This window comes from Rhizobium sp. K102 (genome assembly GCF_022385315.1).
In the GTDB taxonomy this organism is placed as follows: Bacteria; Pseudomonadota; Alphaproteobacteria; order Rhizobiales; family Rhizobiaceae; genus Rhizobium; species Rhizobium croatiense.
This window is the reverse complement of the sequence record NZ_CP092437.1, coordinates 571,432-628,651: the sequence shown is the minus strand read 5'-3', so window position 1 is coordinate 628,651 and position 57,220 is coordinate 571,432. Positions and strand designations below refer to the sequence as shown.

The 57,220-nt window shown below is 61.8% G+C and carries 52 protein-coding genes and 5 pseudogenes (2 of these 57 running past the window's edge); 34 read left to right on the top strand and 23 right to left on the bottom strand.

Annotated features, from left to right (window positions below; translation table 11 throughout):
* Together MHI61_RS30520 and MHI61_RS30515 are read left to right on the top strand one after the other, a co-directional pair.
* Positions 1–3,566, top strand: a pseudogene (locus MHI61_RS30520) (HAMP domain-containing protein); it begins 2,735 nt to the left of the window's first position.
* 10 nt (positions 3,567–3,576) lie between these two features.
* Positions 3,577–5,250 (top strand): response regulator, encoded by a 1,674-nt coding sequence (locus MHI61_RS30515; RefSeq protein ID WP_239793159.1) that lies wholly within the window; start codon positions 3,577–3,579, stop codon positions 5,248–5,250.
* A 63-nt stretch (positions 5,251–5,313) separates the two neighbouring features.
* Here MHI61_RS30515 and MHI61_RS30510 read toward each other — a convergent pair whose 3' ends face one another.
* Positions 5,314–5,799, bottom strand: coding sequence for a hypothetical protein (locus MHI61_RS30510; RefSeq protein ID WP_239793158.1), 486 nt, complete (start codon positions 5,797–5,799; stop codon positions 5,314–5,316).
* A gap of 507 nt (positions 5,800–6,306) precedes the next feature.
* Here MHI61_RS30510 and treZ point away from each other — a divergent pair.
* From treZ to MHI61_RS30445, 13 genes are all read left to right on the top strand, one after another.
* Entirely contained in the window at positions 6,307–8,064 is a 1,758-nt protein-coding gene (gene treZ / locus MHI61_RS30505) for a malto-oligosyltrehalose trehalohydrolase (protein WP_239793417.1), read from the top strand.
* A gap of 26 nt (positions 8,065–8,090) precedes the next feature.
* Positions 8,091–9,998, top strand: coding sequence for a 4-alpha-glucanotransferase (gene malQ, locus MHI61_RS30500; RefSeq protein WP_239793157.1), 1,908 nt, complete (start codon positions 8,091–8,093; stop codon positions 9,996–9,998).
* Positions 9,999–10,015: 17 nt separating this feature from the next.
* Positions 10,016–10,243: a hypothetical protein gene (locus tag MHI61_RS30495; RefSeq protein WP_239793156.1), complete on the top strand. Its 228-nt coding sequence runs from the start codon at positions 10,016–10,018 to the stop codon at positions 10,241–10,243.
* 62 nt (positions 10,244–10,305) lie between these two features.
* Positions 10,306–10,521, top strand: a complete 216-nt coding sequence (locus tag MHI61_RS30490) for a hypothetical protein (RefSeq protein ID WP_239793155.1) — start codon at positions 10,306–10,308, stop codon at positions 10,519–10,521.
* Positions 10,522–10,532: 11 nt separating this feature from the next.
* On the top strand, positions 10,533–10,715 hold the full coding sequence (locus MHI61_RS30485; protein WP_239793154.1) for a hypothetical protein: 183 nt from the start codon (positions 10,533–10,535) through the stop codon (positions 10,713–10,715).
* Positions 10,716–10,724: 9 nt separating this feature from the next.
* Positions 10,725–10,913: a hypothetical protein gene (locus MHI61_RS30480; protein ID WP_239793153.1), complete on the top strand. Its 189-nt coding sequence runs from the start codon at positions 10,725–10,727 to the stop codon at positions 10,911–10,913.
* Positions 10,914–10,993: 80 nt separating this feature from the next.
* A complete protein-coding gene (locus MHI61_RS30475; protein ID WP_170964797.1) occupies positions 10,994–11,155 on the top strand; it encodes a hypothetical protein in 162 nt (53 codons plus the stop codon).
* A 134-nt stretch (positions 11,156–11,289) separates the two neighbouring features.
* Positions 11,290–11,694 (top strand): hypothetical protein, encoded by a 405-nt coding sequence (locus tag MHI61_RS30470; protein WP_239793152.1) that lies wholly within the window; start codon positions 11,290–11,292, stop codon positions 11,692–11,694.
* Positions 11,695–11,761: 67 nt separating this feature from the next.
* Entirely contained in the window at positions 11,762–12,010 is a 249-nt protein-coding gene (locus MHI61_RS30465) for a hypothetical protein (protein WP_239793151.1), read from the top strand.
* Between the two features lie 209 nt (positions 12,011–12,219).
* Positions 12,220–12,450: a hypothetical protein gene (locus tag MHI61_RS30460; protein ID WP_097581059.1), complete on the top strand. Its 231-nt coding sequence runs from the start codon at positions 12,220–12,222 to the stop codon at positions 12,448–12,450.
* Between the two features lie 100 nt (positions 12,451–12,550).
* Positions 12,551–12,814: a hypothetical protein gene (locus MHI61_RS30455; protein ID WP_010026897.1), complete on the top strand. Its 264-nt coding sequence runs from the start codon at positions 12,551–12,553 to the stop codon at positions 12,812–12,814.
* 128 nt (positions 12,815–12,942) lie between these two features.
* Positions 12,943–13,434 carry a hypothetical protein gene (locus tag MHI61_RS30450; RefSeq protein WP_239793150.1) on the top strand — a complete coding sequence of 164 codons (492 nt, stop codon included), beginning with the start codon at positions 12,943–12,945 and terminating at the stop codon, positions 13,432–13,434.
* A 193-nt stretch (positions 13,435–13,627) separates the two neighbouring features.
* On the top strand, positions 13,628–13,879 hold the full coding sequence (locus MHI61_RS30445; protein WP_239793149.1) for a hypothetical protein: 252 nt from the start codon (positions 13,628–13,630) through the stop codon (positions 13,877–13,879).
* A 296-nt stretch (positions 13,880–14,175) separates the two neighbouring features.
* Here the strand turns inward: MHI61_RS30445 and MHI61_RS30440 are convergent, their stop codons facing one another.
* Positions 14,176–14,904, bottom strand: coding sequence for an endonuclease/exonuclease/phosphatase family protein (locus MHI61_RS30440; RefSeq protein WP_239793148.1), 729 nt, complete (start codon positions 14,902–14,904; stop codon positions 14,176–14,178).
* A gap of 124 nt (positions 14,905–15,028) precedes the next feature.
* Between MHI61_RS30440 and MHI61_RS30435 the strand changes: the two genes are divergently transcribed.
* On the top strand, positions 15,029–15,991 hold the full coding sequence (locus tag MHI61_RS30435) for a lysylphosphatidylglycerol synthase domain-containing protein (protein WP_239793147.1): 963 nt from the start codon (positions 15,029–15,031) through the stop codon (positions 15,989–15,991).
* Here the strand turns inward: MHI61_RS30435 and MHI61_RS30430 are convergent.
* Positions 15,938–17,455, bottom strand: a complete 1,518-nt coding sequence (locus MHI61_RS30430; protein WP_239793146.1) for a phospholipase D-like domain-containing protein — start codon at positions 17,453–17,455, stop codon at positions 15,938–15,940. The two genes, MHI61_RS30435 and MHI61_RS30430, sit on opposite strands and share 54 nt — an antisense overlap.
* A 90-nt stretch (positions 17,456–17,545) precedes the next feature.
* On the opposite strand from MHI61_RS30430, the gene MHI61_RS30425 reads away from it, so the two are divergent.
* Positions 17,546–18,796 (top strand): DUF763 domain-containing protein, encoded by a 1,251-nt coding sequence (locus tag MHI61_RS30425; protein ID WP_239793145.1) that lies wholly within the window; start codon positions 17,546–17,548, stop codon positions 18,794–18,796.
* 64 nt (positions 18,797–18,860) lie between these two features.
* On the top strand, positions 18,861–19,094 hold the full coding sequence (locus MHI61_RS30420; protein WP_239793144.1) for a hypothetical protein: 234 nt from the start codon (positions 18,861–18,863) through the stop codon (positions 19,092–19,094).
* A gap of 98 nt (positions 19,095–19,192) precedes the next feature.
* Here MHI61_RS30420 and MHI61_RS30415 read toward each other — a convergent pair whose 3' ends face one another.
* The 10 genes from MHI61_RS30415 to MHI61_RS30370 form a co-directional block, all read right to left on the bottom strand.
* The gene (locus tag MHI61_RS30415; RefSeq protein WP_239793143.1) at positions 19,193–20,110 is read right to left on the bottom strand and encodes a DMT family transporter; all 918 of its coding nucleotides are present in this window, start codon (positions 20,108–20,110) and stop codon (positions 19,193–19,195) included.
* Between the two features lie 201 nt (positions 20,111–20,311).
* Positions 20,312–21,055 carry an ABC transporter ATP-binding protein gene (locus tag MHI61_RS30410; protein WP_239793142.1) on the bottom strand — a complete coding sequence of 248 codons (744 nt, stop codon included), beginning with the start codon at positions 21,053–21,055 and terminating at the stop codon, positions 20,312–20,314.
* The gene (locus tag MHI61_RS30405) at positions 21,052–21,906 is read right to left on the bottom strand and encodes an ABC transporter ATP-binding protein (RefSeq protein ID WP_239793141.1); all 855 of its coding nucleotides are present in this window, start codon (positions 21,904–21,906) and stop codon (positions 21,052–21,054) included. Before MHI61_RS30405 ends, MHI61_RS30410 begins: the two co-directional genes overlap by 4 nt.
* Complete coding sequence (locus MHI61_RS30400; protein ID WP_097607718.1) at positions 21,903–22,838, bottom strand: ABC transporter permease; 936 nt, start codon at positions 22,836–22,838, stop codon at positions 21,903–21,905. The genes MHI61_RS30405 and MHI61_RS30400 overlap by 4 nt, the downstream gene beginning before the upstream one ends.
* Positions 22,839–22,842: 4 nt before the next feature.
* Positions 22,843–23,937 (bottom strand): ABC transporter permease, encoded by a 1,095-nt coding sequence (locus MHI61_RS30395; RefSeq protein ID WP_097664511.1) that lies wholly within the window; start codon positions 23,935–23,937, stop codon positions 22,843–22,845.
* A 5-nt stretch (positions 23,938–23,942) separates the two neighbouring features.
* Positions 23,943–25,529: an ABC transporter substrate-binding protein gene (locus MHI61_RS30390; RefSeq protein ID WP_239793140.1), complete on the bottom strand. Its 1,587-nt coding sequence runs from the start codon at positions 25,527–25,529 to the stop codon at positions 23,943–23,945.
* Between the two features lie 145 nt (positions 25,530–25,674).
* Positions 25,675–26,625 carry a dihydrodipicolinate synthase family protein gene (locus tag MHI61_RS30385; RefSeq protein WP_239793139.1) on the bottom strand — a complete coding sequence of 317 codons (951 nt, stop codon included), beginning with the start codon at positions 26,623–26,625 and terminating at the stop codon, positions 25,675–25,677.
* A gap of 22 nt (positions 26,626–26,647) precedes the next feature.
* Positions 26,648–27,535, bottom strand: a complete 888-nt coding sequence (locus MHI61_RS30380) for an SMP-30/gluconolactonase/LRE family protein (RefSeq protein WP_239793138.1) — start codon at positions 27,533–27,535, stop codon at positions 26,648–26,650.
* Positions 27,532–28,362 (bottom strand): NAD(P)-dependent oxidoreductase, encoded by an 831-nt coding sequence (locus tag MHI61_RS30375; protein ID WP_239793137.1) that lies wholly within the window; start codon positions 28,360–28,362, stop codon positions 27,532–27,534. The genes MHI61_RS30380 and MHI61_RS30375 overlap by 4 nt, the downstream gene beginning before the upstream one ends.
* Before the next feature lie 18 nt (positions 28,363–28,380).
* Positions 28,381–29,094 carry a FadR/GntR family transcriptional regulator gene (locus MHI61_RS30370; protein WP_239793136.1) on the bottom strand — a complete coding sequence of 238 codons (714 nt, stop codon included), beginning with the start codon at positions 29,092–29,094 and terminating at the stop codon, positions 28,381–28,383.
* A 364-nt stretch (positions 29,095–29,458) separates the two neighbouring features.
* Between MHI61_RS30370 and MHI61_RS30365 the strand changes: the two genes are divergently transcribed.
* The 6 genes and pseudogenes from MHI61_RS30365 (at position 29,459) to MHI61_RS30340 (ending at position 37,783) form a co-directional block, all read left to right on the top strand.
* Entirely contained in the window at positions 29,459–31,399 is a 1,941-nt protein-coding gene (locus tag MHI61_RS30365; protein ID WP_239793135.1) for an ABC transporter substrate-binding protein, read from the top strand.
* Positions 31,400–31,512: 113 nt separating this feature from the next.
* Positions 31,513–32,499 carry an ABC transporter permease gene (locus tag MHI61_RS30360; protein WP_239793134.1) on the top strand — a complete coding sequence of 329 codons (987 nt, stop codon included), beginning with the start codon at positions 31,513–31,515 and terminating at the stop codon, positions 32,497–32,499.
* A 9-nt stretch (positions 32,500–32,508) separates the two neighbouring features.
* Positions 32,509–33,630: an ABC transporter permease gene (locus MHI61_RS30355; protein WP_097607710.1), complete on the top strand. Its 1,122-nt coding sequence runs from the start codon at positions 32,509–32,511 to the stop codon at positions 33,628–33,630.
* Between the two features lie 7 nt (positions 33,631–33,637).
* A pseudogene (locus MHI61_RS30350) lies at positions 33,638–35,375 on the top strand (ABC transporter ATP-binding protein).
* Positions 35,372–36,583 (top strand): mandelate racemase/muconate lactonizing enzyme family protein, encoded by a 1,212-nt coding sequence (locus tag MHI61_RS30345; RefSeq protein ID WP_239793133.1) that lies wholly within the window; start codon positions 35,372–35,374, stop codon positions 36,581–36,583. The pseudogene MHI61_RS30350 and the gene MHI61_RS30345 overlap by 4 nt, the downstream one beginning before the upstream one ends.
* A gap of 12 nt (positions 36,584–36,595) precedes the next feature.
* Positions 36,596–37,783, top strand: a complete 1,188-nt coding sequence (locus tag MHI61_RS30340; RefSeq protein WP_239793416.1) for a mandelate racemase/muconate lactonizing enzyme family protein — start codon at positions 36,596–36,598, stop codon at positions 37,781–37,783.
* A gap of 153 nt (positions 37,784–37,936) precedes the next feature.
* Here MHI61_RS30340 and MHI61_RS30335 read toward each other — a convergent pair whose 3' ends face one another.
* From MHI61_RS30335 to MHI61_RS30305, 7 genes are all read right to left on the bottom strand, one after another.
* A complete protein-coding gene (locus MHI61_RS30335; RefSeq protein ID WP_097607707.1) occupies positions 37,937–38,509 on the bottom strand; it encodes an NADPH-dependent FMN reductase in 573 nt (190 codons plus the stop codon).
* An 84-nt stretch (positions 38,510–38,593) separates the two neighbouring features.
* Positions 38,594–39,259 carry a nitroreductase gene (locus MHI61_RS30330; RefSeq protein ID WP_097580913.1) on the bottom strand — a complete coding sequence of 222 codons (666 nt, stop codon included), beginning with the start codon at positions 39,257–39,259 and terminating at the stop codon, positions 38,594–38,596.
* A 133-nt stretch (positions 39,260–39,392) separates the two neighbouring features.
* On the bottom strand, positions 39,393–39,701 hold the full coding sequence (locus tag MHI61_RS30325; protein ID WP_239793415.1) for a metalloregulator ArsR/SmtB family transcription factor: 309 nt from the start codon (positions 39,699–39,701) through the stop codon (positions 39,393–39,395).
* A 256-nt stretch (positions 39,702–39,957) separates the two neighbouring features.
* Positions 39,958–40,650, bottom strand: coding sequence for a response regulator transcription factor (locus tag MHI61_RS30320; RefSeq protein WP_183843400.1), 693 nt, complete (start codon positions 40,648–40,650; stop codon positions 39,958–39,960).
* A 1-nt stretch (position 40,651) separates the two neighbouring features.
* Positions 40,652–41,029, bottom strand: coding sequence for a response regulator (locus MHI61_RS30315; RefSeq protein ID WP_239793132.1), 378 nt, complete (start codon positions 41,027–41,029; stop codon positions 40,652–40,654).
* Complete coding sequence (locus MHI61_RS30310; RefSeq protein WP_239793131.1) at positions 40,992–41,672, bottom strand: response regulator; 681 nt, start codon at positions 41,670–41,672, stop codon at positions 40,992–40,994. Before MHI61_RS30310 ends, MHI61_RS30315 begins: the two co-directional genes overlap by 38 nt.
* Complete coding sequence (locus MHI61_RS30305) at positions 41,669–45,307, bottom strand: PAS domain-containing protein (protein WP_239793130.1); 3,639 nt, start codon at positions 45,305–45,307, stop codon at positions 41,669–41,671. The genes MHI61_RS30310 and MHI61_RS30305 overlap by 4 nt, the downstream gene beginning before the upstream one ends.
* Before the next feature lie 334 nt (positions 45,308–45,641).
* Between MHI61_RS30305 and MHI61_RS30300 the strand changes: the two are divergent.
* Positions 45,642–45,940: pseudogene (locus tag MHI61_RS30300) on the top strand (LysR family transcriptional regulator); the annotation flags it as partial.
* 173 nt (positions 45,941–46,113) lie between these two features.
* Here the strand turns inward: MHI61_RS30300 and MHI61_RS30295 are convergent.
* From MHI61_RS30295 to MHI61_RS30285, 3 genes are all read right to left on the bottom strand, one after another.
* Positions 46,114–46,335 (bottom strand): hypothetical protein, encoded by a 222-nt coding sequence (locus MHI61_RS30295; RefSeq protein ID WP_239793414.1) that lies wholly within the window; start codon positions 46,333–46,335, stop codon positions 46,114–46,116.
* Between the two features lie 41 nt (positions 46,336–46,376).
* Complete coding sequence (locus MHI61_RS30290) at positions 46,377–47,123, bottom strand: DUF2092 domain-containing protein (RefSeq protein ID WP_239793129.1); 747 nt, start codon at positions 47,121–47,123, stop codon at positions 46,377–46,379.
* Positions 47,124–47,376: 253 nt separating this feature from the next.
* A complete protein-coding gene (locus MHI61_RS30285) occupies positions 47,377–48,168 on the bottom strand; it encodes a hypothetical protein (RefSeq protein WP_239793128.1) in 792 nt (263 codons plus the stop codon).
* A 361-nt stretch (positions 48,169–48,529) separates the two neighbouring features.
* Between MHI61_RS30285 and MHI61_RS30280 the strand changes: the two genes are divergently transcribed.
* The 9 genes and pseudogenes from MHI61_RS30280 to repB form a co-directional block, all read left to right on the top strand.
* The gene (locus MHI61_RS30280) at positions 48,530–50,470 is read left to right on the top strand and encodes a DUF3604 domain-containing protein (RefSeq protein ID WP_239793127.1); all 1,941 of its coding nucleotides are present in this window, start codon (positions 48,530–48,532) and stop codon (positions 50,468–50,470) included.
* A 59-nt stretch (positions 50,471–50,529) separates the two neighbouring features.
* On the top strand, positions 50,530–51,396 hold the full coding sequence (locus MHI61_RS30275) for a peptidylprolyl isomerase (protein WP_239793126.1): 867 nt from the start codon (positions 50,530–50,532) through the stop codon (positions 51,394–51,396).
* Positions 51,393–52,388, top strand: a complete 996-nt coding sequence (locus MHI61_RS30270) for a HupE/UreJ family protein (protein ID WP_239793125.1) — start codon at positions 51,393–51,395, stop codon at positions 52,386–52,388. The genes MHI61_RS30275 and MHI61_RS30270 overlap by 4 nt, the downstream gene beginning before the upstream one ends.
* A gap of 243 nt (positions 52,389–52,631) precedes the next feature.
* Positions 52,632–52,838, top strand: a pseudogene (locus MHI61_RS30265) (LysR family transcriptional regulator); the annotation flags it as partial.
* 71 nt (positions 52,839–52,909) lie between these two features.
* On the top strand, positions 52,910–53,143 hold the full coding sequence (locus tag MHI61_RS30260) for an AbrB/MazE/SpoVT family DNA-binding domain-containing protein (protein ID WP_239793124.1): 234 nt from the start codon (positions 52,910–52,912) through the stop codon (positions 53,141–53,143).
* Positions 53,140–53,544 (top strand): type II toxin-antitoxin system VapC family toxin, encoded by a 405-nt coding sequence (locus MHI61_RS30255; protein WP_239793123.1) that lies wholly within the window; start codon positions 53,140–53,142, stop codon positions 53,542–53,544. Before MHI61_RS30260 ends, MHI61_RS30255 begins: the two co-directional genes overlap by 4 nt.
* 117 nt (positions 53,545–53,661) lie before the next feature.
* Positions 53,662–54,974, top strand: a pseudogene (locus tag MHI61_RS30250) (hypothetical protein).
* Positions 54,975–55,236: 262 nt separating this feature from the next.
* Positions 55,237–56,445: a plasmid partitioning protein RepA gene (gene repA / locus MHI61_RS30245; protein ID WP_239793413.1), complete on the top strand. Its 1,209-nt coding sequence runs from the start codon at positions 55,237–55,239 to the stop codon at positions 56,443–56,445.
* 2 nt (positions 56,446–56,447) lie between these two features.
* On the top strand, positions 56,448–57,220 hold the 5' portion of the coding sequence (gene repB, locus MHI61_RS30240) for a plasmid partitioning protein RepB (protein WP_239793122.1). The gene runs 229 nt beyond the window's last position; only the first 773 of its 1,002 coding nucleotides appear in the window; its start codon is at positions 56,448–56,450; its stop codon lies beyond the right edge, outside the window.

The window sequence follows — 57,220 nt, the reverse complement described above, 5'->3', positions numbered from 1 at the left end:
GACGCGTGTGGCCCGCGAAGTCGGCACCGACGGCAGGCTCGGCGGCCAGGCCGTCGTTCCCGGCGTCGCTGGCACCTGGAAGGACCTGACCGACAACGTCAACCTGCTCGCCGCCAATCTGACGACCCAGGTTCGAAACATCGCCGAGGTGACGACGGCCGTGGCGCGCGGCGACCTGTCGCGCAAGATCACCGTCGACGTGAAGGGTGAAATCCTCGAGCTGAAGAACACCATCAACACGATGGTGGACCAGCTCAACGCCTTTGCCGGCGAAGTGACGCGCGTGGCCCGCGAAGTCGGCACGGAAGGCAAACTCGGCGGCCAGGCGCAGGTGCCGGGCGTTGCCGGCACCTGGAAGGACCTGACTGATACCGTCAACGTCATGGCCGCCAACCTGACCGAGCAGGTACGCGGCATCGTCAAGGTGGTGACGGCGGTTGCGAACGGCGACCTCAAGCAGAACCTCACCGTCGCCTCCAAGGGCGAGGTGGCCGCGCTCGCCGAAACCATCAACAACATGACCAACACGCTTGCCACCTTCGCCGATCAGGTGACCACGGTGGCGCGCGAGGTGGGCGTCGAGGGCCGCCTCGGCGGCCAGGCGAACGTGCCGGGCACGGCCGGCACCTGGAAAGATCTGACGGGCAACGTCAACTTGCTCGCCGCCAACCTGACGACACAAGTGCGCGCCATCGCCGAAGTGGCGACTGCCGTCACCAAGGGCGACCTGACACGTTCGATCAAGGTCGATGCGCGCGGCGAAGTGGCCGAGCTCAAGGACAACATCAACACGATGATCGATAATTTGCGGCTCACGACCGAGCGCAACACCGAGCAGGACTGGCTGAAGACGAACCTGGCGCGCTTCACCAACATGCTGCAGGGGCAGCGCGACCTGACGCTGGTCGGCAAGATGCTGCTGTCGGAGCTGGCGCCGCTGGTCGGCGCCCATCAGGGCGTCATCTACCAGGTGGATGCCGACGAGAGCCAACCGTTCCTGTCGCTGCTGTCGGTCTATGCGCAAGGCGGCGAGGCGGCGCATCCGCCGCGGCTCGACTTTGGCCAGGGCCTCGTCGGCCAGTGCGCGAGCGATGCCCGCCGCATCCTCGTCACTGATCTGCCCGATAATGTCGTGCCGATCAGCTCCGGCGTGTTCACTACTCTGCCGAGAAGCGCGATCGTGCTGCCGGTGCATTTCGAGGGGCAGGTGAAGGCGGTTATCGAACTCGCCTCCGCAGGCGAATTTACCGAGCTGCAGCTCTCTTTCCTCGACCAGTTGACGACATCGATCGGCATCGTTCTCAACTCGATCGAAGCGACCATGCAGACCGAAGGCCTGCTGAAGCAATCCCAGCAGCTCGCCGCCGAGCTGCAGACGCAGCAGCGCGAACTGCAGCAGACCAACGAACAGCTCGGGCAGAAGGCGCAGCAGCTCGAGGAACGCAACGTCGAAGTCGAGGCGAAGAACCAGGAGATCGAGCAGGCGCGGCGCGCGCTGGAAGAAAAGGCGACCGAACTGGCGCTGACCTCGAAATACAAATCCGAATTCCTCGCCAATATGTCGCATGAGCTGCGCACGCCGCTGAACTCCATCCTCATCCTCGGCCAGCAGCTCGGAGAAAACCCCGACGGCAACCTGTCGGGCAAGCAGGTCGAGTTCGCCAAGACGATCCACGGCGCCGGCACCGATCTGCTCAACCTCATCAGCGATATCCTCGATCTCTCCAAGATCGAGTCCGGAACGGTCTCGGTCGATGCCGAGGAGATCTTCGTCAACAATCTGCTCGAAGTGATGGCGCGACCGTTCCGGCACGAAGCGGAGACGCGGAACCTGTCCTTCGCGGTCGAGGTCGGCGCCGACGTCACAAAGAGCATTATCACCGACTCGAAGCGGCTCCAGCAGATCCTCAAGAACCTGCTGTCGAACGCCTTCAAGTTCACCGCGCAGGGCGGCGTGACACTTCGCGTCGCATCGGCGACGAGCGGCTGGTCGTCGGATCACCCCTCGCTCCGGCACGCGCCGTCGGTGATCGCCTTTGAAGTCGTCGATACCGGCATCGGTATCCCGCCGGAAAAACAGCGTATCATCTTCGAGGCATTCCAGCAGGCGGACGCCTCGACGAGCCGCAAATATGGCGGCACCGGCCTCGGGCTGGCGATCAGCCGCGAACTGGCAAACCTGCTCGGCGGCGAGATCCAGCTGCGCAGCACGCCCGGCGTCGGCAGCACCTTCGTGCTCTACCTGCCGCTCACCTATGTCGGCGCCGGTGCGGTTGCACCCAGGCCGGTTCCGCCGGCGAATGTCGTGGAATTCGCCGAGGCGGCGGCAAGCCGCCGCGCCGAAAAGCCCACCGAACATGTCGCGGACGATCGCCACCGGATCGCGGCGGGTGAACTCGGTGCTGCTGGTCGTTGAGGACGACGCGCATTACGCCCGCGTCCTGGTCGATCTCGCCCGCGACAATGGTTTCAAGGTGCTGGTGGCGATGCGCGGCAGCGACGCGCTGACGCTGGCGCAGGATTACAAACCATCGGCGATCTCGCTCGATATCTTCCTGCCCGATATGCTCGGCTGGACGGTGCTGAGCCAGCTCAAGCAGAACCCGCAGACGCGGCATATCCCGGTGCAGATCATCAGCCTGGACGAGGATCGGCAGCATGGGCTTACGCGCGGCGCTTTCGCCTTCATGAGCAAGCCGACGACGCCGGAAGGTCTCGGCAAGGCGCTGTCGCGCCTGAAGGCCTATGCCGAGCCGCGCCGCAAGCAGTTGCTGCTCGTGGAGGACGACGAGGCGGAGCGCTTGAGCGTCACTGCGCTGCTCGGACATGACGATATCGACATCACCAGCGTCGGCTCGGGATCCGAGGCGCTTGCCGCTTTGCGGCGCAATTCCGCCGACTGCGTGGTGCTCGACCTTTCTCTTCCCGATATGTCGGGCTTCGACGTGCTGGAGCAGATACGCGACGATGCCGAGATCGGCGAGGTGCCGGTGGTCGTCTTCACCGGCAGGGAGCTCTCTGCGGAGGAGGACGCGACGCTCCACAGCATGGCCCGCAGCGTCGTTGTCAAGGGTGTCGAATCGCCAGAGCGGCTTCTCGACGAGACGGCGTTGTTCCTGCATCGGGTGGTCGCCGATCTTCCGGCGGCAAAGCAGGCGACACTGCAGGAACTGCACAGCTCGGACGAGGATCTCGTCGGCGAGACCGTGCTGCTCGTCGACGACGATGCCCGCAACATCTTCGCCCTCAGCAGCGTGCTCGAGCGCCGCGGCATGCGGGTGCTGACGGCGACGACCGGCAGCGAAGCCATTGACGTCATCAACAACGAACCCTCCGTTGCGATCGTGCTGATGGACATCATGATGCCCGGGATGGACGGCTATGAGACGATGCAGGTCATCCGCTCGGAGCCCCGCTTCCGGCGGTTGCCGATCCTGGCGCTGACGGCCAAGGCGATGAAGGGTGACAGGGAGAAATGCCTGGAGGCGGGTGCGTCGGATTACCTGGCGAAGCCCGTCAACACCGAGCAGCTCCTGTCGGCACTGCGCATGTGGCTGCACCGCTGAGGATCCGGCCATGAACCCCGTCAACATCCTCCTCGTCGACGACCAGCCCGCGAAGCTCCTGAGCTACGAAGTCATTCTCGAAGAGCTCGAGGAAAACCTCATCAAGGCGCAATCGGCCCGCGAAGCCTTCGAGCACCTGCTGCGCACCGAAATCGCCGTGATCCTCGTGAACGTCTGCATGCCTGAACAGGACGGCTTCGAGCTCGTCAGCATGATCCGGCAGCATCCGCGCTATCAGAATACGCCGATCATCTTCGTCTCCGCCGTTATGCTGGCCGAACCGGACCGGCTGCGCGGCTATGCGGTCGGCGCGGTCGACTACGTCTCCGTCCCGATCGTGCCCGAAGTGCTGAGGGCCAAGGTCAGGGTCTTTGCCGATCTCTACAGGAAGACGCGGGAACTCGAACGCCTGAATGCCGAGCTGGAGGCAAGGGTGCACCAGCGTACAGCCGAGCTCGAAACATCGGCGGCGCAGTTGCGTCAGCTGAATGAAGAACTCGAGCACCGGATCGACCAGCGGACGCGCGAGCGTGAGGAGGCGCTGGCGCAGCTCTTCGAAGCGCAGAAGCTCGACACGATCGGCCATTTGACCGGCGGCGTGGCGCACGACTTCAACAATCTTCTCATGGCGGTGCTCGGCAGCCTCAGCCTGCTGAAGAAGCGGCTGCCGCCGGATGAGCGCAGCGAACGCCTGGTGACGAACGCGATCCAGGCGGCCGAGCGCGGCACGGCGCTCACCCAGCGCCTGCTCGCCTTCGCCCGCCGGCAGGAGCTGAAGCCGCAGGCGGTCGATTTCCTCAGGCTGTTTGAAAACGTCGAGGATCTGCTCGCCAAGGCTGTGGGGCCGCGCGTCGAGATTCGAAAGCGCATCCCGGCGGATCTGGAGCCGCTGCTGGTGGACAGCGACCAGCTGGAGCTGGCGCTGCTCAACCTCTTCGTCAATGCGCGCGATGCGCTTGAAAGCGGCGGCGCGGTGACGGTCGCTGCGGCAGCGGAAAAGGCACGGCCGACCGGCCTTGCGGGCGGGAATTACATCAAGATATCGGTCTCGGACGATGGCGAGGGAATGGACGAGGCGACGGTTCTGCGCGCTGCCGAGCCATTTTTCACCACCAAGGGGATCGGCAAGGGTACTGGTCTCGGCCTGTCGATGGTGCACGGCCTGGCAGCGCAATCGGGCGGCTCGATCCAGATTTCGAGCGCGAGAGGCAAGGGCACCACCGTCTCCCTCTGGCTGCCCGTCGCCGAGAGCTTCACCGAGGCGCAGCCGGCGGTCGTGCCGGCGGCCGCGGAACCCGTGAAGCCGGTGTCGCGGTCGCTTGCCATTCTTGTCGTCGACGACGATGCGCTCGTCAGGACCGGAACCGTGGCGATGCTGGAGGATCTCGGACACCTGCCGCGGGAAGCGGCGTCGGCCTCCCAGGCTCTGGAATTCTTCGCCGGCGGACAGGAGTGCGATCTTGTTATCACCGATCACGCCATGCCGGGCATGACCGGCGCCGAGCTCGCGCGCCACCTTCGTGCAGCGTTCCCCAACCTGCCCGTGATCCTCGCTTCCGGCTATGTCGAGCTTGCCGAGGACCAGGGGCTCGGCCGGATGCTCAGGATGACGAAGCCGTTCACCCAAGAGCAGCTTCAGGCTGCCATGGACGAAGCGCTCCGGGACAAGGTCGCGGCGGCGTGATCGACGAAGCGAGTGGCAGGGCGCGGCCGAATCTTGGGCTGAGGCTGAAGCGGCGCAGGTGGGTCAATCCGCCTGATATTTGCCTCGCTCCCAAGCGATGATCAGAAAGTACGAGAAGCTATCAATCTTATTATCTTTGGGGTTTATCGCCAAAGCCGCCTCATCAAAATCCCTGGAGCCGCTCAGGATATAAACGGTCTTGCATCTGCCGAGAGCATCTACAGTGGGATCGCAAAACATTAGATGTCGATTTTTTATACTCAGATCTTCGTTGATGATTTTGCCGACATCTCGCAGGATCTCCTTTGCGTGGGGATCTGGATCTTTCATGTACGAAGAGCCATCAAGTCTAAGTGTCTTTGCGATCCTCAAGGTTCGCCTGTCTCCATCGCATTTTAATACAAGTGCCGCATCCGGCGAATTTTTACCGAAACCTGGGCACTTGTTTTCGATGGAATTGAGAGAGTTTATCGAAAAACTCTCGGGTAAATCAAGCGTATGCACTCCAGTAAAAAGTAAAATTGACGCAAGGCTAAAAATATATTTCACAGTATTACCTTTGCTCCTGATCGATTTGGTCCATGCGCGCTTCTAGACGTTTCCAGACTTCGGCGAGGGGCTTGGCTTTGGAGGGGTCTGCCTTATGAACATCATAGGTAGCCGCAACTTGCGTTCGCAGCCAATGCTCGACGTGCTTCGCCAATTCCACGGGCAAAGCAATATTCATCCACCGGGTTGAATTCATCGTTGCGTCCCGTTTCTGTCTCGTTGTTCATGCGCTGCTGGAGAGAATCCTACTCTTCTTGACTATCGACTGTCACGCTTGCCGTCGGTTTCATTTGTCACGCTATCAAAACGGATAGCATCTATGCGCCTCCAGCGCCCGATGCGATCTGATGCGTGCGCCATCTGGCCTGTGGCGACGGACGTGGCCTCGTATATGCTGGCGGAGTGACGGCCGCAGCATTCCCACATCCGGCTAGCAGACGAAACTTTTTGCTCCTGCGACAGTTACCCAGATCCCGTCCATTCATCAGAGGCTCTCCCTTGACCAAAATGATGTTCGGCCCCGCATTCAGCGAAGACGGCGTTCTGTTCCGCCTCTGGGCTCCTCTGCATGAAAGCGTATCGTTGAGGATCGAAGGCGCGGATCCCCGTCCGATGCTGGCGGACGACGATGGCTGGCATTGCTGCGTGGTCGCGGAAGCCGGCGTCGGCACGCGCTACCGTTTCGTGCTGCCGGATGGTCCCGGGGTTCCCGATCCCGCCTCGCGGTTCCAGCCTGAGGATGTGCATGGCCCGAGCGAGGTGGTCGATCTTTCTGCCTACCGCTGGAAGACCACTGCCTGGAGGGGCCGGCCCTGGGAGGAGATGATCATTTGCGAAATGCATATCGGCTGCTTCACGCCGCAGGGTACTTTCAAGGCCGCGATCGAGCGTCTCGACCATCTGCGGGAACTGGGCGTGACGGCGCTGCAGATGATGCCGGTCGCTGAATTCCCGGGCCGCTATGGCTGGGGCTATGACGGCGTGCTTCCCTATGCGCCCGACAGCAGCTACGGCCGGCCCGAAGATTTGATGGAGCTGGTGGACGCGGCGCATGAGCGCGGCATCTCGGTCTTCCTCGATGCGGTCTACAATCACTTCGGGCCGGATGGAAACTATATTCCGTCCTACGCGCCGCTCTTTACCGATCATCACAAAACGCCCTGGGGCAACGGCGTCAATTATGACGGCGACGGCTCCGAGATGATCCGCGAATTCATCATCGAGAACGCCGTCTATTGGATCACCGAGTTCCGGCTCGATGGTTTTCGCTTCGATGCCGTCCATGCGATCAAGGACGACAGCAGGGAACATCTTCTGCATGCGCTCGCCCGTCGTGTCAGGGCAGCGGCCGGCGACCGGCAGGTTCACCTGATCGTTGAGAACGAGGAGAACGACAGCGACCTGCTGCAGCGCGATGAGAGCGGCGCGGCGCGGCTGTTCACCGCCCAGTGGAACGACGACCTGCACCATGTGCTGCATATCGCTGCGACCGGCGAGACCTTCGGCTATTATGCCGACTACGCCGGTGATGCCGATAAGCTCGGCCGCGCGCTGGCGGAAGGTTTCGTGTTCCAGGGTGAGCATATGCCCTACCGCGGCGGGAGCCGGGGCAGGCCGAGCGGCCACCTGCCGCCGACCGCCTTCGTGTCCTTCATCCAGAACCATGACCAGATCGGCAACCGGGCGCTCGGCGACCGCATCATGGCCGCGAGCCCGGCCGAGGCCATCAAGGCCGTCACATCAATCTACCTGCTGGCGCCCGAGATCCCGATGCTGTTCATGGGCGAGGAATGGGGTGCCATAGAGCCTTTTCCGTTTTTCTGCGATTTCGACGAGGATCTGAACGACAAAGTCCGCAAAGGCCGGCGCGAGGAACTGGCGCGCCTGCCGGGCTTCGATGCCGACGAGCTTCTCGACCCGACGGCGCCGTCGACCTTCGCTGCCGCCAAGCTCGACTGGTCGAAACTCGCCTCCTCGGAGACCCTCGATTTCTACAGGACGCTTCTCGATCTGCGACGTCGAAGAATCATTCCCTTGCTGGAAGGCGGCGCCGGACATGCGGCTTACCGGTCGGCCGGCACTGCGGTGGCGGTGGATTGGACGTTTGCCGGCAACCGGCGCCTTCACCTCAGCGCTAATCTCAGCGGCGAGGCCGCGACGCTCGGCCCTCAGCATGAAGACGGCGAGACGATCTTCCGTCTCGGCCGCAATGACGATGGCGATCTTGCGCCTTGGACGGTGATCTGGAGCATCAGCAAGGCGTAAGGGGATGAGATGAAGGCGATCGAACCATGAGGCCCTCGGAGATCGAAAGGCTCGCCCGCCGGCACGGCATCAGCCCGACAAGGCCCAGTCCCGACAATCGGGAGGTGGCGATCTCCAGCGACACCAAGCGCAAGCTACTTTCGGCACTGAAGGTCGACTTGTCGGCAGCGGCTGATCGCGAGTCGGCCGCGACGCGGCAGGAGCCGAAGCCGACGTTCAAGGAGATCCCAAGGTCATACCTCCCGGATTTTCTGTCCGGCACGCGCGTCTGGGGCATCAGTCTGCAGCTTTACGAGCTTCGCTCGGCGCGCAACTGGGGCATTGGGGACTTCGAGGATCTGTCCGTTATGTCGGATCTGGCGGGATCGCTTGGCGCCGATTTCATCGGTCTCAACCCGCTTCACGCGCCCTTTCTCGCTGATCCCGAGCGCTGCAGCCCCTATGAGCCCTCGAGCCGCCAGCATCTCAACCCGCTCCAGATCGCCGTCGACCGGGTGCCGGGCTTTGCCGGCAATGACGACCTCGAGCGGCAATTGCAACGCCTTCGCCGAACCGAGCTCGTGGATTACGCCGGCGTCGCACGAACCAAGCTTCAAGCGCTGCGGGATCTCTGGCCGGAGTGGCGGGCGCGAGCGGCGACCGACAAGGCCTATGATCCCCGGGATTTCGACGCCTTCGTCGCGCAAGGCGGCGACAGCCTGCGGCGGCACGCTCTTTTCGAATGTCTGTCGCTTTCCATGGCGGCTCGTGGCGCAGGCGCCGGCTGGCAGAAATGGCCGTCCGATTTCCAGCGCAGCGCTAGCGCTGCCGTCGCCGAATTCGAGCGCGAACATGAAGACGATGTGCGTTTCCATATGTGGCTGCAATGGCTCGCCCACCGGCAGCTGATGCAGGCGGCCGCGCGGGCGCTGAAGGCCGGCATGCGGATCGGGCTCTATCTCGATCTTGCCGTCGGCGAAGCAGTCGACGGCTCAGCGACATGGAGCGAGCCGGATGTCTATATTTCCGAGGCCACCGTCGGCAGTCCTCCCGATCCCTTCGCCGTCGACGGGCAGGACTGGCATCTTGCCGGCTATCTGCCTTCCATGATCGCATCGGGGGAAACGTCTCCCTTTCGTCGTATGGTGAGCGCCGCCATGCGCTATGCGGGCGCGATCCGCATCGACCATGTCCCGGCGCTTCGCCGCCTCTTTCTGGTGCCGCTCGGCGCCAGCCCGGAGGGCGGCGGCTATGTCCGCTATCCCCAGGATCGGCTCCTGCAGATCCTTGCCGAGATGTCCGCCGAGCATCGATGCCTCGTCATCGGCGAAGCTTTGGGGATGATCCCTGAAGACCTGCCGGATGATCTGGCGGCGGCCCGAATTCTCTCTTATCGAATCCTTTCCTACGAACAGGACGACGACGGCTTCAAGCCGGCGGCTGCCTATCCCATTCTTGCCTTGGCATGCATTTCGACGCACGATCATCAGACCCTGGCCGGCTGGTGGCGCGGCGCCGACGTTCAGGACCGGCGCGAGCACGGCATCGTGCCGCCGCATCTCACCAAAAAGCATCTCGAACACCGCAAGCGCGAGCGGCGACGCCTGAAGGCGGCGCTCAGGGCCGCCGGTTTTGGCCTGCCGCAGCGTCTTGACGCAAGGGCAAGTCGGGAGTCGCTGAGGCAGCTGACTGTCAGCGCCTATCGCTTCATCGCCAGAACCCCATCCCTTCTCGTTGCGGTTCGCCTTGCCGATCTCACAGACGAGAAAAACCCGACCAATATTCCCGGCACCAGCGACAGCTATCCGAATTGGAAGCCGAAGCTGTCGGTTTCGCTCGAGGACATGATGTCGAGCCCGCTCGTCCAGCGCGTAACGGAGGCGATGCGCAAGGAAAGGCCGCAAAATCAAATGGCAAGGGAACGAATAGGACGCCGGCGGATTCTGAATAGATAGGGAAAAGGATCGCCGAGATGGCTTCCAAGAAACAGCTGGTCGAAGTCGCGGTGGGTACCGAAGAAGGGCGTGTCCCTCTCGGCATCATGAACGCCCGGCAGGCGCTCGCGCTTCCCGATGATCTCGATGTCGAAATATCGCATCCCGATCACGAGCCGGGCAACACCGACCGCTTCATCCAGAAGGACGAGTTGCGGCGGCATCTCGACGAGCGGTTGGCCCGTCCTGCCGGTCCACCCGGCTGACCTGCCTTCGATCCCGGAACCTCGGTGGATCTGGATTGTTTGATACGACCAAGGAGAAAACCATGGCACATGCCGACCGGAAACATATCGGCGCTGGCGCAAAGGGAAAAGGCGATGGCAGCGGCGCCATGACCGATCTCAAAGAAGAGCAGCTTCCTGGAAATATGGTCCTGTCGAACCGCGACAAGACACAACATTCCAAAGAGCGCGGCCTGGACGGCAAGACGTTTCAGACCGAGCAATATTCGGATCACAGCTCCAACCGAGACCCCGACTGAGGAGAGGCGTGATGAGCAGCAGGCTACCTCCGATTCCAGTCGGCAACGTCAGCAGCAAGGGCGCAGGCAAGCCGACGAAGGCCAAGGCAGAAGACGCAGCAATGGCAAGCGGTGGCGAAGACCCGGATAAGAAGGGTCAGCAAGGCAACAGTAAAATCAATACCAGCCATCAGGGCCATCAGCAGGACCGCTAGGAGGCATCGATGTCCACGTCCAAGAAGAGCGCCGCGACCATCCGCCAGGGCGGTCCGGGCGCTTCGCACGAAAATGCCAAGGCGCCGCTCGACATTAGGAAGCCGGCAGCAGAGCCGGACAAACGCTCGCAAAGCAAGGTCTCCGGCGGTGGCGGCGAGCATGATCGCCACCATGGCCACGACCCGCGGCGGAAGTGAGGGGCAGACTGGCGGCGGGCTAACCAGCCGAAGGGATGAGGTCCGTCGCTTCATAGGATCAACATGATGGAAGACAGACCATGACGACCGCATTCATCCTTGTTGCATTGGCTCTCATCGTCATCTACGCCGGCCCGACACTGCTGTTTATCTGCGTCGGTTATGCCGACTATATGCTGGAGCGGCGCAGACACTTGTTGGCTTTGAAGCACGCGGTAAGGCGTCGCAGCGACGAGCTTTAGGCGTCCGACAATAGCATTGAGGCGCGAGCGCGAGGCAGGTTGCGCATTGTCGCGACTTGCGCTGTCAATCGATCATCAAAGCAGTTCCATGGAGGGACCGCGAGGTCGGAACGTTGATTTTGGGAGATGTGAAAATGCCGCGGCGCAAGAGCAGTGAGACGACTACCCTCGACACCAGCCGAGCCAAGCTCGGCGAACCGGTGCCGAAAGCCATTATCGATACCAACACCGCATCCGTCGGCATCCCCCGGCAGCCCGAAGAGGACCTGCGCGTGGAATTGAGCACATTGCGGAAACAGATCGACATGCTCCAGCAGCAGGTGCTGGAGGCCGGGCGATCGGCGAAGGACAGTGCTGGAAAAGCGATCCATCAGACCGAGGCCGTGGTCAAACATCATCCGCTTGCAACGGTTATGCTCGTGGCTGCTGTCGCGGGTGTGTTCGCCTTTGCCGCACATCACGTCTCCTCGCCGCGTCGCGAGCCATCCGCCTTGCGAGACGTCAGGGACTTCTACGACAGGATGCGCCAGCTGATCTGACAAGATTTCAGGATTGTCAGCACCCCGATTTTGCCCGAGGCTCTGTCACGCAACAAGGGAAAACCGGATGCTCGACATCATTATACGCAGCGCTCTTACTATCGTCGGGCGGACGGAACGCTTGATCGAAGCGGCGAGGCGGCTGGTTGACGGAAATGACCTCGACGAGGCGGAGGTGTATGAACTCGATCGTGAGATCGAACGGTTGAGGGACGTGATTTTCGGGGTGGACGAGGCGGTCCGGTCGCTCGCACTCACCGTCGAATGCTGGCCGCAGGCCCCTCACGGCCACGCGGTAGAGAAAACGTTGCACTGATTGCGTGACTTTAGCAGTAACCCGTGGTTTCCTAAGTTGTTGTTATAAAGCAGTTTTTCCAACACGGATAGGCATGTCACGCCGATGTCACGCGACTGTGGAGGCAATATGTGCTTGATTGGGGCGTTCGGCGCTTCCGATTTCCAGGCCGGATGCGCTTGGCACGCGGAAATGAGGGCAGGGGCGCTATTATCGTTGGGGCATGGGCGATGACTTTGGAGACCTCCGGGCAGATATCCGAGCCCGACGAATTTATATTTCCGGTTCACACCCGGACGATCGCGCAGATACGCTATGATATTCGTGGCCAGGTTATGACGGTCGTCTATCATGATGGCCGCTCGCGCACCACGACCGGCATACAGGGCTCGGCGATGCTCAGAATCCTCGCCCAGCGTCCGCTGGAGCGTTCCCCGTTTCTGTTGCGAACGGTCATCTGATAGAGAAAATCGGCGCATCCGCAGCTAAATCGTCCTCATGGTGCATCCATTTCCCTGGAACTGCGTTCATCCTCGATAGCCAGTCTATGGAGGGACGACGATGACCTTTCCACGGCCGAAAGCCGAAGCTCCCGCTCAGCGCTTCCAAGAAGCGAGCGCTGCTGCACGCGACGCTTTGGAAAAGCTGATTGCTGCCGCCAATGAAGCCGGATGGGGGACCGAGGAAATATCGGTCGCATTCCTCGAGGCCGCGCGATTTTTGAACGAGGCCAACAGAAAAGATCCCGATCCTGCCGACGATCCGATCATCAGCGAGGTGCCGGGCAAGCGGGAGCAGATTGGACACGGCGAGCTTTTTGATTAAGGCGTGTCGCGCAAAAGTGTGCAGCGGTTTGCGGCACCGACATGCGTGAGCCCGCAGGGCCAGGTCGGCAAGTGGGATCAATTTGAGCTATCGGGCGTTCTGCGGTGAGGAAACACGGGAGACGCATCATGTTCAAGAACGAATCCGACAACAGGCTCGACGACGCTGGCATCCCGCTCGCAAATCAAGAAGAGGCGGACATCAATCCTGACCTCATCAGGCGCGAGGGTTTCGCAAGCGAGGCCGAATACCGCGCCTATCTCGCCACGCTTGGCGGGGAGATTCCGTTCGACGCCTATGTGGCGGAAACTGTCGAGACCTCCGAAGGACATGCTCTGGAAGGCCATCTCAGGGAGTTGCGGGAAGAGCTCGAAAACCTCCAGGCCCGTCTGCAGGTGATCCGGCGGCAGGCCGCGACCGTCTTGACCGAAAATGCTCGCTGGGCCGATGCCAGCGCCCATGCCCAACTCGGTGATCGGCCATGGCTCAAGCTGGCGGGCGCGATGGCGGCAGCCTTCGTCGTCACCAGGGGGCTCCGGCGTTTGCCTCTCGGGACTGTGGCGACCGCGGCGCTGCCCCTGGCCGCCGCCGCGATCAACCGGAAGCTGGCCAGAGATTGATGTCCGAAGGCCTAGAGCATGATGCCGAAAAGTGTGAGCGGTTTTCGGACGACATCATGCTCTAACTCTTTAATTTAGAACAGGATTCAGATTTAGGCCGACCGGGCCTAAAATCATCCTGTTCTAGGCTGAACGAGCGCCATCTTCTCGCCGAAGTGTTCGCGCCATCTTACGGTCTGGAAGGGAGATGAATATGGCTGGACATGACGACCGCTATATCGAGATCACGACGCGTCTTCGCTCGATGCGGTCTTTCTGCGACTTCCTCTCGCAGGGCGGTACCGTCCGCGTCGCCTTGTCGGACGGCGAGCCCTTTACGGACGTCACCGCCGTTCTGTTGGAACGGAATCGACGGGAGGCAGAAGCGCTCGCCCGCACCCGCAGGCAGCTTTATCCCGACCTCGCAGACGAAGATGTGACGCCGCCGCTCTACAGCCGTCACTGACTCCCCTCAGGCAGCGGCCACGCCGCGCCTGTCCGTTTCTTCCTGAGCAGGTTCGTTTGAAAGGCGATGTCGTCCATGACGCCGATGATCTGCACGATCTTGATCGGCAAGTGACGGCGTCGCGTTTTTCCCGCGTGGCATTGGCTGGGAACTCGGCCATTGCCGCCGACAGATTGCGAAAACGGCTCAAGGATTGGAGGACGGAGTTGAAAATATCCATCCGCCCCTGAGGCAGGCTCGATGCATAAAAGTCCACGGCGCCCACGGCATGATGTCCGGATGTGCCACGCCGACGATCAGGCGAAACCGATTTCCGCAAACAGAGGCAGGTGGTCCGAGGCGATCCGCGTCAGCCGATTTTGCAGGACGGTGGCCTTTTTGACGACGAGATCGTCGGTGACGAAGATGTGGTCGAGACGCATCAGCGGGTAGAGGGAGGGAAAGGTCGCTTTCGCGGCGGCCTTGCCCGCGAGCTGGGCGTCCTTCAACGACCGCGCGGCAAGTCGGTACGTCGCCGATGATGGAATGGCATTGAAATCGCCGCAGAGAATGCAGGGAAGAGGTTCGTTCGCCGCGCCGCGCAGCCAGCCCGCATTCAACAGCGTGGTCATCTGCCGGATGCGCTCGCGCCCGCGAAGGCCGAGATGGGTGTTGATCACCAGGAGCTTCCTGTCGCCGACTAGGATTTCGACGGAAAGCGCGCCGCGCTGTTCGCCGATGGAGGGCAGAGGGCCGGCCTTGACCGCGCCTGTCGGCAGCGCGGTGATGATCGCATCGCCATACTGCTCCTCGGCAACCGACAGCGCCGGATGGAAATGCGCCTGCATCTTCAGCAGCGAGGCGATCGCATGGGCTTGATCGACGCCGCCGGTCCGACGCCTCAGGACATCGACTTCCTGCAGGGCGACGATATCGGCTCCAGCCTCGGCAATGACCGACGCGATGCGGCCGGGGTCGAGCTTCCGGTCGTTGCCGATACAGCTGTGCACGTTATAGGTCAGGAGTTTGATCGATCTATCCGGCATAGGCCCGCTAAAGCTGGTCTCCCCTCGAGAGACAGGGTTCGTTCTCCCCGAGGGGAACACAAAACTCTTTTGATCGTTCCAGGATGATCGAGCCATGGCGCTCGCACCTCGAAACGGACAATCGATGAGTCTGAAAAACGCAATCTGGAATGGACTGCTCGTTGCTGCCCTTTGTATCGCGGGCTTTCTTCTCTATCGGATCTTCCGCCAGTACAGCCTGGAGCAGATCGTTCAATCGGTCCGCAGCATACCTTTTCCGAGCTTCTGCACAGCACTCCTGTTTGCGGCGGCATCCTATCTATGCCTGAGCTGTTTCGACTTGCTGGCGATCCGCTCACTCGGCAAATCCCTGCCTTACCGGAAGATCGTGCTCGCCTCCTTCATCAGCCTTTCGCTCGGCCACAATATCGGATTTGCGGGGCTGAGCAGCGGCGCCTTCCGCTATCGCTACTATTCCCGCTGGGGCCTGACGGCCGTGGACGTGGCGAAGATCATCCTGTTCTGCGGCGTCACCGTCGGCCTCGGGTTGATCACGCTCGGCGGCCTTGCCCTGATCGTCAATCCCGGCGATGCCGCGCGTCTGCTGCGCATCGACCCGGCGAGCACCCGCCTTTTCGGTCTGCTGGCGCTCGTCGTGCCGGTCGTCTATGCGGGGCTGGCGTTTTTCATCCGCGGCAGGCTGCGGCTCTGGCACTGGTCGTTTCAGCTGCCGCGATTTTCGATCGCGCTCGCCCAGATCGGGGTCGGGACGATCAATTTCATGCTGGTGTCCGCCTGCCTGCACCAGATGCTCTCTGTCTTCGGCGACGTTGCCTTCTTCAAATCGGTGACGGCTTACGTGCTCGCCAATTCCGCGATCCTTGCGACGCATGTCCCCGGTGGTCTCGGCGTACTCGAGGCGACGGTCTCCTATGTCGTGCCGCAGGAGGCCTCGATCGGCGCGCTGATTGCATTTCGCTGCAGCTATTTCTTCATTCCGCTGGCGCTCGGCACCACGCTTCTTGTCGTCAGCGAACTGATCTTCCGGCGCCGGTCACGCGGGGCGGACGAAGAGACGGAAGAGCGCGCCGAGGCCCAGTCGGTCTAGGAGCCTGAAAGGCCGGGCCGGATCGAAGAACGAGGTGCCTCTTATGGGCGCAATACTGCCCGACAGATCGACGGCAAATTCCCGTAAGCGCCGAGGCCCATCATTGAGCGTATCGATTGCCCGGATGATCGAGCCGCTCCGTGCAAAGGCCGCGGCGAAGGTCTCCGGGGTCGTTCCGAGATATTCGGCCAGCAGGCGATCGCGCAAGTCCGCGATTCGGCGGCGATGTTCGTCATTGCCGGCCTTAAGCAGCATGTCGCATTCCGAATCCAATCCCTCCGAGCGGTTGTTGAGATTGGAGGAGCCGATGCGGATCAGTTCGTCGTCGGCAATGATCAGCTTGGAATGGATGAGCACCTCCACCCCGTCTTCCTTTGGCGACCCGGGCATTGGCGGCCCGGCCACTGGCGGCCCGGGCACGACGGGATAATAAACCCTGAACCGATCGGCGCGATCGGCGCGCTTGAGGCGACGGATGACGCGGTCGCGATTGCCGCCCATGACGAGCTTTTCGATCAGGCCGTGCGAACGGCGCGTGCAGATGACCACGATCTCGGGGCCATCTTCCTCCTGCAGCCGCGCGGCAAGGGCGTCGGCGATGCGGAAGGAGGCGAGATATTGCGCTTCGATGTAAAGCTGCCGCCGCGCCCGGGCGATGATATCGAGTGTCGAGGCGATTCCGTCGCTGACCCCAGCGCGGAAAGTCGTCGCCGGCTCCGTCAGCACGAGGCTGATGGGGATCTGCTTCAGCGAAACGGCAAGATCGTCCGGCCATGTGAAAGGGTAGCTCTCGGCAAGCGGTCCATGGTTTTCGCCGGTGGCGTTTTCCCAGCGCCGCCGCGCGATATCGCCGATCAGCCTGGCGGCGTCGCCGGTGACCATCGCCTGAACGTCATGCAGCGGATCGTAGGACACGCCTTCGGGGTCACGTCGCAGCGCCTCCTTGGCGCGATGGCGTCTCGTATCCCATCGCCGCGACGTCACGTCCATGCCGCCGATGAAGGCGACGGCATCGTCGATACAGACGAGTTTCTCATGATGGCAGCCGCGCACGGTGTTTTGAAGATCGAAGCGCAGATCGATCCTGGCATTCCTCGGGAAGTTTTTCTTCCGAAGCACCTGCAGGGATTTTCCCGAATAGATCGGTCCGAGCGTCCAGATGAGGATGCGTATCTCGATCGCCGGATTTGCCTCTGCCACGGCATGCAGCAGCTCGGCCAAGGTTTCGCCGGATTTTTCCGGCTCCATCGGAATATCAGGATTGAAATCCCATCCGACGATCCAGACCCTGCGCCGCGCCTGCCGCAGCGCCCGCGCCAGCTCGGCGAAATACCGGTTGCCATTGATCAGGAATGCCGCTTTTTCGGCGTAGCCTTCGAGTTCCTGTTTTTCACCGCCGCCTGGCTGTTGCGCTTTTGTTCTAAGCAGGTAGGGTTGATTGAGCATGGTTTCTAACGCGGTCATGGTTGCCTCGGCCTTTCGACTGAAAGCAAACGCCCGGGACTTTCCCGAGTTCCCGATCGCAGCCGGCGATGGAAAATGTAAGGAAAAGAAATGTCACAGCGAGCAGGCAGCGCCGATCTTCCCCTTCATGGGGGACGTGTGCCGCATTGGCTCAGCGACCGGATGACGCGGCTCGGCACGCTGATCACCGAGGCGATCGTTCATCACTACGGTCGCGATGAGTTTCTGCGCCGGCTCGCTCACCCTTTCTGGTTCCAGTCCTTCGGCGCCGTCATGGGCATGGACTGGCATTCCTCCGGCATCACGACCAGCGTTCTCGGCGCCTTGAAGCGCGGGCTGAAACCGCGCGCCGGTGAACTCGGACTGCATGTCTGCGGCGGACGCGGCCAGCACTCGCGGAAGACACCGCAGGAGCTCGTCTCGATCGGCGAGCGCGTCGGCCTTAACGGGGAGGGGCTGGCGACGACCAGCCGTCTCATCGCCAAGGTCGACAGCGCCGCCCTTCAGGACGGCTTCGATCTCTACCTCCACGGCTTCATCGTCGCCGACGACGGCCATTGGGTGGTCGTGCAGCAGGGCATGAACGGCGACCGGCGGCAGGCCCGCCGCTATCACTGGCTGTCCGAAGGGCTCGAAAGTTTCGTCGATTCGCCGCATGCGGCGATCGAGGGACGGAGCCAGGGCGAGATCGTCAATCTCGCCGACTGGCGCGCCGAGCGCTCGCGGCGAGGCCAGCTCGATCTGCTGGCGACCCTCGGTCCCGACAGGATCGTCCGCGAGGCGGCGGCGCTGCAACGCGCCGAGCAACCGGAGCCCGAGCCCGCCGAACAGCCGATGCTGCCGCACCTGATCATGCCCGCCCATCACGATGTCCGCGAGAGCGATGTCAATATGCGCCGCCTGCATGGAAATCTCGCCGCCGCGGCCGATCGCGGGCCGGCGGATTTTCAAGAGCTGCTGCTCGTTCCCGGTGTCGGCGCCCGCACGGTGAAGGCGCTGGCGATGGTGGCGGAGGTCGTCCACGGTGCGCCCTGCCGGTTCTCCGACCCGGCGCGCTTCTCGATCGCCCATGGCGGCAAGGACCGCCATCCCTTCCCGGTGCCGCTCAAGGTTTATGACGAGACGATCGGCGTGATGAAATCAGCGGTGCTGAAGGGCAAGCTCGGGCGGGAGGAGGAGTTGCAGGCGCTGAAGCGCCTCGACGAACAGTCCCGGCAGATGGAACGCTACGTGACCGGCCCCGACCTCAAGGAAATCATCGCCGGCGAATTCCGTCAATCCGCCGATTTCGGCGGCCGCAGTGTCTTCGGCTGGGAGGCGCCGCCGGTGGATGAGAGCTAGGCCATAAATTAAGGAAGATAGCGACAACGTTGGCAAAGGCTCTTGGGCGCGTTATCTCAGGGGCATGAGCGAACACACCTATATCCGAGTGCAATGGCTTCATGATTTCCCAGAGGAGCCAGTCGATTTGTGGAGCGAACTGGACCGGGAGCGTTTCGAAACGCGGAAACTGGAGATATTCCGTAACGGCACAGTGGGATATGCGAGCGCGAGCGAAGCTGTCGGAGGCACTATGCTCGGCATCGTCCCGGTTCCTTCACTGGCGGAAATCGCTGCGGATAGCGAGTTTGAGCCGTAGGAGATTTCTCAGAGCGAATTCGAAGATCGCTGGAGTGCTCGTCAGTCCGGTTGATTTAGGCTTATCCCGTGAAAGCCGCAACCAACAGCATCTGCCTATCAATGCCCATCCGGTGGAACGGCTTCAGGCGGAACTGTCTCCTTCAAATTCTTCCGGTGGAAGATGAAGAGCCCGGCAAAGACGATGATGGCGGCGCCGATAACAATCTGCGCGTCGGGAATATCGTTGAAGAAGATGTAGCCAAGCACGATCGCCCAGAGCAGCAGCGTGTATTGCAGCGGCGCCAGCAGCGATGCCGGTGCGAGCTTCAGCGAGCGGGTGATGAGCAGATGCGCGCAGGTGGCGACAACGCCAAGCAGCAGCATGCCGGACCAATCGAGGAGTGTGGCCGGCTGCCAGTTGCCGATGCTCAAGGCGATGCCGGTGACGAGGGCGGCGACCGTCTGCCACGTCACCAGCGTCGTGTCGCTGGTCGAGCGCAGATATCGGCTCATGACAAGTGAGAGCGCAAAGGCGAAGCTGCCGGCAAGGCCGAAGAAGGATGGAAGCGACAGCATCGCCGTCGAAGGACGTAGTGCAATGACGACGCCGGCGAAGCCGACCAGAACGGCCAGCCACCGGCGCCAGCCGATCTTTTCTCCGAGAAAGAAATGCGAGAGTGCGGCGATGTAGATCGGCCCGGCCATATAGAAGGTCATCACGTCTGCGAGCGGCAGATAGGCGACGGCGGCATAGAACAGGGCGACGTCGCCGGTCGCCATGACGACCCGCACGAACTGGAGGCGTTTCTGCTCGACGCGGAACAAGGCCATCGGCCCTTGCCGTGCGATCATCGGTCCGAGCACGATGAAAGCGCCGAGCGAGCGTATCACCAACACCTGGCCGACGGCAAAGCTGGTCATCAGCCACTTGCCCATCGCATCGTTCAGCGCAAACAGCAGATCGCCGAGCAGCATCAGCACGACGCCCGTCATGATCAGGTTTCCTGTATTGGCGACGGCCGCCTTGGTCTTCATTCCCCGAATCCTCGCAAAAACGGCCGCGCATGCGCGGCCGAATGCGGCTTCGATCTTAACAAGGCCGATGTCAAGTGTTCACTGGTGTACAGACGGCGGGCGGCGGGCGTGGAAAGAGCGTGCCAAGGCTGAACCGCTGAAGGTCATCGTCGAGCGACGCGATCGCTATTGGCACTGCAAGCCGTCTTTTGGCTGGAGGGGCTATGCCCTACCATACATCCGGCTCGCCCGCAGCAGGCGTTGCGAATAGGGATGTTCGACCGCGCCTCTTCGCAAGGCCTCGATGTCGACCTGTTCGACGATCTCGCCGGCTTCCATGATCGCGACTCGGCTGCACATGTGGGAGACGACGGCGAGATCGTGGCTGACGAGGAGATAGGTGAGGCCGCGCTCCTTGCGCAGGTCCTGCAGGAGATTGAGGATTTCGGCCTGGACGGAGACATCGAGCGCCGATGTCGGCTCGTCGAGAAGCAGGACGTCGGGGTTCAGCATCAGGGCGCGGGCGATCGCCACGCGCTGCCGCTGCCCGCCGGAGAGCTGATGCGGAAAGCGGTAGCTGAGCGCCGGGTCGAGGCCGACCGATCGCAGCACCGCGTTCATGTCGACGCTATTCCCGTCCAGCCCCTGGTTGCGCAGCGGTTCCTGCAATTGCGAACGGATGGTCTTGCGCGGATGGAGTGACCCATAGGGGTCCTGGAACACCATCTGCACCCGCCGATAGAACGGCCGGCTGCGCTGGCGCTCCAGCGTCTCGCCATTGAGGGCGATGCGACCGTCATAGTTGGCGTTGAGGCCGGAAAGCGCCCGGAGAACCGTGGACTTGCCGCAGCCGGATTCGCCGACCAGGCCGAACGCCGTGCCGCTCTCGATGGCAAGGTTTACGTCCTTGACGACAGGCCGCTGGCCGTGCCCGAAGCGGATGGTGAGATTGTCGATCCGGATCATCGCTGCGTCTCCGCGAGGTCATTCAGCCAGGCGGGATCGCGCTTCAGGATCGGCAGCCGGGCGGGTGGATCTTCGATCGTCGGCAGCGATGCCAGCAGGCCTTGCGTATAGGGGTGTTTGGCCTTGTCGAGATCGCGTGCCTCCAGCACTTCCACGACGCGGCCGGCATACATGATGAGGACGCGGTCGCAGAAATTGCGGACGAGGTTGAGATCGTGGCTGATGAAGATCAGGCCGAGATTGCGACGTGAAACGAGTTCGTCGAGCAGCGCCAGGATCTCGAGCCTTACGGTTACGTCAAGCGCGGAGGTCGGCTCGTCGGCGATCAGCACCTCTGGTTCGGCGATCAGCATCATGGCGATCATCACGCGCTGGCCCATCCCGCCGGATATTTCATGCGGATAGAGGCGGGCGACGCGCTCGGGATCGCGGATCTGGACGGCTTCGAGCATGTTGAGCGCCTGGGCATAGGTCTTTTTCGCGCTTACTTTGGGATGATGGAAGCGGTAGGTCTCGGCGATCTGTTCGCCGATCCGCATAACGGGATTGAGCGAATATTTCGGGTCCTGCAGGATGAGGCCGATCCGCCGTCCGCGGATCGTCATCATCGTCCGCTCGTTCGCCTTGAGGAGATCCAGATCGTGAAAGCGCATCCGCTCGGCGCTGATCATGGCGGTCGGCGGCAGCAGTTTCATGATCGCCCGGCCGACGGTGGATTTGCCCGATCCGGATTCGCCGACGATGCCGAGTTTTTCCTGGCCGAGCGTAAAACTGACGCCGCGCACTGCGCGCATGTGGCCGCCGCCATAGGCGATTTCGAGGTTGCGGATATCGATCAGGGGCTGCGTCATTCCGAACCTCTCGGGTCGAGCACGTCGCGCAGCGCATCGCCGACTAGGTTGAAGGCGAGGCTGACGAGCGCGATGGCGATGCCGGGCGCGGCGATCACCCAGGGGCTGTCGAGCATGAATTCGCGGCCGCTGGCGGCCATCGAACCCCATTCCGGCCATGGCGGCTGTGCACCGAGGCCAAGGAAGCCGAGACCGGCGGCGGTGATGATGATGCCGGCCATGTTGAGCGTGACGCGCACGATCACCGAGGGAATGCACATGGGCAGGATGTGGCGGGTGATGATGGCGATCGACGTCGCGCCCTGCAAGCGCACGGCGGCGATATAATCCGCCTTGCGCAGGCTGAGTGTTTCCGCCCGCGCCAGCCGCGCGATCGGCGGCCAGGCCGTCAGTGAAATGGCGATGATCGCATTGGTGATGCCGGGGCCGAGAGCGGCGGCAAAGCCGAGCGCCAGCACCAGCCCGGGGAAGGAGAGGAAGATATCGGTGATGCGCATCAGGATCTCGTCGACGATGCCGCCGAAATAGCCGGAGAAGGTGCCGATCAGCAGGCCGAGCGGCGCGACGATGATCGTCACCAGCATGATGATATAGAGCGTCGTGCGGGCGCCGTAGATCACCCTGGAAAAGACGTCGCGGCCGAAATTGTCCGTGCCAAGCCAATGCTCCGCGGAAGGCGGCGCAAGCCGCCCCGCCATGTCCTGAACGATCGGATCGTAGCTCGTCAGCAGGGGAGCGGCCGTCGCCACGACGATCAGCAGCACGATGATGACTAGGCCGGCGAGGCCAAGCGGGTGAAGGCTGAATTTCTGCCAGCCCTGATGGATCTGCTGCGCCGACGACTGGAACCAGCCCTGAGGTTCGGGCGCGTGCAGCCAGTTGCGAAAGCCGCCGGCATGGGTGGTGTCTGCGTCTTCGGTGGAGATCGTCATGGCGTCACCGTGTTCTCGGATCGAGGATGCGATAGAGGACGTCGGACAGGATATTGATCGTCAGGAAGACGGCGCCGATCGTCAGCACCGAGCCCATCACGACATTCATGTCGTTCATCTGCAGCCCGCGGGTGAGGTATTGGCCAAGCCCCGGCCAGCCGAAAACCGTCTCGATCAGCACCGCGCCTTCAAGCAGGCCGCCGAAGGTCAGCGCCAGGATCGTCAGGAGCTGCACGCGGATATTGCGGAAGGCATGGCGCCAGACGACCTTGCGGGTGCCGAGCCCCTTTGCCCGGGCGGTGATGATATATTCCTGGCTGAGCTGCTCCAGCATGAAGCTTCGCGACATGCGGCTGATATAGGCGACGGAGTAATAGCCGAGGATTGCCGCCGGCAGGATGATGTGGCCGAGCGCATTGTGAAACACGTCCCATTGGCCCTCGATCGCCGCATCGATCAAGAGAAAACCGGTCATGGGCGTGACCAGGCCTTCGTAGAAGACGTCGACCCGGCCCGACGCGCCGACGAGCTTCAGCTTGGCGTAGAAGATGAAGAGCGCCATCAGGCCGGTCCAGAAGATCGGGATGGAATGGCCGGCAAGGGCGACGATGCGGGCGATGTGGTCGATGATCGTCCCACGCCGGACCGCAGCGGTGATGCCCAAGGGAATGCCGACGATCGCTCCGATGATCATCGCGATGATGGCAAGCTCGATGGTCGCCGGAAAGATCGTCATCAGATCGGTCAGGATCGGCTGGCCTGTCGTCGCCGACATGCCGAGATCGCCGGTGGCGATCTTCCCGACATAGGAGAGGAACTGCATCCAGATCGGCTGCCCGAGGCCGAGCTCGTTGTAGACGCGGTCGTAAACCTCCTTGCTGACTTCCGCCCCGGTGATAGCAAGCACCGGGTCGGCAGGCAGCAGGCGGCCCATCGAGAAGGTCAGGAAGAGCAGGCCGAGCAGCGTCGTCACGACGGCCACCACGCGTCCCGCCAGCCGCCGCAGCAGGCTCAGCAGAGGGTGCGGAGCCGCCTCGGCGAACCCGCCCCCCGCTGGCTGGCGGCCTTCCCGCTTCGATGTCAGATCGGCACTCGCCACGCGCTCTACTCCTTGGTCACATCATGCCAGCGCGTCGACCATGTCGTATGCCCGTGATAGTTCTTCACGTTGGCGCGCATGACATAGGGGTCGGTTCGCTGGAAGAAGATGACGAGCGGCGAAGCCATGCCGGCATAGATGCCGTCCATCTTCTTGAAGATGTCGGTACGCTTTTCCGTGTCGCGCTCCCGCATCGACTGGTCGATGAGCGTGTTGAGCTCGTCCACCTTCATGCCCGTGCGCCACAGATAATAGCTGCCGAGGCGCGCCTCGTCGCTATTGTCGGGGTTGAAGGCATATTGCGTCGCGACAGCGAAGGGATCGGGCAGGCGGGCGCCGGAATTGCCGAGCAGGACTTCGAATTTGCGCTCGCGGAAGGCGGGCGTGAACTCGCCGGGCACGAGATCGAGATCGAAACCGGCGGCGCGCGCACTCGCCTGCAGCGCCTCCGCGAAGGGCAGGGTCGGGGCCCCTGAAGGGTTGAGCACCTTCTTCAGGCCGTTGGGATATCCGGCCTCCGCCAGCAGTTGCTTGGCCTTGGCGGGATCGTAATCATAACGGACAGCCGCCTCCTCGGGCGCGCCGATCATTCCGCGCGGGATCATCGACTGCCAGGGGAAGCCGGTATAGCGCATGATATTGCCGGAGATCGCCTTCCAGTCGAAGGCATGCTGGAAGGCCTCGCGAACCTTCGGCTTCTGCAGATCGGGGTCCTTCTGGTTGAGGGCGATATAGTAGAAACCAAGGCCTGGAACGTTTTCGATCACCACGTCCTTGTTGGTGGCGAGCGCATCGAGATCGCCGCTTGCCACATACTGGCCGACATCGACGTCGCCGGCTTCGAGCTGGAGCCGGAGATTGCCGGATTCCGGGATGTGGCGGGCAACGACACGCGCCATGGCCGGCTTGCCGCCCCAGTATTTCGGCTGCGCATTGAAGATCGCCACATCGTTCGGACGCCACTGCGCCAGGCTGAACGGACCGCTGCCGGCGGAGTTTGCCGAAAGCCAGGCGCCGCCGAAATCGCCGTTCGCCTCATGCGACAACACCGTCTTCTTGTCGACGATGCCGATCGAAGAGCCGGCCAGCGAATAGAGAACGAGATCCGTATTCACCGCCTGCGGCAACTCGATCTCCAGCGTATGCTCGTCCTTGGCGCGAACGAGCTTTTCGACGTTATCGGCCGTGAAGCCCCAGAGTGCGACGTCGGTGGAGCCGACTTGGCCCATCTTGATGACGCGCTGGATCGACCAGGCCGCATCCTCGGCGGTGACCTTGTTGCCGCTCTGGAAGACCGCGTCGTCGCGCAGGGTCAGTGTGATGATCTTGCCGTCGGCCGAGACCTTCCATTTCGTCGCAAGCATCGGCTTTAGCGTCTTTAGATCGTCGGGCGAGAGCTGCACGAGGTTGTCGTAAAGATTCGAGATCAGCTCGGACACCGTGCGGGCGTTGTTCTGAGCCGGATCGAGTGTTCGGATGCCGGTGAGGTTGGTGCCGATCACCAGCATGTTGGGCGGCGACGCCGCCGAAGCGGGTTGCGCTGCCATCAGGGCACCGGTGATTGCGATCGTCGTCAGTACTTGTCTCAGCATTTCAAGACCTCCCAATCCTGTCGCTTGTCAAAATCGTATCGAACTCAAAGCATGGTGCCGAAAAGCGTGAGCGCGTGGTCCGGCGCCATGCCTAACTCTTTAATCTGGAACGGCATTTAGACCGATCGGCCTAAATCGCCCTGTCCTAGCCGGCCGCCTTCGCGTCCCGCCGGCCCGGGTCGGATCGAATGTCGCCATCGGCCTTCCAGCCTTCCAGCAATCGATGAAGCTCCTCGCGGTCATGTTGGTCGAGCCGCGGCAGCCCCGGCAGGCGCACCGGCCCGACGTCGAGGCCGGCATAGGTGACGGCCTCCTTCACGACGGTGACATTCGCGCCGTTGCGGAATTTGGTCCGCATCCGCTCGAAGGGTTCGAGCTTGTTGACGATCGCCCTTGCACGGCCGAAATCGCTCTTTTCAAGCGCATCATGGACCGCAAGCGAGAGCTTCGGTGCGACATTGACGAGGCCGGAGGTGAAGCCGCGCGCGCCGGCAGCGGTGAAGGTCGGCGCCCAGCTCTCCGCCAGTCCGCAAACGAAGAGCGCACCGTTCGGATCGGCTGCTGGGATCGCGCGCGACAGCAGCATCAGATCGGTTGTGGCAAATTTGATGCCGGCAATGTTGCCGTGGTTTGCGAGGCGGACGATATCGGCGACCGCAAAGCCGTCGGCCCTGACATAGGCGATGAGCGGCAGGACGCAGGCATCGGCGAGATTACAGAAATAATCGATCTGAGCCGAAGGTGCGGCGAAGGGATCGACGGGCTGGTGCGACATGACTGCGGAGGCCCCGATCGCCGCCGCATCCCTCGCCATGCCGATCGCCTCGCGCAGCGACCGGCCGATCGCCGCCGTCACCGGCGCCCTGCCGTCGACGCCCGATACCGCCGCCTCGTGGACGATCCGGATCTCTTGCGGCGTCAGCGCATAGAATTCCCCGGTATTGCCGGCGGCGACGATGTTGTGAATGCCGGCCGCCGCCACCCGCCCATAAACCTGCGCGGTGATATGCGGTTCGACTTCGCCTTTTCCGTCATAGGCCGTGACGGGAACGCCCGACACGCCTGTCAGCGCCTTGCGCATGATTGCGATGCTCATTCTTCTCCCCGTTCGCTTTCCATCAAAATGAGTGATTGCCGAAGCGGAAGGGCGCCAAGCCCTCCGCATCGACGTCGAAGGCGATGACCGTGCCGGCCTCGAAACGTCCGGTACGGTCCGTCGACAGGCTGGTGACGAAGAGCGTCCTGAAATCAGGCCCTCCGAAACATGGCATGGTCGGCGCCGCCACCGGCAGATGATAGATTTCGACGATCTCGCCTTCGCTCGATATCCGGTTGAGACGGCCGGCAGAGACGCCGGCGCTCCAGTAAAACCCGTCGCGATCGGTGGCCGCGCCGTCCGGCCGCCCCTCTTCCTCGGTGAAGCTGCGAAGCTGACGTGCTTCGCCGAGCTCGCCCGTCGCCGGATCGAAGTCGAAGGACTGAAGAAAACATTGCCGGCTGTCGGAGTGGTACATCCGCCGGCCATCCGGCGACCAGGCGAGGCCGTTGGAACTCGTTAGACCAGTCGCGACAGCGCGCGCGCTGCCATCGGCACCGACGCGGAAAAGTGCGGCGTCATTCACCTGCGGCTTGGCTTCGCTGATCGAGCCGACCCAGAAGTGTCCGTCCGGACCGATCTTGCCGTCGTTGAGGCGGCCGTTGACGTGGCGCCCGGTCGGATCGCACAGAAACTCGATATCGCCGGAGACGGGATCGAAGAGATGGACGCCCGTCTGAAGGCCGATGACGATCCTGTTGTCACGGCAAAGCCCGAGGCAGCCGACCGCTGCCGGCATTGCGAAGCGGTCGACCGTGCCTTCCGGGGAAAGCCGCAGCACTGCCGGCGCCAGGATGTCGACAAGCCAGAGAGCACCGGTCTCTTCGTCCCACACGGGCGATTCACCGACCGTCAGCGGCTGCTGCAGCACCGAACGGATCTTCGGTTCAATGATGCGCGCCGCCGTCACGAGACCGTCTCCGGGTTTTTGGCGAGACCCTCGCCATCGCGCATGCGAATGGTGCCGTCGTGATTGAATTCGCAGAAACCGCCGCCCTGGAATGCGCGGGCGACCGCTCCCTCCGCGCCATCCTCGATGTGGGCGTGATCGCGCGGCCGGTCCTGCGGCTGGTAGCCGAGTCTCGCCGCCAGACCGTTGTCCCACCATTTCTCGTCCGTATCGGAAACCCCGTAGACGACCGTTGCGGCGATCGAAGGATGGCTGAGCCCGATCCGCACAAGTTGCGCCAGATCCCGCGCGCTGATCCAGATCGCGATCGATCGCTCGCTGTTCGGATAGGTGCCGGCATTGCCGATGCGGATGGATAGAGAACGGATGCCCGAAGTGTCGTAATAGAGCCCCGCCACCAGCTCGCCCCAGCATTTGGAAAGCCCGTAGGGGCTGTCCGGCCGCATGGGATCGAGTGGCGAGATGATCTCGCCGCGCGGATAAAAGCCGGTCGCATGGTTGCTGGAGGCGTAGACCACCCGCTCGACCTTGTTGATCCGGGCAGCCTCGTAAAGATTGTAGGTGCCGAGGACATTCGCCTGCAAGATCGCGTTCATGTCGACGCCGCCTGCAAGACCGGCGAGATGAACGACGCCCTCGACGCCAGCCAGAGCCGCCGTCGCCTCATCGAGCTTTGACAGATCGGCGCCGACAAAGCTTTCGTTCTCGGCCAAATCCGCAGGTTCATGAACGTCGATCAAGCGAAGATGCTCGACATGCTGCCGAAGAAACGGGCGCAGCAGCGTCCCGACGCGTCCGGCAGCACCCGTAATGGCGATCCGTCTCATCGTTCCTCCCATTGTCGCTCAAACCCCCTGAAACATGCGGGCGCGCGCATTCAGTATGTGTTTCTTCATCGCGTCATGCGCTTCGGCCTCCCGCCGCGCGAAGATCGCCTCCACGATCACCGCATGCTCGTCCTGGACACTGCGAATCTGCTCCGGCGTGCGTTTCAGGCTCAGGCTTCGCGTCACGGAATGGCCTATGGCGAAATGCGGCTTGAACCATTCGCGAACGGTGATGTGAAACTGGTTGCCTGTCGCCGCCGCAATTGCGTCGTGGAGGGCCTGGTCCTCCTCGGCGCCGAGCTCGCCGTTGCGCAGACATTGCTCGAGCGAGAAAAGTGCGGCCGTTATCCGCTCCTTGTCGGCCGGCTGCCAATTGCGTGCCGCAAGCTCGGCCGCCTCGGCTTCGAGGCCGGCGCGAAACTCGAAGAACCGCTGGACGTCGGCGAGCGAGCCGACCGGAACCATTGTCAGCATCGATGAATCCGGCCGCTGCCGAACGTAAGAGCCCGACCCCTTGCGCGAGACGACGAGACCATCGGTTCTGAGCCGCTCCAGCGCTTCGCGCACGACGGGTCTCGACGCGCCGAAAACGCCGGCGAGTTTCGTCTCCGAAGGCAGCCGCTCGTTTATGGGAAACGTACCGTCCGCGATCATCCCTACGATCTTCTCGTAGATGATGTCGCTGAAGCGCGTTGCGCCTCTGTTGGAAACGGCATCGATGGCGACGGTCATTATCGTCCTTTTCTCCCCGCTACGCGGCATTCAGTCGTTGCGTTTTCGAGCCGGCAGGCTGGCTCCGAATATGTCTCTCGCCCATGCGCCGAAATGGCGCCACGCTGTTCAAAGTGGCAGGCGTACAGCATATGACAGATCAGCGGCCTTTTCATTCCATAATCCACTTCGGAACGGGCCGGAGCGGGGCCATTTGATGTTGCATCGCTATCGAATCTGTAATTATCTGTCAACTCTTGTAATCATCTGGGAACGTGGCTATGGTTTCGTCCGTAGCGCCGAGGAGGGCGTGAAGCGGCAGGTTGGGAGACCGCCGCACAAGCCGGTACAAGAGCTGCGCCGGTCTAAAACAGGGAGGAACTCGATGCCCAATGAAATTCTGTCGCGCGGTGTCACCCGCCGCGCCGTGCTTGGCGGTATGGCCGGCGTCGCAGCGCTGTCTGTCACCGGTCGCGCTTTCGCTGCCCCGGGAGGTGAAGCGCCGGCATTGGCACAGCTCGTCAAGGACGGAAAACTACCTCCGCTCGCCGAGCGTTTGCCGAAAAAGCCGATGGTGGTGACGCCGTTCGAAAAGGTCGGCACCTATGGCGGTTCGCTGCGGCGCGGCCTGCGCGGTTCATCGGACCATAACGGCATCCTGCGCATGGTCGGCAACCAGAGCCTTGTGCGCTGGAACCTGGAATTCACCGCCGTCCAGCCGAACCTGGCCGAACGCTGGGAGGTCAGCGACGACGCGACGCAATTCACCTTCCATCTCATCGAAGGCGTGCGCTGGTCCGACGGTCATCCCTTCACCGCTGACGACATCGTTTTCGCGATCGAAGACTGCGTCAAGAATACCGAGCTTTACAGCGCCACGCCGGCGCAGCTTGCCGTCGCGGGCAAGCCGGTCACCGTCGAGAAGATCGACGATTACACGGTGAAGTTCACCTTTGCGGCGGCCAACGCGCTTTATCTGGAAAATCTTGCCACGCCCCTCGGCCAGCATCCGACGCTCTTCCCGAAGCATTACTGCAGCCAGTTCCTGCCGAAATATAATCCCAACCTCGAGGCCGATGTGAAGAAGGCGGGTGTCACCAGCTGGACGGAACTGTTCCGCAGCCGCTGCGGCGACATCGAAATTCCGACGCGCTGGGGCAATGTCGACAAGCCGACGCTCGATCCCTGGGTAGTCAAGGAGCCCTATGTGGGCGGTGCGACCCGCGTCGTCATGACCCGCAACCCCTATTTCTGGCAGGTCGATACCGCAGGCAACCAGCTTCCCTATATCGACGCAATCAACTTCGGCATTTCGCAGGACGTCGAATCGCTGATGCTGAACGTCATCTCCGGCAAGATCGACATCCAGGAGCGCCACATCAGCGTGCTCGCAAACAAGCCAACGCTGTCCCAGAACATGCAGAAGGGCGACTACCGCCTGCTGACGCTCGTGCCTTCCGCCGCGCAACAGTGCCAGATCTACTTCAACATCACCCACAAAGATCCTGCCATGCGCAAGATGTTTGCCGACAAGTCGTTCCGGCAAGCGCTGTCGATCGGCATCAATCGGCCGGAACTTATCGATATCGTCTATTTCGGACAGAGCGAACCCTACCAGGCCGGGCCACGTCCGACCCATCCCTGGTACAACGAGAAATACGCTCGCCAATTCACCGAATATGATGCCGACAAGGCAGGCGCGATGCTCGATGAGGCCGGCTATAAGAAAGGCGGCGACGGTTTCCGCCTCCGGCCCGACGGCCAAAAGGTATTCTTCTCGATCGACGTCATTCCGACGCTCTACCCCGACCTCGTCGATGCCCTGGAACTGGTCAAGACGCATTGGGCCCAGATCGGTATCGACATGAAGGTCAATACGATCGAGCGGGCGCTCTATTACACCCGCGGCGACGACAACGCCCATGATGCGGCGGTGTGGCCGGGGCCGGGCGGTCTCGATCCGATGCTCGACCCGCGCGACTTTTTCGCCTTCCATCCGCAGGGCTCGCGTTATGCCATTCCTTGGACGCTCTGGTACACGTCCAACGGCGCGCGCGGCGAGGAGCCGCCGGAAAGCCAGAAGAAGCGCATGAAGCTTTTCGACGAGGCGCGTTCGACGGCCGATCTCGACAAGCGCGGCGCGATCATGAAGCAGATCTTCGATATCGCGGCGGAGGAATTCGAGACTGTGGGCCTTTGCCTTGCAGTCGGCGGCTTCGGCATCATCCGCAACAATCTGCGCAATGTTCCCGAGAAGGAGCCGGACAGCTGGTCCTGGCCCAATCCGGGGCCGGCGATGCCGCAGCAGTTCACCTTCACGAGCTGATTTTGATCGAGCGCCGTACCGACGGTACGGCGCTTTCTTCGGTTCGCCTTCCCCCTTGCCGGCCCTGATGGCCGGCGAGGCCCGGCTGGCAACGTTAATGCAAGAGGCGCCTTATGCTGGTCTTCATCGCCAAACGCTTGCTATGGATGATCCCATCGCTCTTCGCCGTCAGCTTCCTTGCTTTCGTGCTGATCCAGCTGCCGCCGGGCGATTATGTCACCACCTATATCGCGACGCTGGCAGCCTCCAACGAAATTGTCGACCAGAACACCGCGGCGCAATTGCGCGAGCGCTTCGGCCTCGACGATCCGATGCTCGTCCAATATTTCAAATGGATGTGGGGCATTCTCTTACGCGGCGATTTCGGCATTTCCTTCGAGTGGCAGCAGCCGGTCTCCGACCTGATCTGGGAGCGCATGGCGCTGACCCTCGTCCTGGCGCTGTCGACATTGATCGCCACCTGGGCGATCGCGCTGCCGATCGGCGTCTTTTCCGCCGTGCGCAAATATTCGATCGGCGATTACTTTTTCACCGCCTTCACCTTCTTCGGCCTCGCCATTCCATCCTTCCTGCTGGCGCTGGTGCTGATGTATGTCGCGGCGGTGGAATTCGGCCAGGATGTCGGCGGGCTGTTTTCGCCGCAATACGAGAACGCGCCCTGGAGTTTCGCCAAGATGGTCGATCTCTTCTCGCATCTGTGGCTTCCCGTCATCATCCTTGCCGTCTCCTCGACGGCGAGCCTCATCCGCGTCATGCGCGCCAACATGCTCGACGAACTGCCGAAGCCCTACGTGACGACGGCACGGGCAAAGGGGCTCTCGGAGTTCCGTCTGCTGATGAAATATCCTTTGATGATCGCGCTCAATCCGTTCATCTCGACGATCGCCTGGCTGCTGCCCAATCTCATTTCCGGCTCGGTCGTCGTCGCCATCGTTCTCAACCTGCCGACGGCAGCACCACTGCTGCTGCAGGCGCTGATGGCTCAGGACATGTATCTGGCCGGCGCCTTCGTTTTGCTGATCTGCGCCCTGACGCTGATAGGCTCCCTGATCAGCGACATCCTGCTTGCGCTTGTCGATCCCCGCATCCGGTTGGAATAGGAGCCTGATATGGCCGACATCACCGTGACAAACATTCAGCCGGACCGCGCCGCCGTCGCATCGCAGTGGCAGCTCATCTGGTGGGCTTTCCGCCGGCATCGGCTGGCCATGGTGGCGCTTGTCGTCACCGTGCTGATGTATATCGTTGCCCTGGTTCCCGGTTTCTTTGCCATCAACGATCCGTACCTGCAGAATGCCCGGGCGACCTTTCACCCGCCGCAGAAATTGCATCTGATCGATACCGAGAACGGGTTCTCCTTCGGCCCGCACTATTATCCGATGAAGCTGACCCGCGATCCGGAAACCCTGGCGGCGATCTTCAAGGAAGACACGACGAAGCGTGTCGACGTCCAATTTTTCGGGCGCGGCTACGAATATTCGGTATTTGGCCTGTTCAATACCAACATCCATCTGATCGCTTCGCCCGACAAGACCACGCCGCTGCTTCTCTTCGGCGCCGACCGGCTTGGGCGCGATGTCTTCAGCCGAACGGTGCAGGGTTCGCAAGTTTCGCTGTCGATCGGTCTTGTCGGCGTCTTCCTGTCGTTGATGCTCGGCATCGTGATCGGCGGTATCTCGGGATATTACGGCGGCCGCATCGATTTCTTCATGCAGCGCGTGATCGATTTCGTGCTGTCGCTGCCGACGATCCCGATCTGGCTCGCCATGGCTGCGGCCCTGCCGCAGGACTGGCCGGCGACGCTGCAATATATGATGATCACGATCATCCTGTCGCTGACCGGTTGGGCACAGCTCGCCCGCGTGGTTCGCGGCCGCTTCCTGTCCCTGCGCACCGAGGAATTCGTCGCCGCCGCCAGGCTCGACGGCGTGCGCGAAAGACGCATTATTTTTCGTCACATGCTGCCGAGCTTTGCCAGCCATATCATCGCGTCGATCACGCTTGCGGTGCCGGCGATGATTCTTGCCGAAACCTCGCTCTCCTTCCTCGGGCTCGGGCTGCAGCCGCCGACCATCTCCTGGGGCGTGCTGCTGCGCGAGGCCCAGAACATTCGCTCGATCGCCACCGCACCCTGGCTGTTCATGCCGGGCTGCGCCGTCGTGGTCGCCGTGATGGCGCTCAACCTTCTCGGCGATGGCCTGCGCGATGCGGCCGATCCCTACAACAAATGAGGCCGGCATGACCGATATCGTATCCCTTGCCGGCAAGCCGCTGCTCCAGGTGAAAAACCTGACGGTCGATTTCCCGCTGCGCACCGGCGTCTTTCGCGCCGTCAACGATCTGTCTTTCTCGATCGAACCGGGCAAGACGCTCTGTGTCGTCGGCGAAAGCGGATCCGGCAAGTCGGTGACGGCCCGTTCGATCCTGCAGATCGTCGATGCGCCCGGTCGTATTGCTGCCGGATCGATCGTCCTGAACGATCGGCACGGCGGCTCGACCGATCTGACCAGAACTCAATCCGCGCGGACGCCAGATCCGGGCGATCCGCGGCCGCGACATCGCCATGATCTTCCAGGAGCCGATGTCGTCGCTGTCGCCGATCCACACGGTCGGCAACCAGATCGTCGAGGCGCTTCGTCTGCACACAAGGATGAGCAAGGCGGAGGCGCGGGCGGAGGCCATATCGCTGCTGAAGCAGGTCGAGATTCCCTTCCCGGAAAAAGCGCTGGATCGCTATGCTTTCCAATATTCCGGTGGCATGCGCCAGCGTGCGATGATTGCCATGGCGCTCGCCTGCAAGCCGCAGCTGCTGATCGCCGACGAACCGACCACGGCCCTCGACGTGACGACGCAGGCCGAAATTCTCGACCTGATCGCCCGGCTGCAGAAGGCGAACGGCATGGCCGTTCTCTTCATCACGCATGACATGGGCGTCGTGGCGCAGATCGCCGACGACGTGCTCGTGATGCACAACGGCGTGGCGAAGGAATATGGGCCGGTCGAGCAGATCTTTCATGCGCCGAAAGACGACTATACCCGCATGCTGATCGGTTCGGTGCTGAAGCTTGAGCAGAAGGCCGAAATCCGGCTGGCGCGCGCACCGCTCGACAGGACTGCGGCGCCGATCCTCGAACTGCGCAATCTGTCGATGAATTTCGGCGAATTGAAAGCGCTGGACGATGTTTCCATTTCGCTGCTGCCGGGCGAGACGCTCGGCATTGTCGGCGAAAGCGGATCCGGCAAGACGACGATGGGCCGTTCGATCATGCGACTGCTCGATCCGACTGCCGGCGAGATCCTCTACCGCCGCGCCGGCGGCGAGGTCATCGATCTGGCAACGGCAAAGGGCCAGACGCTCGCCGCCGCACGGCGCGAATTGCGCATGGTGTTTCAGGATCCGTTCGGCTCCCTCAACCCGCGCATGACCGTTTCCCAGATCATCGGCGAGCCGTTGCTGGTCAACGGCGTTGCAAAGGGGCGGGCTTTGGACGAGCGCGTCTGCCATCTCATGGAGCAAGTGGGCCTCGATCCGAGGGCGCGCGAACGCTATCCGCATGCATTCTCCGGCGGCCAGCGCCAGCGCATCGGCATTGCCCGCGCCATCACGCTCAATCCGCGTGTCATCGTTGCCGATGAGGCGACCTCGGCGCTCGACGTCTCCGTGCGCTCGCAGGTTCTCGATCTGCTGATGCGTCTGCAGGACGAACTCGGCCTCGCCTATATCTTCATCAGCCATGACATCGGCGTCATTCGCTACATGTGCGACCGCGTCGGCGTCATGTACAAAGGCCAGCTCGTCGAAATCGGCGACGCGGAGAAGGTCTGCCGCACACCCGAGCACGCCTACACCCAGGCGCTGATATCGGCGATCCCGCGCCCCGATCCGCGCGACCGCGATCGTTCCGGGCGTTTCCGCTATGTCGCGCCGGATAATCTGAAGCCCGACAGTCTGAAGAATGGAAGTTCTCAGAGATGAAAATCACCGGAATCCGCACGTTTCTCATGCATGTCGGCCAGCCCGATCCCGCCAACTGGGCGTCCGACCAGCCTTCCGGCGATCGCACCTCCAAGCAATTCGGCGGCACCAGAAACTGGCTCTTTCTGAAAATCGATACCAATGAGGGCTTCACCGGTATCGGCGAGTGCTCGGGTTGGCCGCGCGTCGTCGAGACGGCGATCCATGACCTTGCACCGCTGCTCATCGGCGAGGATCCGGCGCATATCGAACGGCTGTGGCAGAAGATGCATACCGCGATGATGGGCCATGGCATGCTCGGAACGGTCGGCGGCGGCGCGATGACCGGCATCGACATGGCGCTCTGGGACATTAAGGGCAAGGCGCTCGGTGTGCCGGTCTGGATGCTGCTCGGCGGCAAGGTGCGGGATCGGATCCCGATCTATTCCCATGCCAATACGCCCGAGCGCGCGCTTGCACTCAGGGAGCGCGGCATCAAGGCGATCAAGTGCGGCGGCGTCGCCGATCCCGTCCGCAAGGTCGCGGCGCTGCGCGATGCCGTCGGCAACGATATGGACATTGCCATCGATCTGCATGGACCGCCTTGGCTGACGCCCGCCGATGCCTGCCGGCTGGCGCGCGCACTCGAACCCTATGAACTGATGTGGGTGGAAGATCCGATCGCGCCGGAGAATGTCGACGGCTACCGGCGCATCCGCGACGCCGCTTATGTGCCGCTTGCGGCCGGCGAACGTTCGGCAACCATCTTCGGCGAGCGAGAGCTGATCGAAAGAGAGCTGGTCGACGTGATCCAGCCGGATACCGGCCGGGCCGGCGGCATCACGCAGATGAAGAAGATCGCGGCCATGGCCGAGGCCCATCATATCCAGATGGCGCCGCATTCGGGCTCGCTCGGACCGGTGGCCGAATTTGCCGCCTTGCACCTGCTTGCGGCGATCCCGAACGCTCTGATCCTCGAGCGGCTCGACGATGACTGGGACGGCCGCCGTCAGACCATCGTGCCGCATCCCGAGCAGGTCGACGGACTGATCGCGGTTCCCGATGGTCCGGGGCTGGGCTGCGATATCGACGAGGAATTCGTCGCCCGCTTCCCCAGCGCCGGCAATGTCTCGGTGCCGCAAGCCGCCGGCGCCTACAATCCCGGAACCGACAACGAGCATGTCTACGTGCAGACGCGCGTGGCGCGCCGCAGCTATTTCAATCGCTAGAAGGACAGAATGATGAAGATCGACCGCATGCGGGTGTTCATGACCCGCGACAAGGACCGTCCGCGCGTGATCGTCGCGCTCGATACCGATGACGGGCTGACAGGGTGGGGCGAATGCTACAATCACGGCCCCGACAAGGCGCTGCCGCCGCTGCTCGATTATCTCTACGGCTTTCTCTCCGGCCAGGACCCGACACGCGTCGAATATCTGGTCAATCTGCTGATCCAGCAGAGCCGCTTCCCGCCGGGCGCGCTTGGCCTTGCCGCGATCTCCGCGCTCGACCATTGCCTGTGGGACCTTGCGGCCAAGGCCGCGAACGTGCCGGTTTACAAGCTGCTCGGCGGCGAGGTGCGCGACCGCATCAAGGTCTATGCCGGGGTCTACACCGCGCCCGATGCGCCGGCCGCCCGTGAGGAATTCGACCGCCTGAAGGAGGGCTGGGGTTTCACCGCCTTCAAGCTCAGCCCCTGGCGGATCGACATGCACTCCAATCGCTGGGGCAATGTCGTGAAGGCCTCGGCGGATTATTTCCGCTCGTTGCGCGAAACGGTCAACGACGAATACGAGATCGCCTTCGATGCGCATGCCAAGATTTTCGAGCCGATCGCGGCGCGCCAGCTCGGCAATGCGCTGGCGCCTTACGATCCGCTGTTTTTCGAGGAGCCGCTGCGTCCCGAGAATATCGAGGCCTGGGGCGACCTGAAACAGGGCCTCAACTGCACGCTTGCGACCGGCGAGTCGCTCTACAACAGAAACGAATTCCTGCGTCTGCTGCAGGTCAAGGGCGCCGATCTCATCCAGCCGGATATCTGCGTCGTCGGCGGCATCAGCGAGATGCGCCGCATCGCCACACTTGCCGAAGCCTATTTCGTCGGTGTCGCGCCGCACAATCCGATGGGGCCGCTGGCGACGGCGGTCAACGTGCATTTTTCGGCCGCGGCGCAGAATTTCCGCATCCTCGAATACCGGCTGCCGAAAGGCCAAGCCTATGTCTATGGCGGCCTCGATGTCGAGAAGCGCCAGGGAGAGACCCGCTACGTCGTCGATCCCTATCTGCCGAAGGACGGCTATCTCGAACTGCGTCCCGACCGGCCCGGCTGGGGCGTGGAAATGGACGAGAAAGCGATGGAAGAGGAAGGCTACATCCACTGGCAGCGGCGGGTGCCGAAGCGGCCGGACGGCTCCTACGCCTTCGCTTAAAAACCGAAAACTGGCCGCTGCCGTAGGGAGCGGCCAGTTTCTTTTTGCTCCAAAGCGCGTCGCATCAAATTTGAGTCATGCGACGTGCTTTAGCTCTTTGTTTTTATGCATGTCGTTGTCCCGGAATCGCTGCACCCTTGCGGGTGACATGCATTAAGCATCTTTCGGCAGCACTGAGCGAACCCTTGCGATGAAGACATGGAAGTCCTGCATGAACTTGCGAAGGAAGTCGGCGGTGGCCTCGTTCGTGACCTCGCCGTCATCGGTGATCAGCCCCGGTGTGAACTGGATGTAGGCTTCCGGGGCGTTCATCTGGGGCGAGTTGCAGAAACTGAGCACGCTGCGCAAATTCTGCTGGGCGATTGCGGTGCCGATCGCGCCCGGCGAGGTGCCGATGACCGCTGACGGCTTGCGCGTGAACGAGTTGGTGCCGTAGGGGCGGCTTGCCCAGTCGATGGCGTTTTTCAGCCCGCCGGGTATGGATCGATTGTATTCGGGCGTGACGAACAGCACGGCGTCGACGGCCGCGATTGCTGCCTTGAATGCCTTGCCGGCCGGAGGGTAGTCGGCGTCATAGTCGTAGCTGTAGAGGGGCAGATCCTTGAAGGATATCTCCGACATTTCAAGTTCCGGCGGGGCGAGCCGCACCAGCGCCTTGGCGAGCTTGCGATTGATCGAGCCCTTGGCGAGGCTGCCGATGAGATAACCGACTTTATGCGTGGTCATGGCGTTCTCCAATATCGCGGATGATCAAGGACCGATCATACGCAGGAAGCATGGAAGGGGTCTCTTGTTCCCTGAGCGCATACATTACTCGTCGACGAAAGTGACCGTCTCGGCGAGGGGCGCGCGGCCCGTCCGGGCAAAACTGACTGCGGGATCCTCGTACCCGATCGACATGCCGCAGAAGAGGATGAGCCCGTCCGGCGGTGACAGGGCTTCCGCAACCGTCTCGCGAACCTGTGACCATGCCATTTGCGGGCAACTGTGCAGTCCTTCGGCGCGCAACAGCAGCATGACGGTCTGCAGATACATGCCGACATCGGCCCATTGGGGTGGGCCCAGGTCACGGTCGATGTAGCAGAACAGGGCGGCCGGCGCGCCGAAGCAGTTCCAGTTGGCGATTGCTGCCCGCTGGCGCGCCTCCCAGTCCTCGCGGGTAATGCCGAGCGCGCTGTAGCGCTCCCTGCCGAAGGCGGACCGGCGCTCCCCGTACGGCGACTTGAGCGCGGCCGGGTACATCTCGTACTGCCGCTTGTCCCAGGGGTCGCCGTGGGCCACGCGCTCGATGGCGGATGTCTTGAGCTCGGCCAGCGACGCGCCGGTCATCACGTAAGTGTTCCACGGCTGGATGTTCGATCCTGACGGCGACCAAGCGGCGGCGGACAGTACGCGCTCGAGTGTCTCCCTCGCCACAGGCTTGTCTTTGAATCCACGCACCGACCGTCGGCTTGTGACTGCCTCATAGACGTCCATGATCGCCTTCTCCTGACCCTTCCGTTGCTGATGTGGTTCATTATCTCCATTCGTAATGGAGGCGTAACCACACCCTGGTCTAGGAGGCGTACATCAAACGTTCATCAGGGATTGAGCGGCAAGAGCAACATGGTCATTTCGTCAACTGCCCGGCCCGGACGCGTTCTCCCGGGGAGTGACGGCGCGATCCGAAGATATCGGCGAGCGTATCGAGCATCGTCCTCGCCGTGTCGGATTGAAGGGAATAATAGATCGTCTGGGCAGCCCTTCGCGTCTGCACGAGTCCGTGTTCTCGAAGAATTGCCAGATGCTGGGAAGTCGAAGATTGGCTCAATCCCACTTCATCCGCCAGATCTGTCACCGACACTTCTCCCTCGGTCAACAGATGCAGAATGTGGAGTCGTTTGGCGTTCCCCATGGCCGACAAGAAGGTTGCTTCGATGTCGAAGGCGTTGGTTTTTGGGGAAGGCGTGGCTGACGATCGATTGTTCAGGCGCGATCTCCTTATGGAAACAAGCCGGACATGAGGCCATATCCTTGAGCTTTAATTTAGAGATAACGCATGGGTGCGAAGCCGAAACCCATTGCCGGCTCCGCGTCGTCTTTTTCAACGCGAATCGGATACGACGCGCATGAAATGGACAGGCGGATCGTGTGTGAGGCCGGTATTCGTCTTCATTGGACAGCGCTAGGCAGAGCTAACGCGAGCCGGCCTGGCGCATTTGCGCCGGCAGCGTTTCCCAGGCCCGGATCAGTTCACCGATCGAAGCGGCCTCCATCTTGTGCATCACATTGCTGCGATGCAGCTTGACCGTCACTTCGCTGATGCCGAGATCGAAGGCGATCTGCTTGTTGAGGCGTCCGCGCGCCACTTCGTGCAGAACTTCGCGCTCGCGCTGTGTCAACGTCTCCAGGCGTTTGACATTGCGCTTGGCGATTGCAGCTTCGGCCCGTCGTTCGGCATCCATCGCAATGGCCGCAGTGACCGCGTCGAGCAGCGTTTGATCCCGCACCGGTTTGGTGAGAAAATCCACGGCACCCGCCTTCATTGCCTGGACGGTCATCGGAATGTCGCCGTGGCCGGTCAGAAAAATGATCGGCTTGGAAATGCCGTTTTCGGCCAGTTGGCTCTGCAGGTGAAGGCCGCTTGCTCCCGGCATTCGCACATCGAGGATCAGGCAGCCGGGGTTCTCCAATATGTTGGCGTCAAGCAATTCTCGGGTCGAGGCAAAACTGACCGGCTGAAAACCCGCCGACAGGATCAGCTCGGACAGGGCCTCGCGTACCGATGCGTCGTCATCGACGATAATGACGAGAGGCTGGTCTTCCTGATATCTGCACTGCAATGATAACGGCGCCGATCTCCGCAGCAACGGCTGGTCAACTCTCATGTCACCCTCCATCTCTCGATTGACGTAAAGCATTGGCGATAGCCGTCAGCAGGGCCTGCGCATCGAAGGGCTTGCGGAAGAATCCGCCGCCGCCCTGAGCGCGGCCTTGATCGGCGATCTCGTGGCGGCCCGTGATCAGGAACACCGGCAAGTCGGGACGCGATTTTCTCACCAGGTCACGAAGCTCGAAGCCGTCGATGCCAGGCATTCCAATATCGGTGATGAGCAGGTCGAGGTCCGACAGCCCGCTGACGAGCAGCGAGCCCGCCGACGGGAAACCGCGGGCCACGTAACCGGCCGATTCCAGAAGGTCGCCCATCGATTCCAGCAGTCTTGGATCGTCATCGACAATTGCGACGACATATCTTGTCTCGTTCATGTTCAATTCCCCCCACCCGGCGCGAGTGGGTAATCGGTATTTCCAGTTTCTCCGCGATCCGCACGAGATCGGCGAGCGAGGCCGCCGCCATCTTCTGCATCACATTTCTTCGATGGATCTGCAGGGTGACTTCGCTGATCCCGAGTTCGGCTGCCGCCTGCTTGTTGAGAAGACCGCTGACCACGAGCGGCAGCACCTCCCGCTCGCGCGGCGTCAGGTCGAGATAGTGTCGTTTCAGCATGTCGAGCTCGGCGCGTCCCGATCGCTTTTCTCGATCCTCGGCGAGTGCCGCATGGATTGCCTTCAAGAGGTCAGCGTCACTGAACGGTTTGGTCAGAAAATCCACCGCGCCATGCTTGATCGCGCGCACGGAGGAGGGAATGTCGCCATGCCCGGTAATGAAGACGATAGGCGGATGGTCCCTGTCGGCGATCTGCCTCTGCAGATCGAGGCCGTTGATGTCGGGCAGCTCGATATCGAGGATGAGGCAGGCGGGCACATCGGGCTTGTCGGCTCTCACATAGTCGCCGGCCGATTCAAAGGCAACGGCGCGCATGCCGTGCGAATCCAGCAGCTCGCCGAGCGCTTCACGGATGCGTTCATCGTCATCGACGATGAAGACGATATGGTCATCGGCCGTCATGATGCCGCCTTGGTTTCTATCGGCAAGGTGAAGATCAACGTTGCTCCGTGCGGATTGTTCTTCTCTGCCCACAATCGTCCGCCATGCAGCTCGACGATTGAGCGGCAGATGGCCAGACCCATGCCCATGCCGTGTTCCTTGGTCGTGAAGAACGGCTCGAACATCTTCTCGGGAAACTCGATCCCCCGGCCGCGATCGCTGATTTCGGTCTGGATGGCATTGCCCACATGGTGCACGCGCATCTCGATCACCTTGTCGTCGGCAATGGCGTCCATCGCCTCGATGCCGTTGCGGATGAGATTGATCAGAACCTGCTGGATCTGGATGCGATCGACGGCGATGAGCGGAAGGTTGCCATCGACCGCGACCTCGATCCGGGCGCGCCGGCGCACCGCTTCGTCCGCCATCAGGTTGCGCGCCTCGCTGATGACTCCTGAAAGCGCCGTATGAACCCTCCTGTCTGCGGATTGTTTGAACAGGGCGCGGATACGGCTGACGACCTCCGCCGCCGAGTTGGCGTCGCGGATGATGCGCTCGACCGTCCTCTGCGCTCGCTCCATATTCGGAGGATCGGCCATCAGCCAGCGCTGGCAGGCATGCGAGTTTGCAACGACGGCGGCGAGCGGCTGGTTCACCTCGTGGGCGATCGAGGCCGAAAGCTCGGCAAGGCTCGCCACCTGGCTCGCCCGCGCAAGGCCCTCTCGCGCCTGACGCAAATCTTCCTCCGCCCGAACTTCGCCGTCGATATCGAGGCAGATGACATTCCACTGGACGATGACGCCTTCGGCATTGCGCATCGGCGCAGCGCGTGTCTCGACCCAGCGATATTCGCCATCGAACCGCCGCAGACGATGCCGGCGCGCATAGGGCTCGCCGGTGCGCAATGAATGGGCATAGTCCAGTTTGACGCTCGCCACGTCGTCGGGATGAACGCCGGCGTCGAGCGTGCCGTCCAACCGGGTCTTTCCCTTGCCGTCCAGTTCTTCCAGCTTATAACCGAGGAAATCGCGGAGCTGAGGATTACGGTATACCGGTTCCCCATCCGGAGCCGCGCAATCGATCATTGCCGGCAATGTTTCGACGATCTGCCAGAGCGAACGTTCCCTCTCGCGCAACTCCTCCTCGATGCGAAGCTGATCGTCGATGTCATGCGTCAGGCCGTACCATTGAATGATCCGCCCGCTCTCGTCCCTCAACGGCTCGGCGCTGCCTCTGACCCAGCGGTAGACGCCATCCGCGCGCCGCAGACGATACTGTTTCGAGAAGCGCTCCCCGGTGGCGAAGGAATGCCTCAGCGCCTCGGCAAGGCTTTGCGCATCGTCGGGATGGATGGCGGCTTCGATGATGGCGGCTAGCCGGTTCATGCCGGGCTTGCCTGTGTCTGCAATATCGGGACCGAGAAAATTGATCAGCCGCTTGTTGAAGAAGGTCGGCTCCCCCTCCGCGTTCAAGCGCCAGAGAAGGCTCGGTACGATGTCGACGAGCTGCGACAGCTCCCGTTCCCGCTCACGCAGGGCCTGTTGCGCGCGCACCTCGTCATCGATGTCGACCGCCGCCGCGTACCATTGCAAGATCGCTCCATTCTGATCCCGCAAAGGCTCTGCGCGACCTTCCATCCAGCGATATTCTCCGTCCGCCCAACGCCGGCGATACCGTATCGTGTAGGGCTCGCCGGTCGCAAGCGCGTGAGCGAGCACCTCTCTCATGCGGGGTCCGTCCTCGGGATGGACGGTCGCACTGATGATGGCCGCCGAGCGGCTGATATCAGGCTTGTCCCAGGCTGCGACATCATCGACCCCGATGGAATGCAGGGTGCGCCTACTGAAGAAGGTCGGCTCGCCGTTGGGCGCCATGCGGGCGATGTGAACCGGGACCATGTCCACGAGCTGCGAGAGCTCGCGCTCGCGGTCACGCAAGCCCTCCAGCGCACGGACCTCTTCGTCGACGTCGAGAGAAACCCCGTACCACTGCACGACCTTTCCGTCATCATCGCGCCGCGGCTCCACCCTGCATTCGGCCCAGCGATAGACGCCGTCCTGCTCGCGCCAGCGAAACCGCATCACAGTGCCACTGCCGGTTTCGAAGCAGTTCCGCAGACTATGCTGAACCTTGGGTGCATCCTCGGGATGGATCAGCCGCTGCAGCAAATCTTCGATGCTCGGCTCGTCGATAGCCTCGAAATCGGCAATGACGGCGCGAAAATGGTCTTGGTACCGCTTGTTGAAGTAGATCGAGCCGCCCGTAGGCTCCACGCTCCACACGCGGACCGGAACGGCATCGATCATCTGCTGAAGCTGCCTTTCGCTGTGTCTGAGCGCCTCTTCGGCGCGAACCTGATCGTCAATGTCATGGCAAAGCCCGTACCACTGGAGGATACTGCCCGTCTGATCCCTTAACGGTTCGGCTCGGCTCGACATCCATCGATAAACGCCGTCGGCGCGGCGCAGCCGATAGCGCATGGCGAAGATCTCGCCGGTGACGAGGCAATGGCTGAGCGCTGTGCTGAATTCGGCCGCGTCATCGGGATGAACGATAGCCTGAACGAGCGCTTCCAGCCGCCTCATATCGGGTTTGTCGGAATCCCCAACCTCAAGGCCGAGGAAATCGACCATGCGTTTGTTAAAGAAGGTCGGTTCGCCCTCGGGCGTCAGACGCCAGACGTGGCTCGGCACCATGTCGACGAGCTGCGAGAGCTCCCGTTCCCTTTCGCGCAATGCCTCCACACTTTGGCGCAGCGAAAGCGCTGCCAGTTGATGCTGGCGGGATATGGCGGCGACAATGAGCGCCGAAAGCGCCGAGATGGCCAGAAAAAGCTGCAGCATGATCTGCTTGTGTTTCTGGGCCTCCGGATCCCCGGCGAATTGGCTGGCGCCCGTTATCGTGAAGATTGCCGTTATCAGCGCCAGCAGCACGAGTGACACCGCCGCGCCCTTGAACTCGAAGCGGACCGCGGCCCACAGAAGCGGCGGCATGATGATATAGGCGAAGGGCAGGTAGCCGCTCAGCGAAAGAGCGGCAATGGCTAGAAATATCAGGCCGAGAACGCAGGCTTCCATCCACTGTGTGGTCGAAAGCTGCGGTCTGCCCTGCCAGTTGTGGAGCACGACCAGCGCCAGCGGCGCCACAATGAGGACGCCGGTAGCATCGCCGATCCACCACAGAGGCCATGCCGTCGCGAAGGATTGTGACAGGATGCTGAACCAGGCAAGCGTAGCACTTCCCACAGTCGCGCTGACGATCGGCGCAACCCCGGCGCCCAGCGCGACGAAAGCAAGGACTTCCTGCAGGCTTTCCAGTCGCACCGGCCGTGTCAGGACGCGGTTCACGAGCCAGGCTCCCACCAGCGCTTCCAGGGCATTGCCGACATAGATCAGAAAGGCGGCGACTGGTGGGCTGTGAAACCAGAGGACATTGCTGAACATCTCTGCCAGGCAGCCGCCCGCCACCCACCACGGCCAGCTGTAGCCGGAGCTGAGAATAAGCGTCGCGATGAAAAGTCCGCTCGCCGGCCAGATGGAAATGCCGGTTCCAGGCACGATCGCAAGAGATTGAGCAAAGCCGCAGGCAAGCACATAAGCTGCAACAAAGAAGCCCAGATGCAAAAGCTTGGGACGGTGCGACCAGACGCTCATCATCAGCTGCTCCTGCCGGACGGAAATAACCGGGGGGTCGTCAGCATTTGCGATGGTTGTTTTTGATTTTGGGGCCGGCGAGTTCATGTTCGAACCGTAATCCTGCCTCACCACAACCGCAACTCATGGAAACCCATGCATTGCGCGGGATGTAGCCGGATTTCGGAGTGAAGAGGGATGCAGGGGCCGCCTTATCCGATGGCGCACCCTATACCGGAGGCTGGCTCCCCTATGCCCATGGGGCTAGGATGCAGGACCTCAGGCACGATGGAAGGTCTCTAACTTTACGGTCATTGTCGAACCGCGGGCATTGGGCAGAGATAGAGAGGGTGTCGATATGAAGATCATGGTGGCGGGAGCAAGCGGCGTTGTCGGAACGCAACTCACGGCGAAGGTGCGCCGGGCAGGCCACGATGTCAGGGCCACATCCTTGTCTCTTGGCGTCGATACGGTGACGGGCAGGGGCCTCGAAGCGGCGATGGCGGGAAACGAAATCGTCATCGATGTCACCAATGCCGCGTCATTCGGCGACAGTTCGGCGTTCGATTTCTTCAGGACGTCGACGAAGACCTGCTCGCCGCTGCGGCCGGAGCCAACGTCAGGCACTATCTCGCGCTCTCCGTCGTCGGCACGCCTTATCGAAAGGGAACACATTAACCTCACGCGCATCTCCACTTGGGACACACCGCGCCGGCTTTACCGGACGGCTTCCGGCCGCTCCGCTTGTCGGGGAATTTGCGACAAGCCGCGTGAAGGTTCATCGTCCCTTGGCGCACGGGCAGTTCTTGTTCTCCAGCGCCACGGGCTCTTCATGGACACCGGTAATAGACCCGCCCGTAGGCATCGACAACCTGAACGCAGCCCGGAGCATAGACCGTGCCGGCTGCCGCTCCCGCAGCAACGGCCCGGCGCGTCGTCCGGCGTGCAACTCCCGCGTAGCTCACTGGCGTTAGCGGACGGCCGACGCGAGCCTGGGCTTCAGAAATGAACGAACCAATTCCGCCGGTAGGGACGTCGCCCACCAGGAGCATCGTGGCAATACCTGCCAAAGCGGTAAGTTTTTTGCGGCGGGTCATTCGCTGGCTCCTTCTGGAATGTCGTCGATGTGGGGCATCGCTTTCGCATCTACCCGCTTGCTGTTGCTCGGCGGTGCGAAGGAGAAATCATCCTTCACCTCTCCGCTCCAGGAATTTATGATCAGTGTATATTGCGGCGCGGCGGCCACGGCCTTGGAGGTGATCACGTATTTGCAGGGAAGCGGTTCCGCCCCTGTGCGCACCCACAACTGCCAGTCCGTATCCGCGTTGCGAAAGGCCAGGTGCTCGCACTCCACGCCACCAATCACGCCTGTGCCGATATGCTTGGCATCGACAACGCCGGCATTGAGCGCATCATAGACGTTCGACAGCAGCAGGTCAGCACCAGGCAACGCATGCCCATCCGATTCAAGCTTTACAACGAGTTCATCAATCGTCCCAGGAGCGTCGATCTGGGCGAATGATTTGGCGTCCTTCGAATGAATGGTCACCTGCTTGCCGTCGAAAATCATTTCGATATCGGCGAACCCGCCTGTGCGGGCCGCATGCAGCTTGTTCGGGCGACTGACGGCAACCTGACCTGAGCTCGCGAACTGAATCTTCTGCAGATCGGGTGTCACAACTTCAATATCGGTGTTGAAGGTTGCGGAGAAGGTCTGCTGTTTGGCCAAGTAATCCGACATGGATTTGAGAATGGCGCGCGCATCATCCTCCGCATGCGCAATCGGCGCAAAGGTTGCCAAGGCGAGTATCCCCACGGCGCAGCGATGTCCAATTTTCATGTTTTCCTCCCTCGGATTGCATATGTTAGCAGAATTGGCGGGGTGTGGCCCGTAACATCGTATAAGTTTTGCCGAGTGTGCGGTTCCATTGCGGATTTCGCGTTTCTTCTCGTGGTGTTCGTCTCGTAGTACTTGTCGCCGATCTTCGGTGCGTCTGTTCGCAGTTGCCTCGTTCCCATTGGGCGCAGTTAGGCGTCAAAACGGCTCGCTCAGTCAGGCTGTACAACCGAAGCCTGGCTGAGCGTTGATCGGGTTAAAAGCGTATCACCATTCCGAGAATCGGGCCTTGTTGCACCACGTCGAACACGAAGCCGTCCTTACTGTAGTCGACACCCAAGGCCCGGTAGCCGACGACCGCCGAAATGGTGTCGCTGAAACGGTAACCGATCGCGGCGGCGACGTCCCAATCGAGGTCGGCTTGGCCGGCGCCGATAAGCCCCCAACCGGTCAGATAGATCTCGGGCGTGATCGCGTAGTTTCCACGAAATCCGGCCATCGCATCCACCCATGTCGCGCCGTCGTTTCGCGACACGCCATCAAGAATGCCGCCGCTGAACGAGAGATCGGTGTCGACAGACCACACCCTTACCCCGCCGACGACATCAAGGCGCGCGGAGTTGTCGTCGATGATCGAGTAGCCAACGCCGAGCAAACCGGCAAACGTTTCCGATGTGACCTCGACGCTGGAGGCCACGATCCCTCTGGGCGTGCCGGCGGAGCCCGATATCTTGGAATACATGACATCGCCGAAGATGCTGTAACGGTCGTACCGGGCCTCGCCGATCGCCATGGCCCCGAAGTCGAGATGGTCAAGGATATCGCTGAAACTCGAGTCAACTTCGACTGTCGGTAGTCCAAATTGCGCGACGTCGCCGGAAAGTCCCGCCGCCCAGAAATAGGGGGCTAATGCGAACGTCCACCCTTCGTCGGTTTCGGCTTGCTGAGCTGACGGCGTCATCGGTGAATAAATGTCACTAGCCACGACACCACCGGCAAATAGAAGACTCCCAATGAACGTCAGAGTACGCGCAGATCCAAGTTTCATCTCTTCCCCTCCAGTAACTCTAAGCATTTTTTGCCAGCTCTCAACCGCGCCCAGGCTTGATCATGGCTGAGTACATTCATTTTCTAACTAAAAGTTTCTCATGCTGTTCCTTATTTGCTACGATGCAAATGCGATCATTGCACTCTATCTGGACTGCGAATGTCACGCCAGTAAGATTTTCACGAACAACCGAATGCCCGGGAGACGGACTAATCCCGACGATACTACAATGAGCCCCGGCAAACCGGCATATTAGGTGGTTGTCACACCATGGCCGGCAGTCACAAGACGCTCATTGATGCAAATCAACAAATAACCGGCCCGGACGGTTTAAGTATGACTGCTGCAAAGGGGGAAAGCGATGAAAAAGTCAGCTGCGAAGTTGATAATTGCGGGGTTCGTAAGTCTGGGCGCTGTCTTGCTGGCTGCGGCTCAGGAGGCCACCGATATCGGCACTCTGGACAGCGCGAAGGCCGGAAAGGCATTTTCCAGCAAACCTGTCTACTCGCCCTATGCGGGGCGCAATTTTCCGGCCCGGCCGCTGTTCGGCGACACACATCTCCACACCGGGGCCTCGTTCGATGCCGGCGCTTTCGGAGCACGGTTGACGCCTCGCGACGCTTACCGCTTCGCCCGCGGCGAGGAAATCACGGCGTCGAGCGGTCAGCCTGCCAAGCTGTCACGTCCGCTCGACTTTCTGGTGGTGGCCGACCACTCCGACAACATGGGCATGTTCCCGGACCTGTTCGCCGGCAAGCCGGATGTCCTCGCCGATCCGCAGGCCAAGACCTGGTACGACATGATCAAGTCGGGTCAGGGCGCCACGGCGGCGCTCGAAATCATCTTCAGCTTTGGCAAGGGAACGCTGCCCAAGAGCATGATCTACGGGCCGGATACGCGTCCCTACAAAAACGCGTGGCAGGACACGATAAAGGCCGCCGAGGAATATAATGATCCGGGGCGGTTCACGGCCTTCATCGGCTACGAGTGGACTTCGAACACGGCAGGCAACAATCTGCATCGCAATGTCGTCTTCCGCGACAATGCCGACAAGGCCGATCAGGTCGTGCCCTATACGACGCTTAAGCCCTTGGGCAGCGACAATCCGCGCAACCTATGGAAGTGGATGCAGGCCTATGAGGACAAGACCGGCGGCAGCGTGCTGGCGATTGCGCACAACGGCAATCTGTCCAACGGCCAGATGTTCCCGCTGATCGAATCCTTCACCGGCAAGCCGGTCGACACGGAATATGTCGAGCAGCGCTCCAGGTGGGAACGCCTCTACGAGACAACCCAGACGAAGGGCGACGGAGAGGCTCACCCGGTCCTGTCGCCCAATGACGAGTTCGCGGATTTCGAGACCTGGGATTTCGGTAATCTCGATGCCAGCGTGCCGAAGACGCCTGACATGCTCGAGTTCGAATATACACGGTCCGCGCTGAAGAACGGCCTCAAGCTCGAAGCCGAACTCGGCACGAACCCCTACAAGTTCGGGCTGGTCGGCAGTTCCGACGCGCATACGGGCCTTGCGGCTATGGAAGAGGAAAACTTCTTCGGAAAGACCACGCCGCAGGAGCCGAGCCCGGAACGCCTGACGGCAACGTTCGTCAAGGACGCCAAGACCGGCATCACGGTGATGGACTGGGAGGTCGGCGCGTCGGGCTTCGCCGCCGTGTGGGCGACGGAGAACACCCGCGAGTCGATCTGGGACGCCATGCAGCGCAAGGAGACCTATGCAACCACCGGGCCGCGCATGGCCGTGCGCTTCTTCGGCGGCTGGGATTTCGAGCTGGCCGATGCCGAGACCCGCAATCCCGGCGCGATCGGCTACGGCAAGGGCGTTCCCATGGGCGGTGACCTGACGGCAGCGCCGGAAGGCAAGGCACCGTCGTTCCTCGTCGCCGCGCTGCGAGACCCAATCGGGGCCAACCTCGACCGCTACCAGATCGTCAAGGGCTGGCTCGACGACAAGGGCGAGACGCATGAGCAGGTGTACGACGTCGCCTGGGGCGGGGACCGCAAGCCGGGCGCCGACGGCAAGGTGCCATCAGTCGGCAGCACCGTCGACATCGAGAACGCGACCTGGACCAACACCATCGGTGCGCCGGAACTGATCGCGGTCTGGAAGGATCCGAGCTTCGATCCGAAACAGAAGGCCTTCTACTACGGACGCGTCATCGAGATACCGACGCCGCGGTGGACCGCCTATGACGCCAAACGGTTCGGGACAAAGCCGCTGGAGGGCACGCGGATGACCGTCGTCGAACGCGCCTATACCTCGCCGATCTGGTACACGCCGTGATCGCGATGCCGGCGGTTGAACCGGGAGCCGGACGGTCGGGTCCGGCATCCGGCGAACGCGTGAGCACGATCTTCTTGAAACGCCTGCTGAGGGAGCCGCTGGTCCACTTCCTGCTGCTCGCGCTGCTGATCTTTGCGGGTTACGGGCTCTTGGGCGCCGATACGGACGACAAGCCGGACAGCATCGTCGTCACGGCGCCGAAGATCGAGCAGATGGCGACCGTGTTCGCAAAGACCTGGCAGCGTCCGCCGACAGCCGAGGAACTGAAGGGCCTGATCGACGACCATGTGAAGGAAGAAATTCTGGTACGCCAGGCGCTGGAGCTCGGGCTCGACAGGGACGACACAGTGGTTCGCCGCCGCTTGCGCCAGAAGATGGAATTTCTGAATGCGACCGACGCCGAATCTCTGACAGCGACCGATGCGGAACTCGCCGCCTATCTGAAAGCCAATGCTGCCACGTTCGAGATCGATCCGATGCTGGCCTTCCAGCAGGTGTTCCTCAACCTTCAGCGGCGCGGCGACACGATCGCACAGGAGGCGGCGTCCGTCCTCGAAGTGCTGCTGACCAACCCGGCCACGGATCGCGCCCTTCTTGGCGACCCCACGCTGCTTCCGCCCGACCTGCCGCTTTCGGGCAAGACATCGATCGTCCAAACCTTCGGCGCCGAATTCGTGGAAGAACTCGACAAGGCCCCGCTGGGCCAGTGGACGGGTCCCGTCAATTCCGGCTTCGGGCTGCATCTGGTCCGCGTGACGGAGCGTGTGCCCGGCCGAGTGCCGACGCTCGACGAGGTTCGCGACGCCGTTGCGCGAGAGTGGACGAACGCCAAGCGCAGGGACCTTGAAGACCAGCGATTCGCCGAACTGCTCAAGCGCTATGTGGTAAGAATCGAAAGCCCGGCTGGTGCGGAAACAGGCCCATGACGCGGCTTGGCGCCCTGCTGGCCGTGGTCATCCCCGTGCTCCTGGCAACGTCCGGCATGGCCCATGAGATCAGGCCGGCCTATCTCGACATGCGCGAAACCGCTCCGGACGAGTTCGTCGTCGTCTGGAAGGTGCCGGCGCAAGGCGACATGCGTCTCGCGCTTTATGCAAGTCTGCCGAAGCGGTGCATCGAGAAAGCCGAACCGGCGAGGTCGATCGTGGACGGAGCTTATCTGGAGCGAAGGACCGTCGTCTGTGCAGGGGGATTGAGGGGCGGCGAGATCGGCATCAACGGCCTCAAGTCGACCATGACCGAAGCGCTTGTCCGCATCGAATACGAGAACGGCGACACGGAGGTCGTGCGCCTCATGCCGGACGCGCCCTCCTTCACCGCAGCCGGCGCGCAGACCAGCCTCGAGTTCGCCCAGACCTATTTCCTGCTGGGCGTCGACCATATACTCTCGGGTCTCGATCATCTGCTCTTCGTGCTTGCGCTCATGCTACTCATTCGAGACCGCTGGATGCTGGTCAAGACGATCACGGCCTTTACGATCGCGCACAGCATCACGCTGGCTGGAGCGTCGCTCGGATATTTCAGTTTGCCGCAGAAACCGGTGGAAGCGACGATCGCCCTCAGCATCGCATTCGTCGCAAGCGAACTGATCAAGATGAAGCGGGGCGAAAGGCGGCTCTCCGAGAGCTACCCCTGGGTCGTGGCCTTCGCGTTCGGGCTGCTGCACGGCTTCGGTTTCGCCGGCGCCCTGATGGAAATCGGCTTGCCGCAATCCGATGTGCCGATGAGCCTCCTGACATTCAACCTGGGTGTCGAGGCAGGACAGCTGATCTTCGTCGCCGCGGCGCTGGTCGTGCTTCGGGCAGCAGGCGCGCTGAGCACGATACCGCCCGCACCGGCGCGTCAGTTCGGCGCCTACGTGATCGGGACCGCCGCGATGCTGTGGCTGGTTTCGCGGATCGCCGGGTTGGCGGCGTGAGCAGCGCGAATCTTGCGCCGTAGCTCAACAATTCCAGATGGCTGCAACGCATCGACAACAGCGCTTGGGCGAGCAAGCACCGGAGGTCCGCTATCTAGCGCGAAGTGGAGGCTTCTCAGCTGAAGCGATATTGTCCGCGTCCAAATCGCTTATAGGATTTCGCGCCTCCCGACCATGAAGTTTATGTTTATGTTTCGTTCGACCTTAGCGTACGATTTCGAGCAGTTCTTGTTCTGACCCCATATTGTCGAGATCGGCGGCCCGGAACAGTTCGGCATCGACGAAATCGCGCGGATATATCTCGCCGCAAACGAAGACCAACGGATGGTGACGACCGATGCATCTGTTTGCTATTTCGACGTCGAATTGACCGGCGATGTACTGCTTCCCGGTGCTGGCGCCCGCACGGCGAGCCAGACCCTCGCCGACTGGCTCTTCCAATCGATGGCGCCTACGGCCGGCTTGAAATTTGCAGCGCGAGGTAATACCCTTCGAAAAGAGAGTATTACAAAGGTGCCAGAATGGCCACGACTGTTACTGCGAAGGGGCAGGTAACCATTCCGAAGCCGGTCCGGGACATGCTCGGCATCGTACCCGGCAGCAAGGTCGATTTTCATCGCGCTGCCGATGGCAGCGTGGTTCTCGTGCGCGCCGACAAGAAACGCCCCGCCAGCCGCTTCGAGAGGCTGCGCGGCCATGCCGGAAAGGGCCTCGATACAGATGCCATCATGGCTTTGACGCGCGGCGAACCGTGACGCTTATCGATACCAATGTTCTTCTGGATCTCGTGACGGACGACCCGGAATGGGCAGACTGGTCGATAGCCCAGCTCGAGACGGCGGGCATAGAAGGCCCCTTGCTGGTCAACGACGTCATCTATGCCGAACTTGCGGTGCGATACGACAGGATCGAAGCTTTGGAAGCTTTTATCGAGGAAGCCGGTCTCGAGATGGCGCCGATGCCGAAAGCCGCCCTGTTCCTTGCCGGTAAAGTCTTCACGCAATATCGCCAGGCAGGCGGATCACGCACCGGTTTGCTGCCCGATTTCTTCATCGGCGCTCACGCAGCCGTGCAGCAACTGCCGCTCTTGGCGCGGGATGTCAGGCGCTACCGCACTTATTTCCCCTCGCTGAAATTGATATCGCCCGATTTTTAAGCCGGCGCTTTGCGGCGTGCGGCACATTCAACAAATCTTCATGAAGCCCAGGGTTGATAAGCTCCGGTCCAGCTCCAAATCCCGCCGGCGGTGGCCGAAACGGCAGGGGAGGGGCGCATGGGCAATAGGGACATCGAGCGGATTGGCGGGATCAAATCGGTCTTGGAACTCGTTGTTGTCCCCTTCTGCCTTCTATCCTGGCCGCAGGCGTTTGCCGCACCCGCCGATATTGGCGGGCTGACGGTGACGCTGCCCGATGATGCTTCCGGCTGGAGGATGGCCGGCAAGGGCGATCTTTTCATGCTGCAGAAGGATTTTGCCGAAACCGGGGATGACAAGCGCGGCAGCGCTCTGATCCAGATATCCAAGCCGCTTGCGGGAGGGCGCAGTTCCCTTCCGGCCGGGGTGAAGACCTTTGTCGCAACACTGCCCGACATGGCCAAGGAAGATATCCTGATTAAGTATTATGGCGTCACGATAAACGGCCACGATATTCGCGTGGAGGAACGCTGCTGCGTTCAGCAGAAGAATGTCAGCATCAGCCAGATCGTCGTCGGCATCGCCAATGACGAGCGGCAGGCCTATCTGCAGCTCGTGCTCTTGAACCTCAAAGGCGACAGAAGCCAAAGCGCCGAGGCCGAGTTCGAGGCCCTCGTGCGTTCGGTGAAGCTTGATCCTTCGGACAAGGATTTCGATCTCGTTCCCGCGAGCGACGACGGCGGGCTCGGTGGCGTTTTCACCCATCTCGATACCGGTGTTCGCCCGAATCTCTTCGGCGGCGTGGATTTCTATTCCGATAGCGAGATCACCATGTTCGATCCGAAGGGCCTGTTCAGCACGGAACTGCCGAAGGGCGGCCGCAGCATGACCGAGCACTGCAGGGAAAACCCCTCCGACTGCGGCCTTTATAAGCTCACCGGCGGTGGCTTCTTCTCCTCCGCCGGATCGATCGAAACGCGCAGCGTCACCTCTGCCTACGGCACGATCGAGATCGAGACGAAGCCATTTTCAAAAAAGGCGACGACCTGGTGATCGACGAAGACGAGTATCGTGCGGTGCCGCCGTTCGAGGATGGCGCCACGCTCGACGGCGAATGGGTCTACAACTTCGCTTCGAGCGGGATGACTGCGACCTCGTCGGGATCGGTTGCCTCCAGCAATACGCTGACGCTGCATTACAACGGCACCTTCGAACGCAGCCGCTGGTCCGGAGCCTCGATGACGAACGAAATCGGCGGATCGCGGACGGGTGTGACCGCGTCAGGCGATCGGCCCGGCTCCAGCGGCCGCTATAGGCTTTCCGGCTATCGCCTCGATCTGACCGACGCGACCGGTAAGACGGAGAGCCTGAGCATTTTCGGGCCGGACAAGGGTTCGGATGGGCTTCTGGTGATCAACGGCAACAACTATCTGAAGGATGACGGGCAATAGTCGGCTCGGGCCTTTCCGCTCCGCCCGCGGCCTCGCAAAAATTTCATGAATTTCATGTGCATAACCGATGGCATAGGCCTTGCCCTTCAGCCCTCGCGCGGATGCGAATCACCCGCCGATCCGTCCGCGAATTTGCCAGATTCCGGAACCCGTTTGGTGTGCGTCGAGGCGTGGTTTGGTTAAGCATTTGTAATTCGGTCACGAATCGCGGCATATAGTAACTGCGCAACTGAAGCGCTTTCGTTCAAAATTGCGCAGTTACCTGGGAAAACGATCATGCAGCCGAGTTCTTGCTCTTCAAGACGATCAAGAGCATCTCCCTTCGCTTCTGGCAACAGATGCGAAGGAGTTGTCCTATCAACTTCAGCAGCATCAGGCGAAAATCTTTCCGCCGCTTTCCCAGAAGACGATCAGGACCTTCTCGCCTGCGGAAGCCGCAGCCTTCATCGGCATCGGTGAAGGCTATCTCAGGCAGGTCGCTGCGGATGGCCACGGGCCCGATCCGCTCGCAAACGGACGTCGGCTGTACAGCGCAATCGATATGGACCGGATCCGCCGAGTTCTCGACGAACGAAACGGAACGCCGAAATATGTGCCGGCCCGCAGGCCTGGAGAAAAGCTCCAGATCGTCTCCGTCATGAATTTCAAGGGCGGCTCGGGCAAGACCACCACGGCGGCACATCTGGCGCAGTTCATGGCTCTCCGCGGCTATCGCGTGCTTGCCGTCGACCTCGATCCGCAGGCGTCCTTATCTGCCCTTTTCGGCCATCAGCCGGAGTTCGACGTCGGCGAAGGCGAGACGATTTACGGGGCGATCCGATACGAGGCACCACGCCCGATCGCGGATATCGTGCGCGCCACCTACACGCCCAATCTGCATCTCATTCCGGGAAATCTCGAATTGATGGAATTCGAGCACGAGACGCCGAAGGCGATGGCGTCGGGGACGGCGGAGACGATGTTCTTTGCCCGTATCGGCGAGGTGTTGACGGAGATAGAAAGCCTTTATGATGTTGTCGTCATCGACTGCCCGCCGCAGCTGGGATTCCTGACGATGTCGGCGCTCTGCGCCGCAACTTCCGTTTTGATCACGGTCCACCCGCAGATGCTCGACGTCATGTCGATGTCGCAGTTCCTGACGATGACGAGCGAGCTGATGTCGGTCGTCGAGAAGGCCGGCGGGCGCACCAGCTACGACTGGATGCGCTATCTGGTGACGCGGTTCGAGCCGAATGACGGACCGCAGAGCCAGATGACCGGCTTCATGCGAGCGATCTTCGGCAATCGCATGCTCCATAACGCCATGGTGAAGTCGACGGCCGTCGCCGACGCCGGCGTCACCAAGCAGACCCTGTATGAGGTCGAGCGGTCGCAATTCACGCGCGGAACCTATGACCGGGCGCTGGAGTCGCTGAACCTCGTGAATGGTGAGATCGAAGCGCATATTCGCTCCACTTGGGGAAGGAGATAGAAATGGCGCGCAAGAATCTCATCGAAATCTCCGCTCCGAGCCCGGCAAGGGTGGAAGCGGTCGCGCCACGCGACAATCGTCCGATCGCCGGCTTCGTGCCGCAGGAGCGTGTCGGCGGGCCGGTCGGCGGCATTACCAAGACGCTCGGCAACATCACCGAGAAAATGGAACGGGCGAGCGAGCTGGAACGGCAGCTTGCGGCGGGCCAGATGATCGTCGAGCTTGATCCCGGCGTCATCGACGCGTCCTTCGTCAGCGACCGCCTGGCGATCGACGCGGCCGAACTGGCTGAGCTTGTCGAGCAGATCCGCGAACATGGGCAGCAGGTTCCGATCCTGGTGCGTCCGCATCCGGAGACAAAGGGACGCTATCAGGTTGCCTACGGCCATCGCCGTCTGGCAGCCACCAGAGAGATCGGCATCCGCGTGCGCGCGGTCGTTCGCGATCTCACCGACGGCCAGCTGGTTGTCAGCCAGGGACAGGAAAACAGCGCCCGGACCAATCTTTCCTATATCGAGCGCGCGCTCTTCGCGTGGCGGCTCGAGGAACGCGGCTTCGGGCGCGACACCATCATGGCCGCTCTCAGCGTGGATAAGGCGGCGCTGTCGAGAATGCTGATCGTCATGCGGCAGGTGCCCTTGGAGCTGATCAACGCCATTGGCGCTGCGCCCGATATCGGTCGCCGGCGGTGGCTGGAGTTCGGAGAGCGGCTCGAAGGCGCCGATATCGGCAAGATCATCGCCGAGTTGTCCGCGGACGACGCCCGCAAGATGTC

What these genes read in the sequence shown, in the direction of transcription:
- MHI61_RS30515 (WP_239793159.1), top strand. Translation starts at nt 3,577, where the DNA reads ATGAACCCCGTCAACATCCTCCTCGTCGACGACCAGCCCGCGAAGCTC.
- treZ (WP_239793417.1), top strand. Translation starts at nt 6,307, where the DNA reads ATGATGTTCGGCCCCGCATTCAGCGAAGACGGCGTTCTGTTCCGCCTC.
- malQ (WP_239793157.1), top strand. Translation starts at nt 8,091, where the DNA reads ATGAGGCCCTCGGAGATCGAAAGGCTCGCCCGCCGGCACGGCATCAGC.
- MHI61_RS30495 (WP_239793156.1), top strand. Translation starts at nt 10,016, where the DNA reads ATGGCTTCCAAGAAACAGCTGGTCGAAGTCGCGGTGGGTACCGAAGAA.
- MHI61_RS30490 (WP_239793155.1), top strand. Translation starts at nt 10,306, where the DNA reads ATGGCACATGCCGACCGGAAACATATCGGCGCTGGCGCAAAGGGAAAA.
- MHI61_RS30485 (WP_239793154.1), top strand. Translation starts at nt 10,533, where the DNA reads ATGAGCAGCAGGCTACCTCCGATTCCAGTCGGCAACGTCAGCAGCAAG.
- MHI61_RS30480 (WP_239793153.1), top strand. Translation starts at nt 10,725, where the DNA reads ATGTCCACGTCCAAGAAGAGCGCCGCGACCATCCGCCAGGGCGGTCCG.
- MHI61_RS30475 (WP_170964797.1), top strand. Translation starts at nt 10,994, where the DNA reads ATGACGACCGCATTCATCCTTGTTGCATTGGCTCTCATCGTCATCTAC.
- MHI61_RS30470 (WP_239793152.1), top strand. Translation starts at nt 11,290, where the DNA reads ATGCCGCGGCGCAAGAGCAGTGAGACGACTACCCTCGACACCAGCCGA.
- MHI61_RS30465 (WP_239793151.1), top strand. Translation starts at nt 11,762, where the DNA reads ATGCTCGACATCATTATACGCAGCGCTCTTACTATCGTCGGGCGGACG.
- MHI61_RS30460 (WP_097581059.1), top strand. Translation starts at nt 12,220, where the DNA reads ATGACTTTGGAGACCTCCGGGCAGATATCCGAGCCCGACGAATTTATA.
- MHI61_RS30455 (WP_010026897.1), top strand. Translation starts at nt 12,551, where the DNA reads ATGACCTTTCCACGGCCGAAAGCCGAAGCTCCCGCTCAGCGCTTCCAA.
- MHI61_RS30450 (WP_239793150.1), top strand. Translation starts at nt 12,943, where the DNA reads ATGTTCAAGAACGAATCCGACAACAGGCTCGACGACGCTGGCATCCCG.
- MHI61_RS30445 (WP_239793149.1), top strand. Translation starts at nt 13,628, where the DNA reads ATGGCTGGACATGACGACCGCTATATCGAGATCACGACGCGTCTTCGC.
- MHI61_RS30440 (WP_239793148.1), bottom strand. Translation starts at nt 14,904, where the DNA reads ATGCCGGATAGATCGATCAAACTCCTGACCTATAACGTGCACAGCTGT.
- MHI61_RS30435 (WP_239793147.1), top strand. Translation starts at nt 15,029, where the DNA reads ATGAGTCTGAAAAACGCAATCTGGAATGGACTGCTCGTTGCTGCCCTT.
- MHI61_RS30430 (WP_239793146.1), bottom strand. Translation starts at nt 17,455, where the DNA reads ATGACCGCGTTAGAAACCATGCTCAATCAACCCTACCTGCTTAGAACA.
- MHI61_RS30425 (WP_239793145.1), top strand. Translation starts at nt 17,546, where the DNA reads ATGTCACAGCGAGCAGGCAGCGCCGATCTTCCCCTTCATGGGGGACGT.
- MHI61_RS30420 (WP_239793144.1), top strand. Translation starts at nt 18,861, where the DNA reads ATGAGCGAACACACCTATATCCGAGTGCAATGGCTTCATGATTTCCCA.
- MHI61_RS30415 (WP_239793143.1), bottom strand. Translation starts at nt 20,110, where the DNA reads ATGAAGACCAAGGCGGCCGTCGCCAATACAGGAAACCTGATCATGACG.
- MHI61_RS30410 (WP_239793142.1), bottom strand. Translation starts at nt 21,055, where the DNA reads ATGATCCGGATCGACAATCTCACCATCCGCTTCGGGCACGGCCAGCGG.
- MHI61_RS30405 (WP_239793141.1), bottom strand. Translation starts at nt 21,906, where the DNA reads ATGACGCAGCCCCTGATCGATATCCGCAACCTCGAAATCGCCTATGGC.
- MHI61_RS30400 (WP_097607718.1), bottom strand. Translation starts at nt 22,838, where the DNA reads ATGACGATCTCCACCGAAGACGCAGACACCACCCATGCCGGCGGCTTT.
- MHI61_RS30390 (WP_239793140.1), bottom strand. Translation starts at nt 25,529, where the DNA reads ATGCTGAGACAAGTACTGACGACGATCGCAATCACCGGTGCCCTGATG.
- MHI61_RS30385 (WP_239793139.1), bottom strand. Translation starts at nt 26,625, where the DNA reads ATGAGCATCGCAATCATGCGCAAGGCGCTGACAGGCGTGTCGGGCGTT.
- MHI61_RS30375 (WP_239793137.1), bottom strand. Translation starts at nt 28,362, where the DNA reads ATGAGACGGATCGCCATTACGGGTGCTGCCGGACGCGTCGGGACGCTG.
- MHI61_RS30370 (WP_239793136.1), bottom strand. Translation starts at nt 29,094, where the DNA reads ATGACCGTCGCCATCGATGCCGTTTCCAACAGAGGCGCAACGCGCTTC.
- MHI61_RS30365 (WP_239793135.1), top strand. Translation starts at nt 29,459, where the DNA reads ATGCCCAATGAAATTCTGTCGCGCGGTGTCACCCGCCGCGCCGTGCTT.
- MHI61_RS30360 (WP_239793134.1), top strand. Translation starts at nt 31,513, where the DNA reads ATGCTGGTCTTCATCGCCAAACGCTTGCTATGGATGATCCCATCGCTC.
- MHI61_RS30355 (WP_097607710.1), top strand. Translation starts at nt 32,509, where the DNA reads ATGGCCGACATCACCGTGACAAACATTCAGCCGGACCGCGCCGCCGTC.
- MHI61_RS30345 (WP_239793133.1), top strand. Translation starts at nt 35,372, where the DNA reads ATGAAAATCACCGGAATCCGCACGTTTCTCATGCATGTCGGCCAGCCC.
- MHI61_RS30340 (WP_239793416.1), top strand. Translation starts at nt 36,596, where the DNA reads ATGAAGATCGACCGCATGCGGGTGTTCATGACCCGCGACAAGGACCGT.
- MHI61_RS30335 (WP_097607707.1), bottom strand. Translation starts at nt 38,509, where the DNA reads ATGACCACGCATAAAGTCGGTTATCTCATCGGCAGCCTCGCCAAGGGC.
- MHI61_RS30330 (WP_097580913.1), bottom strand. Translation starts at nt 39,259, where the DNA reads ATGGACGTCTATGAGGCAGTCACAAGCCGACGGTCGGTGCGTGGATTC.
- MHI61_RS30320 (WP_183843400.1), bottom strand. Translation starts at nt 40,650, where the DNA reads ATGAGAGTTGACCAGCCGTTGCTGCGGAGATCGGCGCCGTTATCATTG.
- MHI61_RS30315 (WP_239793132.1), bottom strand. Translation starts at nt 41,029, where the DNA reads ATGAACGAGACAAGATATGTCGTCGCAATTGTCGATGACGATCCAAGA.
- MHI61_RS30310 (WP_239793131.1), bottom strand. Translation starts at nt 41,672, where the DNA reads ATGACGGCCGATGACCATATCGTCTTCATCGTCGATGACGATGAACGC.
- MHI61_RS30305 (WP_239793130.1), bottom strand. Translation starts at nt 45,307, where the DNA reads ATGATGAGCGTCTGGTCGCACCGTCCCAAGCTTTTGCATCTGGGCTTC.
- MHI61_RS30295 (WP_239793414.1), bottom strand. Translation starts at nt 46,335, where the DNA reads ATGCTCCTGGTGGGCGACGTCCCTACCGGCGGAATTGGTTCGTTCATT.
- MHI61_RS30290 (WP_239793129.1), bottom strand. Translation starts at nt 47,123, where the DNA reads ATGAAAATTGGACATCGCTGCGCCGTGGGGATACTCGCCTTGGCAACC.
- MHI61_RS30285 (WP_239793128.1), bottom strand. Translation starts at nt 48,168, where the DNA reads ATGAAACTTGGATCTGCGCGTACTCTGACGTTCATTGGGAGTCTTCTA.
- MHI61_RS30280 (WP_239793127.1), top strand. Translation starts at nt 48,530, where the DNA reads ATGAAAAAGTCAGCTGCGAAGTTGATAATTGCGGGGTTCGTAAGTCTG.
- MHI61_RS30270 (WP_239793125.1), top strand. Translation starts at nt 51,393, where the DNA reads ATGACGCGGCTTGGCGCCCTGCTGGCCGTGGTCATCCCCGTGCTCCTG.
- MHI61_RS30260 (WP_239793124.1), top strand. Translation starts at nt 52,910, where the DNA reads ATGGCCACGACTGTTACTGCGAAGGGGCAGGTAACCATTCCGAAGCCG.